This window comes from Palleniella intestinalis (genome assembly GCF_013166595.1).
Classification (GTDB): Bacteria; Bacteroidota; Bacteroidia; order Bacteroidales; family Bacteroidaceae; genus Prevotella; species Prevotella intestinalis.
In genome coordinates, this window is sequence record NZ_JABKKG010000001.1 from 115,344 (window position 1) to 173,014 (window position 57,671).

Genomic DNA, 57,671 nt, shown 5'->3' on the forward strand with positions numbered 1-57,671 from the left:
TTGGAAATAAGCCTCTATGGAAGAAGGGACATCGGCATGGATTACAAGACGGACATCAGGCTTGTCAATTCCCATGCCAAAGGCATTGGTCGCAACAATCACACGAATCGCGCCACAGTGCCAGTCATGCTGACGTTTTGTCTTTACGGCAATGTCAAGCCCTGCATGAAAGAATGTTGCAGAGATTCCGGCTTGATTGAGCACAGAGCTGAATTCCTTAGTAGCCTGCCGGCTATTGACATAAACAATAGCGCTCCCACAGACACTATTAAGGATATGGATTATCTCGGCTCGCCTGTCAACCGTTTCACGTACAATATATGATATGTTGTCACGGCGGAAAGACATTCGGAACACTCTGCCTTCATTGAAAGCAAGCTGCTTTTGTATGTCCTCAATGACAGGTGGGGTGGCGGTGGCGGTAAGTGCGAGCACAGCCTTTCCGGGAAGCAACGCGCGCAGTTGGGAAATACGCAGATATGCCGGACGGAAATCATATCCCCATTGCGAAATGCAGTGTGCTTCATCAATCGTGATAAAACTTACCTTGATGTGACGGAGCTTGGCGAGAAAAATGTAAGACGAAAGACGCTCCGGAGATACATACAAGAATTTAATACTGCCATAGATACAGTTGTCAAGAATCTGCACAACATCATTATGTGACAATCCTGAATGCAGGGCGTATGCCGGAATGCCTCTTTGGCGCAGGTGGTCCACCTGGTCTTTCATCAAGGAGATGAGCGGAGTGATGACAAGACAAACTCCCAGCATACTCAAAGCCGGCACTTGGAACGTAATGGACTTTCCTCCACCTGTCGGCATCAGTCCGAGTGTGTCATGCCCGGACCCGATGCTTTCGATAATCTCCTGCTGTATTCCGCGGAAATTATCGTAACCAAAATATTGCTTGAGTATTTGCCTGTAATCCGGTTTCAATGTGTCAATCATTGACTGTGTGTATATCCTCTATTTGCAGTTGTGGCGCACCGTGGCGATAGACATTGTCCTCTATCGTGTAGGCTATGTCGAAAGAACGGCGTGACTTTATGTATCTTGCTGCTCCTGACTGCCCGAATGCGATGCCGTTCATGACATTATTGGACTTAGAGTCCACAAGTTCCAGTTTTATATGCTCCTGCTGTCGTCCGACAACCTTTGATGTTCCGAAGTCATAGACATCCTTAGTGACAAAAAGCGGTTTTGGATTCTTTGGTCCGAATGGTGCAAACTTCTTCAAATCGGAATGCAGCTTCTTTGTGATGTCCCTGAATTCAAGCGACGCATCTATTTCAAGTATTGGCTCTGTCTGTTCCGGCATAATGTGGGACTCAACATATTTCTGGAACCTGCGCTGGAATTCCTTTACATCATCCCATTTCAATGTAAGTCCACAAGCATAAGTATGTCCTCCGAAATTCAACAGAAGGTCTCGGCATGACTTGATTGCGGCATACACGTCAAACCCTGCCACACTGCGTGCAGAACCCGTTGCAACATCTCCATCGCGAGTGATGACAACCGTAGGGCGGAAATACAGCTCTGTCAGTCGTGAGGCAACAATACCTACAATGCCTTTTTTCCAATTCTCGTCATAAAGGACAATGGAGGTCTGATGACGTTGTGACTCAAGGCGTGCCACAATATTGTTCGCCTCTTCTGTCATCTGCTTGTCAATATCCTTGCGCTGCTCATTGTATTCGTTGATATGCTCGGATATCCGTATTGCAGCGTTATAGTCCCTTTCGACAAGAAGGTCGACACTCTCTTTGCCGTTCTCCATTCGTCCGCTGGCATTAATGCGTGGCCCTATCTTGAAAATAATCTCAGACATTGTTATCTGCCTTTCAGAAAGCCCACAAACCTCTATTATGGCTTTCAGACCGATAGAAGGAGACTGATTCAACTGACGCAGCCCATGATAAGCGAGAATCCTGTTTTCATTCTCAACGGGAACAAGGTCAGCCGCTATGCTGATAGCGCATAAGTCAAGCAATGGCTGCAACTGTGAGAATGGTATTCCATTGTTGCGTGCAAAGCCCTGCATGAACTTGAAGCCTACGCCGCATCCGCAAAGATGCTTGAAAGGATAGCTGTCATCCACTCGTTTTGGGTTGAGGATAGCTACTGCAGGCGGCAGTTTCTCGTCAGGGACATGATGGTCGCAGATGATGAAGTCTATACCTTGCTCTTTGGCATACGCTATTTCATCAACAGCCTTTATGCCACAGTCAAGGATAATAATCAAGGACACACCTGTTTCCTTTGCATAGTTGACACCTTTCCTTGAAACTCCATACCCTTCATCATAACGGTCAGGAATATAGTAATCTATGTTGGAATAGAACTGCTTCAGAAACTTATATACTAAAGCCACAGCCGTGCAGCCATCCACATCATAGTCTCCATAGACAAGGATACGCTCTTTGCGGCCAATCGCATCATTGAGGCGATCTACTGCAAGGTCCATGTCTTTCATGAGGAATGGATTGATAAGATCTGTCAACTGCGGACGGAAGAAGCGTTTTGCTGCCGATTCAGTGGTAATGCCACGCCTCAGTAGGAGTCGAGCAAGCACAGGGGCAATGTTCAGCTTTGCTGCCAGTGTCTGTGCCATGCCTTCCTCAGCCTCTGAGGTCGGAGTATATTTCCATTTGAAATGCATATTTATTGTCCTTTAATTTTAGAGTTATGGGTTCTACAAACCACATTAAATATATACGCAATTTGTAGAACCCATTTGTGTATAAAACCCATCAGCGATATTTAATGACCACTAATAGCTATCACTTTGGTTATCAGCGATTTGCCTATTATTTTGCAAAAGGTAACACTTTGTATCATAAAAGGTATTACTTTATGACACAAAAGGTATCACTTTCTTGTGCCAAAGGTAATGGTTTGTTTTTTGACTGGTAACATCCCATTATCTGATAGGAAACAAGCAGATTGCCAAATTATTCGCCGGGGTTATGTGAAAATAAGCAGACCGCAGAGAATCAGATGCCCATCTTCTTGCGGATGTCCTTTGGTATGGCATTCTTGTTGACCATGTAGTCCATAGTCTTTGCCACGATGAAGTTCTTTGACATGTACCAAGTGCCCTGATAGTCACCGGTCTTGCCCCAAGAGTTCTTCACCATATAGTACTCACGGCCTGTCTGATCCTTTGCAATACCATATATAAGCATGCCGTGGTCGTCTGTCAGTGTCCAATTGTCGTACTCTTTCTGACGCTGTTCCTGCGAAGGAGTCATTTCCTTGACAGTCACACCGGCTTCCTTGATTTTGTCCTTCTTCTGTGCAGGAGTGAGCTTGAGCCAACGAGCCATGTCAGAGCCGTCAAGTGCCTGATTCTTTGTATCGATGAGGAGAGCAAGACCATCGCGTGTGAAACCGTCCTCACTTACGTCACCACCCCAAGCGACTGTATAGCCGTTCATGACAGCATTGTCAATGATACGTGCCATCTCGTCCATAGGAAGGTTCCAAGAGCCCGGCTGACGCCAGTTGTCCTGTACCTCGACGGGGAACTCTGTGTAGAAAGGATGATGAGTGTAAGAAGTCACGGTAACATAGTCGTTCCAGTCAAGACCAAGAGACTGTGCGAATGACTTCGGGGTGTATTCCTTTCCCTCATACTTGAATGTCTCCGGACATTTGCCAAGATATGCATCCAGAATGCCTTGGAAAGCGGTCTTCCATGTTGGGCTGATTGTCTTTGCCTTGCTATGTGCCACAGCGTCAACAAAAGGTTCCATGACAGAGAAGAACTCATTGAAGTTGTTCAGTGTGTCACCATACATTGTTCCAGGGAGTGGCATTGCCTCTTCAGGGCAGATACCGTAGTTCTTAAGAACATAGAGGACATCATAAGCAGAGCCACCCTGTGAGAACTGTGCGTCACCATGCATACGCACAGTCAGGACTGCACGATCCATATAGTTCTTGTTGCACACGAACATCTCACAGAGGTCATAAGTCTTCTTTGACTTCTTGAGAATCTCTGCCTCAAAGTAGGAGAGGGTAGAGTAGTTCCAACAGGTGCCTGACCTTGCCTGGTTCTTTACTGATGTGATAGGATTCTCCTTTATCACAGTAAATACAGGCGCGTTAGGGTTCACAGAGTCTTTCTTCTCTGCTGTCTTGTCTGCAGCCGGCTGTGCCATCATTGATGCTGTTGCTGTAAGCATCATTGCTGCCATAATAAAAGTTTTTTTCATGTACTGTTTGTTATTTGTAATTTAAACCTAAATTATATTTCATTCTGCATGTTCTTCCATATACTTCTCCACATCGGCAGTATGGTAAGGGATGCGCTTTTCACCAAGGAAACGACAACCGTCTTTTGTTATGAGCAAATCGTCTTCTATACGTATGCCGCCGAAATCACGATATTTCTCTATCATGTCAAAATTCAGGAAATCCTTGCAATGGCCTTTCGCTTTCCAATCATCTATAAGCGCAGGAATGAAGTATATTCCCGGCTCATCCGTTATGACAAAGCCTTCTTCCAAACGCCTTCCCATACGGAGACAATTCGTACCGAACTGCTCAAGATTAGGGCGTGTCTCACTGTCAAAGCCCACATGAATTTGTCCGAGACCTTCCATGTCATGGACATCCATGCCCATCATGTGTCCGAGACCGTGAGGGAAGAACATCGCATGTGCACCTTGTGCAACAGCTTCATCAACATCTCCCTTCATCAGTCCCAATTCTTTAAGACGCTCTGTCATCAGGCGGCATACCGCAAGATGTACATCAAAATATTTCACTCCCGGCTTTGCTATACCCAATGCCAAGTCGTGGCATTCGTCCACGATGTCATAAATTTCTTTTTGCTGTGGTGTGTACTTGCCATTGACGGGCATTGTGCGTGTATGGTCAGAACAATAATTGTTGATTGTCTCACCTCCGCAATCGCACAGCACAAGGCGTCCGGCTTCAAGTTTGTTCATGGACGGACCACCGTGCATTATCTCACCATGCTGTGAAAAGATTGTGGCAAAGGATTCATGCGCACCAAGTGAGTGGGCAACACCGTTGATTTTGCCGGCTATGAATCTTTCTGTTCTTCCCGGACGGACAAGACGCATGGCGGTTGTGTGCATCTCGTAGCCAATCAGCGATGCGCGCTCCAGTTCTTCAATTTCCTCTGCAGTCTTTGTGGAACGCATTTTCACGACAGCGTTTATTAGCTCAAGTGATGCCGCTTCCTTCTGCTTGCAAGGGTGAATGCCAAGCAAATCCATTATCTGAATCTGGTTGTCATGACGGTATGGCGGAAGTATATGTATTTTCCGTCCTTTATTCTGCGCTTCTGTTATAATGTCCTTAATCTTTCCGGCCTGTGCACTGTTGGTTACCCCAACGCTCTCTGCGAGGTCGCGGATTGTTGGTACAGTGCCATACCAGACAATGTCTTCAACATCGACATCATTCCCCAAAAGCCATTCTTCACCGCTATCACAGTCAATCACACCGACAAGCCCTATCTCTTGCAAACCAAAATAGTACAGGAAAGAGGAGTCTTGCCTGAAAGGGAAATAGCAATTTGCAGGATAATTGCATGGTGACTCATTATTGCCGAACAGCACTATTATGCCATTTCCGACAAGCTGCTTCAGCGTTTGCCGACGCTCTGTATATGTATCTTTTCCAAACATTTTCTATTTTTCAGAATAAAAAGTTGCTAATCTATGTTGTTTAATAGGTGTTAATAAACTTTGCAAAGTTACAAATTATTTCCGAGAAATTATTAACTTTGCAAAGTAATTGATAGGAATTTACATTATTTAAATTAAATAGAATGGAAAATACCGCACTCGTTCTTGAAGGTGGAGGAATGAGAGGCGTCTTCACAGCTGGTGTTTTGGACGCATTTATGGAGGCAGGACTGCAGTTTCCGTACTCTGTCGGTGTGTCCGCCGGAGCATGTAACGGTTGCAGTTTCTTGACCAAGCAAAAGGGGAGGGCGCATTTCTCAAATGTCACTCTTTTGAAAGATTACGGACACAGGTATCTTGGGCTCCGCCAATTCCTCAAAACGGGCTGTATCTTTAATGTTGATTTGCTATACCGTATTCTTCCTTATGAATTGTGGCCTTATGATTTCCATACTTATTTTTCGACACCGAAAACATTTGAAATGGTTGTCACAAATATGCTGACAGGCAAGGCGGAATACTTATCCAATCATATGCCGGCATACAAAGAAATGAGCAATGCAAACGATGCCAACCAATTATCTCTTGATGTTGTACTTGCGTCCAGCAGCTTGCCTTATGTCGGTAACATTGTCAATGTTTTAGGTGTGCCTATGCTTGACGGAGGAATTGTTGACAGTATACCTGTATTGCATGCTATGGAGTTAGGGTATAAGAAGTGTATTGTAATACTGACTCGGAACAAAGGGTATCGGAAAAAAATCAAGCGAAATTGGTTGGTTTCTGCTTTATCATCAGCCACACGCTGGATTTTCTACTCAAAATATCCACATTTCCGTAAGGCACTACAACATAGGAGTGAGGTGTACAACAACCAGCTGGAATTGGTTGAGAAATTAGAGGAAGAAGGCAAAATCATAGTCATCAGACCTGAGAAACCAATAAAAGTGGATCGCATAGAACGAAATGCAGAGAAGATGCAGGCACTTTATGAGGAAGGGCTAAAGATTGGACGGGAATTTTGTAAGCAACTGAATAATAACTGATACAAAATGTTAGAAGAAAAAAAAAGTATAGGAACGCTTTTTGATGGTATAGCGGGAACTTATGATATGCTGAATCATCTTTTGTCGCTTAACATAGATAAATCATGGCGTCGCAGAACTGTGCAGAAACTTACTCATGCACAAAACCTTTTGGATGTGGCGATTGGCACTGCTGATTTGTCACTGGAAATTATGCGGCAACAAAAAGCAACAAAAATACAGGGCATTGATGTTTCACGTGAGATGATGCGTATTGGCAAAGAGAAAGTAAGCAAGGTCGGATTTGCAGAAAATATTCGTTTTGATTATGGTAGTGCGCTTGAAATGCCTTATGCAGACAACACTTTCGACGCTCTCACTTGTGCTTATGGATTAAGAAATTTCCCGGATGCAGATAAAGGATTGGCAGAGTTTTACCGTGTCATGCAACCAGGAGCACAGCTGGCCATATTGGAATTCTCTTATCCGGAAAATCGTGTCATACGATTCGGATATGACTTGTTCTTTACACATGTATTGCCTTTTGTCGGACGCGTTTTCAGCCACGACAAGTCCGCATACACTTACCTGAACCGTTCTGTAAAAGAATTTATGTGGGGAGAGGAAATGGTAAGCCATATACAAAATGCCGGATTCAAAAATGTTCGTTTTCAACCATTGACATTTGGAATTACAACTGTCTATACAGCAACGAAATAACTGCAAGATATGAGTAAAATATGTGACAACATCATACTTTGGTTTCGTACCATACGCCCACAAACCCTGTTATTGTCCCTCATTCCTGTTTTTGTGGCTATTATAGTAGTGGATAAGAGTGGAATTCCTATAAATATAATGACAGCAGTATTGACGGCGTCATGTGCCGTTTCACTTCAGATACTCTCCAATCTGACAAACGATTATTATGATTTCCTTAAAGGTGCAGATAAAGCAGGAAGAGTAGGGTATAAGCGTGCAATGGCAGAAGGAAGCATTACAGTCTCTGCAATGCGGCGTGCATGCCTTATAGCTGCATTCATAGCATGCCTGCTTGGCCTTCCCCTTGTTCTTCTTGGCGGATGGGTTATACTTGCCATCGGACTTACGGCATTGCTTTTCGCATGGTTGTATACTGCAACAAGTCATTCCCTGGCATATCTGGGAATCGCTGACATCTTTGTCTTCTTGTATTATGGAGTCATTGCGAGTGGTGGAACGACATATCTGCTTTTATCCTCAAATGAATGTAATATGGAAATGGCAGGTATGATTTCAGCCCCCATTAATCCGCTCATAGTTAAATCATGTTATGCAGGCGCGGTATGTGGATTGATTTCCATGTGTGTCTTGATGATAAACAATCTTCGTGATATACAAGACGATATACCTGTAGGAAAACGTACAATTCCGGTTCGCATTGGTTGTCGTGGTGCTGAGTGTATTATGTTTATATACATACTTCTTATGCCATGCTTTTCTGTTTTAGCCTTTGGTTGGGATCTGCCGGCTTTAATATTTTTCCCGGCCTGCGCTTTGTGGCGAGTTACTATCAAAGCAGAAGGAACAAAATACAACCATTGCCTTCTTTATGCTGTGTTGGTAAATATCGCTTATTTCGTTTTATGTACTATGTTGTAAAATAGCAGGGGACTTTCTTTTATGTAACTATACTATGTCCTATTTATCATAATGCGCATTCTTTGATAACGCATGACAGAGTTGTGACCTCAATGAGTTATTTATTTTGTCCAAAATCTTGAAGTTATGTCATGCCAGTCATTTCCTGTTCTTTTATATAATCGTTGGTTGGTTGTTGTTTTATTTAAAGGACCGAGATGTTCGATATAAGGGCCGACTTTAATGTAATCGAAATATTCTTTGTTCAATGTTGGTGCTATCAATGTTTTGCCACTATACCATGCAACTTTCAACGCAGGATGTATATTTTTCATATAAATAGCTAAATCATTCAAATCATTGATTGTGGCATCTCCACCCATAAATGCTACACAAGTGATAGCATTGTCATATTTTGTTATCATTTTCTCTAACAAATCGTGTGTAAGAACATCTCCTATATCTCCCCACAAGTATTTGCTATGACAACCAGGGCAACAACAAGGACAATTACTTATATTTATTGCGAGTGTAACTTCATCAGGAATTTCCTGAAAGACAATACTTTCATTGACAAACTTCATAGATATATAAAAAAGATTGTATGATTCTGTAAAAACCGAGGGACTTTCCAATAAATAATGTCGAGTCCCTCGGTAAATGAAATATTAATGTTGACAATATAAAGGCTACATCTTGTCAGAACCAGCATAATACCGGCGCTGTGCCTCTTCCTGCCTTGCTTGCGAGAAATTACTTACTCGCTTGAGGTATCCAATAATACGTGTCATATAGTCCACATTATGGGATTTGCATTTAGGACATTCGTGCAGATAACGCTTATCTATAGCTCCACAATCATTACAGATTGTATTAGGAATATTGAATGTAAAATAGTTGCATCCTTCAACAGCAGCAACATGTATAAGCTGCTTATATTGTTCTTTTGACAAATGCTCTTCAAGATTCATGTGCAGGGCAGAACCACCAGTAAGATGCTCTATATATGGTGCACCATGCAACTTGAATTTATCAATGATTGTCAAAGATGTATCCTCAACTGCGTAGAAATAGGAATTATAGCAATCACGTGGAACGAAATAACCGTCTTCCCTATCCCATTTTGCATGTTTTACGCCAACATTCTCTGCCGGAATCATCTCACAGTTGAACATCAATTCTTTTGTCCTGTATTGTTTGTTGTATTTTTCAACAAGACCAAGAATCTCTTGTACAAAAGCCTTATATTCTGGATTATCATTTATTTTTAGCCCCATGAACTCTGCAGCTTCAACCAAACCGTTCACACCTATTGTTAGATACTGACGGTTAATATTTATATACCCGGCATCAAACAGTGGGAGCATACCATTTTGTTGCAATTCCTTAAGGTTCTCATTATAAGCCGCTTGGACTTTATGACACAAATCTATGATATGATCAAGAAACTCCTTATAATCTTTGCCGTTATTCACTGCATACTGAATGCAGCGGTTAAGATTTATTGTCAGCACTGATTTTGAACCTGTTGACACTCCACCTGCGCCAAGAGTATAAGAGAATCCATTATCCTGGATTTCATTACGCAAGCGACAGCAAGATGACAGAGAGTCTGCATTATCCGACATATATGTAAAGAAGGAGTGTCCTTCTGAATACATTTCTGCTGTAAAATCGCCCCACTCCTTATCACGAGGTTCTCCATTTTCAGTAAGAAGAGCCATGGTTTCAACAGGGAAAGTAAGTACTGTCTTTGTTCGTTCCTTGTTAAACCATTTCATGAAACGCTTCTGCAGCCAAGAAAGTCCGTCCCAATCCGGCTGGGAACCATCAGGAAAGTAGAAATTCTCAAACAATGAATGGAAATAATACTTATCATAATATGCCACATTCCAGAATACAGCCTGGAAATTGCGGGCTCCTGTCGGCTGGTTTATGGAATAGACAATCTGCTCAAAGCAGTCTGTAATGATTTTATCAATTGAACGTTTTTTCAATGACAGATCACCTTGCTGTTCAGGATGCTTCCAATAGTCAAGACCATATTCCTTGCCTATAAAATAGTTCATATACATCAGGAACTCGGGAGTAGCGCAAGCACCTGACAACATTGAACTGACAATAAATACCATGTTTATAAAGCCTCCGCAGAAAGACTTCAGGTTTGTCGGCGCTGTAGAATTGCCGCCAATGCCGTCTGTTCCGTTTATCAACCATGGATACATTGTTATGGAAGCGCAATAGTTCGCAAGAGAGGTCTCATCATTCTTGTATATAAAATGCGTCTGTAAGAGCTGCATGTACTCGTCTGCAAGTTCCTTTCCGTACATTGTCTTTATACGGTCAGTAAGCATGCGACGGTTCAATTTAATGAATGAGCCCTTCGGCAACTCTCCTATAAGAGTTGCTATGTTTTTATGTTCCACATTGGCATTTGCATCAAATTTGCTTCCTGTTGCAGCATTTGATGCATGGCAATAATCAGCCAAGAACTTCATACGATCCAATTCGTCACGTGTCTCTGTATGGCGCTGACGATAAAGCATGAATGATTTGGCTACCTTATAGTATCCTTCCTTCATTAAAGCAATCTCCGTCTGGTTTTGGATATCTTCCACTGTGACTCCATCATTTATATCAAGATTGCTCAAAATCTTTGAAATACGTCCCAAGTCTATCGGTTCGTTAACAGAATTGAACGCCTTGATTATTGCATTCATGATTTTGTCAAGCGAGAATGCGTCTTTGGTTCCGTCACGCTTTGTAATTGTAAAATTCTTGATTTCCATTTATTGTTCAAATATGAGTATAAGAATGTAAAAATCCTGCAATTTAATTACCTTGGTCTCTAAAAATAATTTTCCATTTCGGGAAACTTTTTCCAAAATTCAAACCTGAAAGTTTTCCGTTTTGGAAATCTTTTGCAAAGGTAATACAAAAAAAACAAAACTCAAAATATTACTATGACTATTTTGGAAATATTTTACAGCGTCACATATAATATGCTGTAAAACAGTGAGATGTGAGTGAAAACCCAAATAAATAGTCTATATATTTACGATAACAGACATAATTACACATAATGACAGAAATGGTAAACTTTTATCTGCTATGACAAATAAAAGTTTACCATTTCTGCACACCGTTCTCCGTCAATACCTGCTGAAACAATGCCACCGGCATATCCAGCGCCTTCGCCGCAAGGGAACAATCCGTTTATTTCCACATGCTGTAAATTGTCACTGTTACGAAGCACACGCACCGGAGCCGATGTTCTTGTCTCAACAGCTATCATGCAAGCCTCATTTGTAAGAAATCCATGGGAGCGTCTGCCAAACATCTTGAATCCCTCCTGCAACCGTTTGCTTATTTGCTGAGGCAGCCAAAAATGAAGTGGAGAACTTATCAGTCCAGGCGTGTAGGATGACTGTGGCAGGTCATAACTTAATTTACCATTGACAAAATCTGCCATTCTTTGGGCAGGCGCCGTTTGTCTCATGTTTCCTTGCTGCCAACAATCCTTTTCCAGTTTCTCTTGAAAACGCATCATGCTCAATGAATCATCCATTCCTCCCTCTATGTCATCAGGACGTACTTCAACAACCATGCCACTATTAGACCATTTGCCTCCACGTGAACTTGGCGACATCCCATTCACTACAATCTGCTCTTTATCAGTTGCAGCGGGAATCACATATCCTCCGGGGCACATACAGAAAGAATATACACCACGTCCGTCGACTTGGTTCACAAAACTGTACTCTGCTGCAGGAAGGTACTTTCCCCTACCCTGCTTTGAGTGATACTGTATTTGGTCTATCAATTCAGACGGATGCTCCAACCGAACTCCGACTGCTATACCTTTTGCCTCCATTTTTATATTTGCAAGTGCAAGATAGCGATAGACATCACGGGCACTATGTCCCGTTGCCAGAATCACAGGACCAAAGAATTCTTTCCCATTGGCAATAACACCGAGCACAGTGTCATTTTGCAGAATCAGTTCTGTCATTTTCGTTTGAAAATGCACTTCCCCTCCACATTTTACAATTGTGTTGCGCATGGACTCAATAACGCTGGGTAACTTATCTGTACCTATATGCGGATGAGCGTCCGACAAAATGGACAAAGGAGCACCATGCTGGCAAAATACACGCAATATCTTGTCAACATTTCCACGCTTCTTGGAACGGGTGTATAGCTTTCCATCCGAATAAGCTCCTGCACCACCTTCACCAAAGCAATAGTTTGATTCAGCATCGACCGCCTGCTCTCTTTTGATTCGGGCAAGGTCTTTTTTGCGTTCGTGCACATCCTTACCACGTTCTATGATAATGGGACGCAACCCCAATTCTATAAGTCTTAGAGCAGCAAACAAACCTCCGGGACCGGCACCAACAACGACAACTTGGCGTGCTCCAGACACATCATTATACACGACCTTTTCATATTCTTCGTCCTGTGGCTCCTCATTTATATACATCCGTAATGTGAGGTTTATATAAATCTGACGCTGTCTGGCATCAATCGAGCGTTTCAACACTCGTATATGGGTTATCGTCCTGGCATCAATTCCATGTTCACGACCAATATAATCACGGATCAGACTTTGCTGTGAAGCTATTTGTGGCGATACACGTATTTGTAATTCCTTTATCATTTCAGAAACATTAATCAGCAAAAAACACATGTTTTGTTTTCGTACAAATCAGTTGTTTGCTGTATATGTACGTAATGCACCAAGTAATTCGTTGTTCTCAGTGCGAGTTCCTATCGTTATTCGGAGACAGTTGTCACACAGCTGCACGTTTGTACGATTCCTAACAATGATACCTTTGTCTACCAAATAATCATAAATACCCTGTGCGTCAGTGACTTTGGCAAGGAAGAAATTTGCCGATGTCGGAAAAGTCTTCACGCATATAGACAATTCTTTGAAAGCAGCAATGACACGATGACGCTCTTCCAACAAAATGTTCACCCAATGGCAAACATCAGCATTGGCTTGCAGAATCTCAAGTGCTTTCTGCTGAGTCATAAGATTGACATTGTAAGGATATTTCACTTTATTGAAAATGCCAATAATCTCTTTTGATGCAAATGCCATGCCAAGACGTATCGCTGCACATCCCCACGCCTTACTCATTGTATTGAGTATTACAATGTTAGGGTAAGCATCCAGTTCTGCTCTGAAAGTCTTTTGTGTAGAGAAATCCGAATAAGCCTCATCAATGACAACAATTCCGGAAAAGCCTTCAATGACTTTTTTTATCTCTTCCCTGTCGATGTCATTGCCACATGGATTGTTGGGACTGCAGATCCACACAACCTTTGTATATTTGTCACAAGCCGAAAGGACAGCACTTGATAACATGCAGTAGTTGGCATCAAGCAAGACCGGTCTGTACTCAACATCATTAATGTCCGCACAAACCTTGTACATTCCATACGTCGGCTCTATCGCAACGACATTATCGATGCCCGGTTCGCAGAAACACCTGAAGACCAAATCAATTGCCTCGTCAGACCCATTCCCAAGAAAGATGCAATCAGAGGGAACACCTTTAATCCTGGATATTGCATCTTTGACTTCATGCTGCAAAGGATCCGGATAACGGTTGTATGGACCATTGTACGGATTCTCATTTGCGTCAAGAAACACATGGGCAACATGCCCGCTATATTCATCACGTGCACTGCTATAAGGCTTCAAAGCCCAAATATTCTTTCTTACAAGTTCCTTTAACTGTCTCATTTATCGGCAATTTCCTTTTGTTCTACACTAAATTCCTTCCACTTTAACCCGACGTACTGTCATTGCATTCTTATGAGCGTCAAGATGCTCATTCTCTGCCATCACCTCTACCGCGCGCCCTATTGAACTCACGCCTTCTTCTGTCAAATGCTGGAAGGTTACTTTTCTGTTATAACTGTCAAGATTCACGCCACTGTATGTAGTCGCATACCCGTGGGTGGGCAATGTGTGGTTCGTGCCTGAAGCATAATCGCCTGCACTCTCACATGCGTATTCCCCAAGGAATACGCTTCCTGCATTGATGACCATGTCTGCCAATTCATTATAATCCTTAGTACATATAATAAGGTGTTCAGGTGCATAGGCATTGGATAAATCCATGGCAGCATGCGTGTCTTCCACAAGCACAAATTGTGAATTTTCAAGTGTCTTTGCTGCAATCTCCTTGCGTGGCAGCAATGCCAGTTGGCGGTCAACCTCAGCTTGCACTTCATTGATTTTGTCCTCTGATGTGCATATAAGGATTACTTGTGAGTCCACGCCATGTTCTGCTTGTGACAGAAGGTCGGCAGCAACGAACTCAGCGTTGCTTGTCTCGTCGGCAACGACACACACCTCACTCGGGCCCGCCGGCATGTCGATTGCGACATCAGAGAGTGAAACCTGCTGCTTGGCTGCCATTACATACTGATTTCCCGGACCAAAAATCTTATAGACCTTCGGCACAGATTCCGTGCCATAAGCCATTGCTCCGATAGCCTGCACACCACCAATCTTGAATATTTTGGATACTCCTGCAACCTTTGCAGCAACGAGGACAGCAGGATTTACCTTACCTTCTCTGTCAGGCGGAGTGCACAGTACAATCTCTTTGCATCCCGCTATCTTTGCCGGAGTGGCAAGCATAAGAACCGTAGAGAACAGAGGGGCTGTGCCACCGGGAATGTATAATCCAACCTTCTCTATGGCAATTGATTTCTGCCAGCAGACAACGCCCGGAGCGGTTTCCACAGGTTTGCTTTCGAACTGTTGCGACTCATGGAACTCTTTGATATTCTTGTGAGCGAGGATGATGGCATCACGAAGTTCCGGGGCTACAGAGTCGTACGCCTCTTCTATTTCCGCATTGGTAACCAAAAGGTTCTCAATGCATGCCTTGTCAAACTTTTCACAATATTCCCTTACGGCAATATCGCCTTGGCAACGCACATCATCAAGAATGCCACAGACAACCTTATTCAACTGTGTAGCGTCGAAATGAGGACGCTCACATATTTTCTTGTATTCAGATACAGTCGGATACTTTATTATATTCATTCCAGAAACAAGTATGAAATACAGCCTGCACCCAAAACGCGCTTGCCATTCATGGTTGCAGGTATATTGGACTAAAGAATCATTTTTTCGATAGGAAGCACAAGGATGCCTTCTGCACCGGCAGTCTTCAACTGGTTTACAATCTCCCAAAAGTGCTTTTGGTCTATCACGGTATGGATTGATGTCCAGCCTTCTGTCGCCAAAGGAAGGATTGTTGGAGACTTTATGCCGGGAAGTATGGCGCAAATATCCTTCACCTTATCCGAGGGAGCGTTCATAAGGACATATTTCTTGTCATCGGCAACAAGGACAGACTGCATCCTGAAAAGCAGTTCGTCCAAAATAGCCTGCTTCTCCTGAGTCATTTCCTTATTACAGATAAGCAAAGCCTCACTTTTCATAACAGTCTCCACTTCGCGCAACTTGTTGCTGACAAGTGTTGAACCGGAGCTGACAATGTCAAAGATTCCATCCGACAACCCAATACCGGGAGCAATCTCCACAGAGCCTTGAATGACGTGGATGTCCATGCTTATGCCTTCCTTCTCGGCAAACTTCCGAAGGATATTCGGATAGGACGTGGCAATCTTCTTTCCATCAAACCATTTCACGCCGGTATATTCCACAGCCTCCGGTATGGCAAGCGAGATTCGACACTTGGAGAAGCCGAGACGTTTCACTATGTTTGCGTCTTCTCCACGCTCGACAAACTCGTTCTCACCCACAATTCCTATGTCCGCAACACCACTTGCAACGCACTCCGGAATGTCATCGTCACGGAGGTAAAGCACTTCCAATGGGAAATTTGCAGATTGTACAAGAAGTGTGCGGCGGGCACTGTTGATTTTGATTCCCGTCTCTTTAAGGAGGTTCATCGTGTCCTCATAAAGGCGGCCTTTTGACTGTACAGCGATTCTTAACATATTTGTTGTTCCTGAAAATGGCACTCCTGAACAGAAGCACCTGTTGTGTAAATAAATCTTATAATTCGTGGCAAAGTTACAATAAAATTTTGACATGCGCAATAAAATGTCTAATTTTGTACTTGATAAATATAAAAATGAAATATATATCTTTATTAATATTGCCATTTGTCATAACTGCGTGCACACAGAAACAGTCACATGAAGAGATAGAGACTCCATGGGGGGATGTTGTTACAGAAGAAGTTGAGGCAGATTCTGCCACAGAATTGTCCCTTGACGACATTGTTTCCCAAGGTGAACTCATCGCTTTCACGACAAACGGTCCTGACACCTACTATGAATACCGTGGTCACGGGATGGGTCTGCATTATCTTCTTGCTGAAAAGTATGCTCAGAGACTTGGAGTCAAGCTGCGTGTTGAAGTGTGTCGTGACAGTGCTGAAATGATTGGCAAACTTGCTGCCAGTGAGGGGGACATTGTAATTGTCCCGGAATCAAAGGTAAAAGCCGGAAAAGGGCTTTACAGTTGTGGACCAAAATGGCTGACAAACAACAGGGATGTGGCTGAAAGTGTCAAGCAATGGTATCATAACAGTATGCTTGCCGAAACAGAAAAAATGCAGAAATCGCTGCTTGCCACCGGTGGTGTGACACGCCATGTCTACCAACCGATGATGGACAGGCAGAAAGGCATCATCTCACGGTGGGACGGCATGTTCAGGAAATACGCCCCGACGGCGCGGCTTGATTGGCGGCTTGCTGCTGCACAATGCTATCAGGAATCATGCTTTGACCCACGTGCCCACTCATGGGCAGGAGCATGCGGACTGATGCAGATAATGCCGTCGACAGCACAGGTGCTTGGGCTGTCAATGCAGGACATCTATTCTCCGGAGCACAACATAGCTGCTGCAATGCGGTATATGAAGATGCTGATGTCTGAATTCCGGGACATCCCACGAAACGGAGACCGCATACGTTTCGCCTTGGCGGCATACAATGGAGGGAAGCATCATATACGCGATGCAATGGCTCTGACACAAAAACACGGCAAGGACCATCGCCAATGGAGTAATGTCCAAGAGTATGTGCTGAAACTGTCCCAAGCACAATATTATAATGACCCTGTTGTGAAATACGGCTATATGCGAGGGACGGAAACAGTTGGTTATGTCAGCAAGATAATGCAAAGATATGCCGGATACAGAGGACAGGCGCATTCCTCGCCTATGGATATCACTCCGCAAAAAGCGGTAAAGCACCATAAATACAAGCCGAAAGAATGAAATGGGGCATATTTCGCATACATTGCAGACTACCGTTTGGCGTGCAAAAATCATATTTAGAGAATGACAGTTGGTAACAGAAAGCCCTTTGAAAAGACTAACGCATTGCCCATTTTGACAATTTGCCGCAAATACAGGGCGTAAACTTGCAATTTGTCTTGCGTATCACCTCTTTCTGCAAACCAAAAACTTAACAGACGTTAATATACCACATGTACAATGAAAGGTAACACTTGACCATGCAAAGCGTTACCTTTCACCAAGTCAAGTGTTACCTTTTACACAATGAAGCGTTACCTTTCATTATGACATTTCACATCGCCCCAAAAAGGAAATCCAACCAATGATTGCACAGAAAGGCAGACTGGTCGTTACGCTTCTCTGCAAACAAATTATAATTTTTCCTTTTTATTTTAATAAACCTTGATTTTATTTAGTAACTTTGCCAAAGGAACGAAAACAAAAAAATACAATGGAAGAACAGAAGCCAATAGAGGTGTTACCTAAGAAAAACAGATTGACTCTCAGAGATACAGACTTCATGTCAATGATGCAAAGGCGAATATTCAATGTGCTCATTGTCGCAAATCCATACGATGCGTTTATGTTGGAGGATGACGGGCGTATCGACGAGAAGCTTTTCAATGAATATGTACGTCTCGGACTACGCTATCCGCCACGTTTCTTCCGTGCTTATTCACGTGAAGATGTTGAGAAATGGACAGATAAGCAGCCAGATTTGATTATCTGCATGCCAAGTACGGAGTCAAACGACGTATTTGACATTGCACGTCAGATAAAAGCCGCCTACCCCAACCTTCCCATCGTAGTGCTCACACCGTTCTCCCATGGTGTGAATGAGCGCATGAAGAACGAGGATTTGTCTGCCTTCGAGTATGTATTCTGCTGGCTTGGCAATGCTGACCTGCTGCTCTCCATTATCAAACTGATGGAGGACAAGATGAATCTGGAGAAAGATCTGTCTGCAGGAGCACAGATGATTCTGCTTGTAGAGGACTCTGTACGCTTCTATTCTTCTTTCCTTCCCATACTTTACAAGTTCATTCTGCAACAGTCATTGAACTTCGCGTCCGAAGCGTTGAACAACACTTTGGAGACACTCCGAATGCGTGGAAGACCAAAAATTGTCCTTGCACGTAATTACCAGGAAGCATGGAAGTTATACCAAAAATACTCTGACAATACTTTAGGAGTTATTTCCGACTGCCGTTTCCCTATGACTGACGGTGGCAAGACTGTGCCCGATGCCGGTGTGCAGCTGCTTCGCGCTGTCCGTGCTGTTGACAGATTCGTACCGTTGATTATGGACTCTTCCGAGGAAAGTAATGTGAAAGCGGCAGTATCATGTGACGCTTCATTCATCAACAAGAACTCAAAATCCCTTGACCACGACCTGAGGAAAATCATCCTGCATAAGTTTGGTTTTGGGGATTTCATTTTCCGAAACTCCGAAACTCTTGAACCGCTTGTCCGCATACATAATCTTAAAGAGTTGCAGGACAACATATTCACCCTTCCGCGTGAGGCTTTGCTGATGCACATCCAACGCAACAATGTCTCCCGATGGCTCTGTTCAAGGGCACTTTTCCCTATTTCGGAATTCCTCAAGAAAATCACATGGCAGTCATTGCAGGATGTTGACAAGCACCGACAGATTATCTACGATGCCATTGTGGCTTACCGCAGAATGAAGAACCAGGGTGTTGTGGCGGTGTTCCACCGTGAACGCTTCGACCATTTCTCCAATTTTGCACGCATCGGTGACGGCTCACTCGGAGGAAAAGGACGTGGCCTCGCTTTCCTTGACCACCTGATAAAGAAACATGCCGACCTTAACTGCTTTGAGCAATTTCCTGTCATGATTCCTAAGACTGTGGTCTTGTGCACGGATGTCTTTGACGAATTCATGGAGAAAAACGACCTTTATCCTGTGGCATTGTCCAATGCTTCTGATGAAGAGATTCTTGACGCGTTCGTCAAAGCGCATCTTCCACAACGGCTGGAGGAGGACTTTAAATGCCTTGTCGAGGTAGTCCAAGGACCGCTTGCCATACGTTCTTCCTCTCTCCTTGAAGACGCACACTATCAGCCGTTTGCCGGAATATATTCAACCTATATGATTCCTCCTACAGAAGATACCGGTGAGCGTCTCGAAATGCTTGCTGATGCGATAAAGGCTGTTTATGCTTCTGTCTTCTACAAGGATTCAAAAGCATACATGACTGCCACGGCAAACATCATCGACCAAGAGAAAATGGCGGTCATCATTCAGGAACTTGTGGGACAGACGCATGAGACACGTTTCTATCCGCACATATCAGGCGTGGCACGTTCCATAAACTATTATCCTGTCGAAGACCAAAAGGCGGAGGACGGAATAGTAAACATGGCTCTCGGTCTCGGCAAATATATCGTGGACGGAGGTGAGAACCTGCGCGTTGACCCTTATCTGCCGAAGAAGATTATGCAGCTGTCGGAAATGGAAATCGCACTGCGTGAGACACAGACGCGTTTCCTTGCGCTTGACCTTGCACAGACAAAGCTCAACTTCAAGACTGACGACGGCTTCAACCTGCTGAACCTTTCCGTGCGCCAGGCGGACAAGGATGGCGTGCTGAAATGGCTGTGCTCTACGTTTGACCCGTATGACCAAGTGATACGTGACGGATATTATGAAGGACGAAACCGTAAAGTAATATCCTTCAGCGGCATACTCCAGTACAATGTGCTGCCATTGCCACAAGTCCTTCAGAAGATTCTTGAATATGGCGCAAAGGAAATGATGCGCCCAGTGGAGATTGAGTTTGCCTGCACAGTCAACGATGACAAGACCGGCGAGTTCTATCTGCTGCAAATCCGACCGATGGTTGATAACAAGATGATGCTTGACGAAGACCTCGACGCTGTAAATGATGCAGACCTTGTACTGCGTTCCGAAAGTGCGATAGGACATGGCATAATGTCTGACCTTTATGATATTGTATATGTAAAGACTGACGGATATAACGCATCCATGAATCCTGAGATTGCCGATGAAATGGAGAAAATCAATGACTGTATGCTTCAGGAGGGTAAAGGCTACATACTTGTCGGTCCGGGAAGATGGGGGTCAAGCGACTCGTGGCTCGGCATACCGGTGAAATGGCCTGCTATCTCCGGTGCGCAAGTTATTGTAGAATGTGGTCTGACCGACTACCGTATAGACCCGTCACAAGGCACGCATTTCTTCCAGAACCTCACTTCGCTGGGTGTGGCTTACTTCACAATAAATCCGTACAAGGATGATGGGCTTTTCGACAAGGAATGGCTTGACCGACAGCCGGCACACAACGAGACAAAGCATCTCCGCCACATAAGGCTTGAGAAACCTCTGGTGGCGAAGGTTGATGGCATGAAGAAGAAAGGCATCGTAATGAAAACTGTTGAGGCTGAATAGAAATCTATGAAACAGACTCTGCGCTTCTCAAATCCATGAAAATTTCCCAATTTTTCCGAGATTTTTATAAAGACATATGTGAGACTAATAATAACGAATCATACTGCGAATGGTAATGGTTTGCAATGCGGTTCCATGATTATGTTATATAACAAAAGATAGCACTTGACTATGTAAAGCATTACCTTTCACTAAGTCAAGTGCTACCTTTTGGAATGTTATTAAAATTTTGTGTTTCAGCTGTTTATTGTTTCTATAAACTTTGTTTGCCCATCAGAATGTTGTCTGCTACTCCTTGTTGATATAGTCCAGAACTTGTTCCGCATGGATTTTGGTCTTTATCTCTTTCGGGGAGAATATTTTCTCAATGACGCCCTCTTCATTGACGAGATAAGTTGTGCGCAAAGTTCCTATGGTGCGTCTGCCGCATGCCACCTTTTCGCCCCAGCAGCCGAGAGCCTGCAGAAGTGTTGTCTCTGTGTCCGCAATCAGTGGGAATTCAAGACCTTGTGTCTCTGCAAACTTCTTCTGCAGTGACTCTTTGTCTTTGCTTACGCCAATGATAGCGTAGCCGGCAGCTTCAAGTTCGGCCTTGTGAGCCTGCAAAGAGCAAGCCTCAGCAGTGCATCCGCTCGTGTTTGCCTTTGGATAACTATAGAGCACAATCTTACGTCCGCGGTAGTCGCTGCTCTTGATTTCATTGCCATTCTGGTCTTTTCCGAGTATCTCCGGGATTCTGTCACCTACATTCATAATATTGTTGTTTAAGTTGTTTGTATAAATACCTGTTTGTTGGTTATGCTTCTTTATTTCATGAAAGAAGAATGCGCTATTTATAGAATGATACATATTCATTGAACTCCGGTTCGTCATATTTCGTGCTTACTCCGACTCCTATGGCAACAAGTCGCTCTGCCGGAATGTTGTGCTGCTCCTCAAGATATTTCTTGACATTGGCAGCCCTCTCTTCGCATATAGAGTTGACATTGGCTACCGCAGTTGTGGCACTTGTATATCCACCGATAATGATTTTCTTGTCAGGATTCCTGGTCATATATTCTGCAATATTGGCTATTATCAGTTTCTGGGACTCACTTATGTTCACTGAATCCTTCTGGAAACGCACGGTTTTGTTCAGAGGTGTCTGTGCACCTGCGGCAAATATCATCATGGCAGCCGCAAAAGTCATTATTGTCCTTTTCATATGGTTTAATATTATTGGTTTTACGGCTGCAAAGATAGTTATTTTTTGCGGCACAGAAAATTTTTCTTTCTGAAAATAGGCTATATTACTGAACATTAAAGAAATTTGGCATACAAAAATAAAAGATGAAAATTGTTAATGAAAAACAATCTCCATCTTCTGTTTCTTGTTGTCCTGCTTCATCTTACCGTGACATGGAAGCATCCCTGCTTCACTTCGTATTTTATATAGCACCGTCCTGCCTCACGGAAATCCCTCAGCACTTCGGAAAGAATCCATTTGAGAGTGTCGTTCTGCACTTCACGGCGAGTGCCTTGGCGAGGGTCGTATACGGTCTTGTAGCGGTTTTGCGCAATGTCGAATGTCGTACCGTAAAGGTGGCAGGAGTTGTCCGTTGCATTGATGTTCCGCTTTTGCAGTTTGCCAATATCCTCACGGGTGCGCAGCACACTGGTGACAAGGATTTTGTGAAACGGTATGCCTTTTACATACAATGAATCAAAATAAGCTCTGCCTATGTCGTTCAGCAGTGTTGATGCCCGTGGCACAAGATACGGTATGCTGCTCTTCAGATTGTCAACATAGAAATATGGATTCGCCCCGATATATACCAGTTCCGACATCCTTTTCTCTGCATCAAGGCGGTTGGCGACAGGCTTTACTCCCCATTTCTCTGCTCCGGAGAGGTGGACGGCCTGGCTGTCAGGGAAACAGTCCTTGAATCTTGGCACAGAATAGATCGGGTGAGGGACAAATGCTTTGTCGTATGTTACGGCATGTTTGGAGTTATGGGCGTTTGATGTTGCAGTCGGAATATTGCCTACGATGTCACGGGTCGTTATCGTATCTGTCGTGGATGCTCCGCCGTAGCTTCCTGCCATTGCCAGGGAGTCCTTCCGCATGCGTTCTGTTTTGGTCATAGCCACTTCCGGATAGGCACACCTGAACAATGCAAGCACAACAACCACAATACCAAAGACCTGCAAATATAAGGATTTTGATACTTTCATTCTTAAAGTTTATTTAATTCGGAGCACAAAGTTAAGGAAAAAGATTGAAATCTGTAAACTTTTTTGTAACTTTGCAGGAAAATTTTAAGATTTAATAAAGGTTGATAGAGAAACATATCATAATAGAAGATGTTGATCCTGTAATGTTCTATGGGGTTGGCAATGTTCATTTGCAGATGTTGAAATCCCTGTTCCCCAAGCTGCGCATAAATGCTCGCGGCAATGTCATCCGTGTGCTTGGTGACGAGGAGGAGACAAGTCTGTTTGAGAAGAACATTGAGACGATGCGCAAGCATTTGATAAAATTCAACTCTATCAACGATGAAGACATAATCGACATAGTAAAAGGCAAGCAGACGAAAGCGGACGCCATAAAAGGCGTTGTATGCTACAGTATCTCCGGCCGGCCGATAAAGAGCCGTTCTGCCAACCAGCAGAAACTGATAGAAGCGTTTGAAAGGGATGACATGACATTTGCTGTCGGACCGGCAGGAACGGGCAAAACTTACTTGTCGATAGCTTTGGCGGTGAAGGCTTTGAAGGAAAAGCAAGTCAAGCGGCTTATTCTCTCCCGCCCTGCTGTTGAGGCCGGTGAGAAACTCGGATTCTTGCCCGGAGACATGAAGGATAAGATTGACCCTTACCTGCAGCCGTTGTATGACGCGCTTGAGGATATGATTCCTGCGGTGAAGCTTCAGGACATGATGGAGAAGCACATCATACAGATAGCACCGCTCGCCTTTATGAGAGGCAGGACGCTGAACGATGCCGTGGTGATACTCGATGAGGCTCAGAACACGACAACGGCACAGATAAAGATGTTCCTCACACGAATGGGCTGGAACACAAAGATGATTATCACGGGCGACCTGACCCAGATAGACTTGCCAAGGAACACCCGCTCGGGACTTGGGGAAGCATTGAAGATACTTGAAGGGGTTGAGGGAATTTCAACAATCAATCTTGACCAGAGCGACATTGTGCGCCACAGACTCGTTACAAGGATAGTAAACGCATTTAATAAATACGACAATGAAAGCATTGACTAAGACAGATTTCCGGTTTGCCGGACAGAAAAGTGTGTATCACGGAAAAGTGCGCGATGTGTACAACATCGACGATGATTTGATGGTAATGGTGGCTACCGACCGTATCTCAGCATTCGATGTCATCCTGCCAAAAGGAATTCCTTTCAAGGGACAGGTGCTGAACCAGATTGCAGCGAAATTCCTTGATGCGACAAGCGATATTTGCCCAAACTGGAAACTGGCTACTCCTGACCCTCAGGTTACAGTGGGACTTAAATGTGAGGGCTTCCGTGTAGAGATGATTATCCGTGGCATACTTACAGGTTCTGCATGGCGCGACTACCAGAAAGGCTGCCGTGAGATCTGTGGAGTGCAATTGCCGGAAGGAATGCGTGAGAATGAGCGTTTCCCAGAACCTATCATCACTCCAACCACAAAGGCGGACGAGGGGCATGACCTCAACATTTCCAAGGAAGAGATTATCGCACAAGGAATCGTGTCTGCTGAGGACTACGCTGTGATGGAAGACTACACACGCAAGCTCTTTGCACGTGGTCAGGAGATTGCTGCAAAGCAGGGACTCATACTTGTGGACACAAAATATGAGTTCGGAAAGCGTGACGGCAAGGTTTACCTTATCGATGAAATCCACACACCGGACTCTTCACGTTATTTCTATGCAGAAGGTTATGAGGAGAAGTTCGAGAAGGGCGAGCCGCAGAAGCAGCTTTCAAAGGAGTTTGTGCGCCAGTGGCTCATAGAGCATGACTTCATGAACGAGCCTGGACAGACAATGCCTGAAATCACAGATGAGTATGCGGAAAGCGTGTCTGAACGTTATATCGAGCTCTACGAAGGCATTACAGGTGAGGAATTCGACAAGGCGCAGGATGTCAGCGACATCAATGCCCGCATAGAGAAGAATGTCTCTGAATATCTTGCGGCACGCAAAGCGTAAGCAGCATTCTTGATTGAAAACTGTTTCAGAAGCTACGAGGACTCCAATAATTTATAACAACAACCTTAATCAATAAAGACGATGGACAAATATGGAATCATAGGCCACCCACTCGGCCACTCTTTTTCTCCCGGATTTTTCAATGAGAAATTCCGCAACGAGAGCATCGATGCGGTCTATGAGATGTTTGACCTTCCGCAAATTGAGGCTGTCATTGAAGTCCTTACGTCAAATCCGGAACTTCGCGGGTTGAATGTCACCATACCGTACAAGCAGCAGATAATGCAGTATCTTGACGAATTGAGTGATGAAGCTCGTGAGATTGGAGCGGTGAATGTCGTGCGCATCTCCCATGAGAATGGTGAAATGCGCATGAAAGGGTACAATAGTGATGTGATTGGATTCACACGCTCTATAGAACCTCTTTTGGAGAAATACCACAAGAAAGCTCTCATTCTTGGTACCGGCGGCGCGTCAAAGGCTGTGGAATATGGGTTGAGGAAACTCGGACTTGAGACTGTGAAGGTGAGCCGCTATGAGCGTACTGACACTATCCAATATGAGAAAGTCACAGCAGATGTTGTATGGGAATATAATGTAATAGTGAACTGCACTCCTGTCGGTATGTACCCAAACACAGAGGAGTGCCCATTGCTGCCGTATGAAGCCATGGACAGTCATACTCTACTCTATGACCTTATATACAACCCTGACGAAACTCTTTTCATGAAAAAAGGACGCGAACATGGTGCCGTAACCAAGAACGGATTGGAGATGCTCCTGCTTCAAGCTTATGCTTCGTGGGAGTTTTGGAATGAATAGGCAAGAACGGAAGGAAGTGGCAATTACAGTGTTATGCCACATCCTTCCATTTTGCGTATTTCGGACAAACAGGATTAGGACAACAAATAATAAGAAAAGCATTTTGTAAAATACACTATTTTTCTATAGACAAATGAGCAACAATCGTTATATGATGCGCGGTGTGAGTGCCGCAAAGGAAGATGTGCATAACGCTATCAAGAACATTGACAAAGGAATCTTCCCACAGGCTTTCTGTAAGATAATCCCGGATATTCTTGGAGGAGATCCGGAATATTGCAACATAATGCACGCAGACGGTGCAGGTACGAAGTCATCATTGGCGTACATGTACTGGAAAGAGACAGGCGACATCAATGTTTGGAAAGGTATTGCGCAGGATGCTATCGTAATGAACACCGATGACCTTCTATGTGTCGGAGCAGTGGATAATATTCTTGTCTCATCAACTATCGGACGTAACAAGATGCTAATCCCTGGCGAGGTTATCTCTGCAGTCATCAATGGTACAGATGAGCTTCTTTCCGAGATGCGTGAAATGGGAGTGGGCATCTACCCTACCGGTGGCGAGACTGCGGATGTCGGCGACCTTGTACGCACAATCATCGTTGACTCTACCGTGATTTGCCGCATGAAACGCAGCGATGTCATTGACAACAAGAACATACAGCCAGGCGATGTCATTGTCGGCATGTCATCATGCGGTCAGGCTACATACGAGAAGCAGTACAACGGCGGAATGGGGTCAAATGGTCTCACTTCAGCCCGTCATGATGTGTTCTCAAAATATCTTGCGGAGAAATATCCGGAGTCCTATGACCAGAAAGTTCCTGACGAACTTGTTTATTCCGGTACAAAGAAACTCACTGATGCAATAGAAGGACTTGGAGTTGATGCCGGACAGCTCGTGCTTTCTCCGACACGCACTTATGCACCTGTGATAAAGAAGATGCTTGACGAGCTCCGTCCGGAGATTCATGGTATGGTACACTGTACAGGTGGAGCGCAGACAAAGGTGCTTCATTTCGTGAATGACAACTGTCGCGTCATAAAGGACAACATGTTCCCTGTGCCTCCTCTCTTCAAGATGATTCATGATGAAAGCGGAACTGATTGGAAGGAAATGTACCAGGTCTTCAACATGGGACACCGTATGGAAGTTTATGTTCGTCCTGAGATTGCGGAACAAGTAATAGCAATCAGCAAGTCGTTCAACATTGATGCACAGATTATCGGTCATATTGAGGAAGGAAAGAAGTCGCTGACAATCAAATCGGAATTCGGAACGTTTGATTACTAATCCTTTCATGAGGAAGACTGAGACAGCAAGGATGGTTGTGACAGGTTTTGCAATATTTAGTTGGCTGTCCATCACATATAATGTTGTCACACTGAAATATAAATGGATAAAACGAATAGCAGGAGAATAAATGACAGAAAACAACATACTACAAAAACTTGATGGTCTTGAAGCGCGCTATGAAGAGGTTTCAACTCTCATAGCCGACCCGAATGTCATCGCTGACCAGCAGCGTTATGTTAAGCTGACACGAGAATACAAAGACCTTGAGGACATTATGAAGCTCCGCAAGCAGTATGTAGACTGCTTGGAAGGCATTGCAGAAGCCAAAGACATTATAATGAATGAGTCGGATGCTGACATGAAGGAGATGGCTCGCGAGCAACTCGCAGAGAATGAGGCTTTGATGCCGAAATTAGAGGAAGAAATCAAGTTCGCCCTTGTGCCGAAAGATCCGGAAGATGCGAAGAACGTGGAAATGGAAATCCGTGCAGGCACAGGTGGTGATGAAGCGTGCCTGTTTGCCGGCGATTTGTTCAAAATGTATAAGGCTTATTGTGAATCCAAAGGGTGGAGTCTTTCGGTTACGGATGTGTCCGAGGGCGCTGTCGGCGGATTCAAGGAAATAGACTTTGCTGTTTCCGGAGAAAATGTCTATGGCATTCTGAAATATGAATCCGGCGTTCACCGTGTACAGCGCGTGCCTGTGACAGAGTCAAACGGCCGTATGCAGACAAGTGCTGCCACTGTTGCCGTACTCCCTGAAGCAGAAGCGTTTGATGTGCAAATCAACGAAGGCGAGATTAAGTGGGACACTTTCCGATCATCAGGTGCCGGTGGCCAGAATGTCAACAAGGTCGAGTCTGGTGTGCGTGCACGATATATGTGGAAGAACCCGAACACAGGTGAGACTGAAGAAATCCTTATAGAGTGTACAGAGACACGTGACCAGCCAAAGAACAAGGAAAGAGCACTTGCCCGCCTGCGTACTTACATATACGACAAGGAACACCAAAAATACCTTGACGATATAGCAAGTCGCCGAAAAAGCCTTGTGTCCACAGGTGACCGCTCTGCGAAGATACGCACATACAATTTCCCGCAAGGCCGTGTCACGGATCATCGCATAGGATTCACCACCCATGACCTTTCCGGATTCCTTGGCGGCAACATACAGGAGATGATTGACGCTCTTACAGTCGCAGAAAATGCAGAACGCATGAAGGAAGCGGAACTGTAATCCTGTGAAGCAATTGGCATAGAATACTATTCCACAAACATTATAAAAACACAGATTGGTATGACAAGAGAAGAGTTAGTATCCCAAATATCAAAGAAGAAAAGTTTCCTTTGTGTGGGACTTGATGTTGACTTGAACAAGATTCCGGAACATCTTCTGAATGAGGAAGATCCGATATTCACATTCAACAAAGCCATAATCGATGCAACAGCACCCTACTGCGTTGCCTACAAGCCAAACCTTGCGTTTTACGAGGCATTTGGCGTAAAGGGAATTATGGCATTTGAGAAAACTGTGAAATACTTGAAAGAGAACTATCCTGAGCAGTTCATCATTGCGGATGCCAAACGTGGCGACATTGGCAACACATCCAAGATGTACGCTCGGACATTCTTCGGAGAATATGATGTCGATGCACTTACAGTCGCTCCGTATATGGGCGAAGACTCTGTAACACCGTTTCTTGAAGGTTACGACGGCAAATGGGTGATTCTGCTTGCCTTGACTTCCAACAAAGGCTCTTTTGACTTCCAGCTGACAGAAGATGTAGACGGAGAGAGACTGTTTGAGAAAGTCATCAAGAAGTCTCAGCAATGGGGAAATGACGAGAACATGATGTACGTTGTTGGTGCGACACGTGGTGAGATGTTCAAGGACATCCGTAAGGTCGCTCCTAACTCATTCCTCCTTGTTCCCGGTGTCGGAGCGCAAGGCGGCTCGCTTGAGGAGGTTTGCAAATATGGCATGACAAAGGACTGCGGACTTCTTGTCAACTCTTCACGCGGAATCATCTATGCTTCCAATGGCACAGACTTTGCCGAGGTCGCAGGACAGAAGGCAAAGGAACTGCAGGCTGAAATGGCGGCGTTGCTGTAAGCATAACGGTTGACAGACAACAGATGAAAATAATCAACGACCCTGTCCATGGATTCATAAAGATACCAAAAGGACTGCTACTGCAAATAGTCCAACATCCGTTGATGCAACGACTTACGCGCATCAGGCAGTTAGGGATGTCGAACTTTGTGTACCCCGGGGCACAACATACAAGATTCCAGCACTCGATAGGTGCATACCACCTGACGAGTGAGGCTGTCCATGCTCTTACACAAAAAGGGATATTTATCTTTGATTCAGAAGCAGAGGCCGTTGAAGCAGCAATCCTGATGCACGACATCGGGCATGGTCCGTTCTCCCATGTGTTGGAAAATACGTTGATTTCAGGAATATGCCATGAAGATATTTCTTTGAAGATGATGGAGCAAATCAATCATGACCTTGGCGGTCAGCTGAACCTTGCTCTGTCAATCTTCAAGAACGAGTACCATAAGCATTTCCTGCACCAGCTTATATCATCGCAGTTGGACATGGATCGCCTTGACTATCTTAGCCGTGACTCTTTTTTCACCGGTGTGCAGGAAGGAGTTGTCGGTGGCGCAAGAATCCTGAATATGCTTAATGTCGTTGACGACGAGCTTGTCATAGATGAAAAAGGAGTCTACTCCATTGAGAACTACCTGACATCACGCCGTTCCATGTATTGGCAGGTTTATCTGCACAAAACCGTTGTGGCATGCGAGAAAATGCTTGTTAATCTGTTACTGCGTGCAAAACATTTGGCAAATTCCGGAGTAAAGCTGTTCTGTTCGCCATATCTTGAATATTTCATATACAATGATTTGGACAGGGCGGTCTTTGACCATGACCCGCAAGCATTGGACAATTATGCAATGCTTGATGACAATGATATATGGTCTGCGATAAAAGTGTGGGCAAAACATGACGACAAGATACTCAGCATGCTGGCGAACGCTCTTGTCAACCGCAAGCAATTCAAGGTGGAGATTCATGACGCGCCTGTGGAAGATGAATGCATCGAGGAACTTCGGAACATGCTCGCGGAGTGTTGTGGCATCACATTCGATGACACAAAATATCTGTACAGCGTCGATACAATCAAGAAGGACATGTATGACATCCACGGAGAAAGCATCAGAGTGCTCATGAAGAACGGTTTCACACAGGACATTTGCAACACTTCCGACCTTCTGAATGCTGCATTGCTATGCCACAAGAAACCGAAATACTATCTGTCCTACCACCGGCTATAGTCCGGGGAGTTCGGGGCAAGAGGTCTTCCAAGCGATGGCTGCGCAGGTATAGTAATAATAGGAAGAGGGTGAAATCTGAGTGGATATATTTTTCCCTTGGCAGATTTTGACAGTGGGTTGTGACGAATTTCGAGTTGACTGCACGGCTCTGTCCAACACTCCCCTGATTCAGAAACAGTGATTCTTGTTGCGGTAAGAAACAAGATAAATGTAAAAACTTATTCCCAACTTGCGCAATTAGCATAGTAAAAACACGGAAAAAACTGTTATTTCTTTGTAGATACAAAAACTTTTTGTATTTTTGCAAAAAATATAAATGTAATTATGGAATTCACCGCAAAACAAATAGCAGAGTTTGTTCAGGGACATGTAGAAGGTGACGAAAACACCGCTGTACATACATTTGCCAAAATCGAAGAGGGCAAACAAGGAGCTATTTCATTTCTGTCAAATTCAAAATATGTACACTATATATATGAGACCGAAGCGTCAATAGTACTTGTTGACGAAAGTCTGAAGCTTGATAAGGAAGTAAAAGGCACACTGATTCGTGTCAAGAGCGCTTATGAGGCTGTCGCCAAGCTGCTTCAGCTTTATGAGTCCATGAAGCCTAAAAAGAAAGGCATCAGCTCACTTGCTTTCATTGCCCCCACAGCCAAGGTTGGAGAAGACTGCTATATCGGGCCTTTCGTGGCTATCGGGCCAAACGCAACAGTAGGCGACGGTTGCGTCTTGCATCCACATGTGACAATTGGTGAAGGCGCTGTTATTGGCGAGGATACAGAAATCTACAGCAATGCCGTGGTTTATCACGGATGCAAGGTAGGCAAACGTTGCATCCTCCATGCCGGTTGCGTCATTGGTGCTGACGGATTTGGCTTTGCTCCGTCAGAGAATGGGTACGACAAGATTCCGCAAATCGGCATAGTGACCATTGAAGATGATGTTGAGATTGGCGCAAACACTTGCATCGACCGTTCGACCATGGGTTCGACATTCGTGCGTAAAGGCGTGAAACTTGACAACCTAGTGCAGATTGCCCACAACACGGACATCGGTGCAAACACCGTAATGTCAAGCCAAGTCGGTGTTGCCGGTTCAACAAAAGTCGGTGAATGGTGCATGTTCGGCGGACAGGTCGGTGTTTCAGGTCATATCTCCATTGGCAACAAAGTCATGCTTGGAGCACAATCTGGCGTTCCCGGCTCCATTAAGGACAACCAGCAGCTTATCGGCACGCCTCCTATGGAAATGAAGCCTTATTTCCGTTCTCAGGCAATCTTCAGAAGACTTCCTGACATGTACAAAGAATTGAACGAGTTAAGAAAAGAAGTTGAGGCACTCAAATCTAAATAAGCAATGTCTAAACAGAAAACACTAAAAGGAAGTTTCTCCCTTTGTGGAAAAGGACTTCATACAGGATTACACCTTACAGTAACCTTTAATCCTGCCGCAGAAAATACCGGCTATAAAATCCAACGCATTGATATAGAAGGCGAACCTATCATAGAGGCTGTCGCTGAGCGTGTCGTTGACACCCAGCGTGGCACTGTGGTTGGAAAGGGCGATATTTGCGTTTCTACAATAGAACATGGTCTTTCTGCACTCTATGCACTCGGCATAGACAACTGCCTGATTCAAGTCAACGGACCGGAATTCCCTATTTTGGATGGTTCTGCAGCTCCTTATGTCGAAAAAATAAACGCAGTAGGCATAGAAGAGCAGAATGCGCCGAAGGATTACTATATCATACGCAAGAAAATAGAAGTAAAGGATGAAGAGACAGGCTCGTGCATAACTATCTTCCCTGACGAGGAGTTCTCCATCACTGCCATGTGTTCTTTTGACTCAAAGTTCATAAGCAGTCAATTCGCGACTCTTGACCACATGGACAATTATGTAGAGGAAATATCAAAAGCACGCACATTCGTTTTTGTGCGTGACATATTCCCGCTGCTGCAAGCTGGTCTCATCAAAGGTGGCGACATGGACAATGCCATCATAATCTATGAGCGTGAACAGTCACAAGAGCAGGTCGACACGCTTTGCAACACATTGGGAGTGCCACGCATTGACGCAACAAAGCTTGGCTACATCCAGCACCGCCCTCTTGTATGGGACAACGAATGCACTCGTCACAAGCTTCTTGATATCATAGGTGACATGGCACTCATCGGCAAGCATATCAAGGGAAGAATTGTGGCGACACGCCCGGGACATACAATCAACAACAAGTTTGCGCGCTTGATTCGCAAGGAAATAAAGAAACATGAGATTCAGGCACCAATATATGACCCGACGGCAGAGCCGGTGATGGATGTCAACCGCATCCGTGAACTCCTGCCACACCGTTATCCGATGCAGTTGGTCGACAAAGTTATTGAGCTTGGCCCTAATTCTATTGTTGGTCTGAAGAACATAACCACTGACGAGCCATTCTTCACAGGGCATTTCCCTAACGAGCCTGTAATGCCGGGAGTGCTGCAGATAGAGGCGATGGCACAGTGCGGAGGACTGCTTATTCTCAACACACTTGAGAATCCGGAAAGCTGGTCAACATATTTCTTGGCTATAACGGATGTGAAATTCAAGAAAAAAGTTGTTCCCGGGGACACTTTGCTGTTCAGAGTGGAGCTCTTAGGGCCGGTGCGTCATGGAATAGCGACAATGAAAGGCTACATGTTCGTTGGCGACAAGGTGGTCAGTGAGGCAACATTCACTGCGCAAATAATAAAAAACAAATAGTATATGGCAAACCAAATCAGTCCCATGGCTTATGTTCATCCGGATGCAAAGCTGGGTGATAACAATATTATCGGTCCTTTCTGCTACATTGACGCTGATGTTGTCATTGGTGACAATAATAAAATGCAGAATTCCGTAACCTTGAACCAAGGTACAAGAATGGGGTCAAACAATGAGATATTCCCTGGTGCGAGCATCTCTACAAAACCTCAGGATCTCAAATATAGAGGCGAGGCTACAATCTGTGAGATTGGTGACAACAATTCCATTCGTGAGTGTGTGACCATATCACGTGGTACGGCAAGCAAGGGAACGACAAAAGTCGGTTCCAACAACTTGCTTATGGAAAACATGCACATTGCGCATGATTGTTTCATAGGAAATTATTGTATTATCGGCAATTCAACAAAATTTGCCGGTGAGGTTGTTGTTGATGACTTTGCGATAATCTCTGCAGAATGCTTGTTCCACCAATTCACGCATATTGGAGGTTATGTCATGATTCAAGGCGGCAGCCGCACCAGTCAGGACATTCCACCTTATGTTGTTGCGGGCAAAGAGCCAATCCGTTTTGCAGGACTCAATCTTGTAGGTCTGCGTCGTCGTGGTTTCTCCGCCGAGACAATAACCGCTATACGTGAAGCGTACAATAAGATTTATGCGAAAGGCATTCTGAAAGAAGGAATCCAGGAAGTCAAGGACACAATGGAAGTTACCAAGGAAATACAATATATCATTGATTTCATTGAGACTGCCCAGCGTGGCATACTAAGATAATGCAAACACTTGTTGTCATACTCGGACCAACAGGTGTAGGCAAGACAGATTTGTGTATAAATATTGCAAAGCACCTTGGCTGTGAGATAATAAACTGTGATTCACGGCAGTTCTTCCGTGAAATACCAATAGGCACTGCCGCACCTACTGCTGAACAGCAGCAGCAGGTGCGGCATTATTTTGTTGGCAATCTGTCTGTCGATGACTACTATTCCGCTTCGGAATACGAACAGGATGTGCTGCATTTCCTTGAAAAGCAAGATAAGGATGCGACTTTCCTGCTTACAGGCGGTTCCATGATGTACCTTGATGCAGTATGCAACGGCATAGACGAAATGCCGACCATTGACGAGTCAATTCGCACCAAACTGAAGAACCGATTAGAGAAAGAAGGCCTTGAACCTCTTGTAGCAGAACTTAAAGCACTGGACCCAACGCACTGGAACATAGTGGATAAAAAGAATCCGCGGCGCATACTCCATGCACTTGAGGTTTGTCTTCAGACAGGTCAGCCCTACTCTTCTTTCATGGCAAAAGAGAGACCAAAGCGACCGTTCAAAGTCATCAAAATCGGTCTCACACGACCACGTGAGGAACTCTTTGCCCGTATCAATGAGCGAGTGGTTCAAATGATTCAAATGGGTTTGGAAGAAGAGGCACGCAGCGTTTACCACAAGCGTGGGCTCAATTCATTGAACACTGTTGGATATAAGGAGATGTTCTCCTATTTTGATGGGGAAATAACAAAAGAAGAAGCTATACGCAAGATACAGTCAAATTCCCGTCATTACATGAAGAAACAGGAAACATGGTTCAAGAGGGACAAGGATATAAAATGGTTTAACCCAAAGGAATATAAAGAAATCATAAATTATATAGACATCTCTCTTAAGTAAAGATAAAAATGCGTAACTTTGCATTCTAACGTGAAACGTACAAATATCATGAAGAAAACAAAGCGTTATATCGGGAAAGTCAAAAAATGGTCTAAGCAGTTCTGGGCTTGGTATAAAAATCTTTACAAAGGCAAACCATGGTACAAAAAGACTGCTGCAGGCATAGTCTCCATGTTCGTGCTCTTATTTGTCTATCTTGGAGCCGTGGACTTGAACTTTTTATGGCTGTTTGGAAAGTCCCCTGGCTTTTTTGACATCATGCACCCAAAAACAAACGAGGCTTCGGTAATCTACTCTGCCGATGGTGTGCAGATTGGCAAATATTTCAATGAAAACAGAACACCGGTTGAATACAAAGACGTCAACCCGCAGTTTTGGCGCGCTCTCATAGATACAGAAGATGAGCGTTTCTATAAGCATGCCGGTATTGACCCTATCGGTCTCTTTGGCGCAGCGAAGGACGCTGTGACAGGACGTGGAGGAAGAGGAGCGTCAACAATAACGCAGCAGCTCGCGAAAAACCTTTTCCGCGTGCGCACAAACTATTCGACAGGACTTTTCGGTCGCATTCCCGGCATTAAGATACTCATAATGAAGTCTAAAGAGTGGATTCTTGCCATAAAACTTGAAATGTGCTACTCAAAAGAGGAAATCATCACCATGTATGCCAATACAGTGGATTTTGGCAGCAACGCTTTTGGCATAAAGACTGCTTCAAAAACATACTTCAATACGACTCCGGACAAACTTAAGACCGAAGAGGCAGCCGTGCTCGTGGGAATGCTGAAAGCAACCACATTCTACAACCCGCTTGTAAACCCTGAAAACTCAAAAAACAGGCGCAACCAAGTGCTGGAGAACATGGTTGCTCATAACGATTTGTCACGTACAGCGTGTGATACTCTGAAAGCTAAGGACATTACGCTTAATTACAGTGTTGAGAAGAATTATGACGGCAAGGCACAATATTTCCGTAATGCTGTTGCTGACTATCTGAAGGACTGGTGCAAGGACGAAGGTTATGACCTTTACAGTGATGGCCTGAAAATCTATACTACCATAGACACCCGCATGCAGAAATATGCCGAACAGGCCGCCATAAAGCAGATGAAGCAAGTTCAGCAAAACTTCAACAACCATTGGGGGCTGCGCCGCACGCAAGACAATTTCATGCCGGGACAGAAGCCGTGGCAGGATGAGAAGCATCAGGAAATAGAGGGATTCATTGAAGGAATCGCACAAAAACAGCCTTGCTACAAGGCGTTGGTTGCCAAATATGGTGAGAACTCCGATTCTGTAAACTATTATCTTAACAAGCCACACACTGTAAAGCTCTTCGATTATGAGAAAGGTGAGATAGAGAGAACTATGTCGACTATGGACTCTATCCGCTATATGGTAAGCTACATGCACTGCGCATTCATCGCCATGGAGCCAAACACAGGACATGTGAAGGCTTGGGTTGGCGATATCGATTTTGACCATTGGAAATACGATAAGGTAACAGCCATGCGTCAGCCGGGTTCCACATTCAAGCTGTTTGTATATACAGAAGCCATGAATCAGGGACTAACGCCGTGCGACAAGCGCCGTGATGAATATTTCTCAATGCAAGTATATGACGAGCGTCAGAAGAAGGAGGTGACATGGGCGCCGACAAATGCCAACGGATATTTCACCAACGACTCCATGGCGCTGAAATCAGCATTTGCAAGGAGTATCAACTCTGTAGCTGTCCGTCTCGGTCAGGAGATGGGAATAAAGAATATCGCACGCACGGCACATGACATGGGCATCAAGTCCCCACTTGACGAAACCCCTTCTCTCCCACTCGGCTCCAGTGACGTGAATCTGCTTGAACTTGCGGACGCATACTGCACTGTGGCTAACAATGGCATGCAGCATGAGCCTGTCCTTGTGACACGTATACTTGACCATGACGGCAAGGAAATTTATGTTGGACCGACAGAGGAGACTCAGGTAATACCATACAAGTCTGCATTCCTCATGCAGCAGCTCCTGCAGGGAGGCATGCGCGAACCGGGAGGAACAAGTCAGGCACTTTGGGGATATGTCGGAGAATTCCGTGATACAGAGTTTGGAGGAAAGACAGGAACATCAAACAATCATTCCGATGCATGGTTCGTTGGAATCTCCCCTAAACTTGTTGTCGGAGCATGGGTTGGCGGTGAGTATCGGTGCATCCATTTCCGCACGGGCGCTCTTGGCCAAGGTTCTCGCACAGCTTTGCCTATCTGCGGATATTTCCTGCAATCAGTACTTAACGATCCGAACTTCAAGCACTATCGTGCAAAGTTTGATATACCGAAAGATCCGGACATAGAGCGTGGTATGTATATCTGTGACAGCTATTATGAGCACAAAAAAGACACATTCGATGTTGACAGCCTTGATTTCGAGGATTACATGGTTGAAATAGATGACAACGGAAATCCGATAGCTCCAACGGCACAACCTGCTCCAGAGCCTGCTCAGACCAATGAGCAGCAGATTATGCTTGAAGACCTTTGATGTTCTATGCACGATGCCCCCTGATTAACGCATAGAATATCATGGAATAACATCGCACATATCAAAAGGTGGCTTTTTATATGGTGAAAGGTCACCTTTTGCAACCCCAAGTGTTACCTTTAACCCTGTAAAGTGTTACTTTTTTATGTTGCGATGTTATATAGCTGATTTTAAGTAAATTACCTGTTGGAATCTATAGACTGAAAGTGCAAAGATATGTCAGAAGAATTGGATTTTTCAAACAAGCAATTCAAGGATGCGCTTAACATAATTGAGCGCACCCGGAACTCCCTTTTCTTCACAGGAAAGGCAGGAACCGGCAAATCCACATTCCTCCGACATATAGACGCGACAACAAAGAAGAAGCATATAATCCTTGCGCCGACAGGCATTGCTGCTATAAATGTTGGCGGGCAGACACTGCATTCGTTTTTCAAGATACCGTTTCATCCTTTGCTGCCAACCGATGTTCAGTATAATGCCAGGAACATTCGTGGCACATTGAAGTATAGCGCGGAAAAGATAAAGCTTATACGCGAACTTGAACTAATCATTATCGATGAGATTTCCATGGTGCGCGCAGACATCATCGATTTCATCGACAAGGTGCTCAGGGTGTACTCGCAGAACATGAGACAGCCTTTCGGAGGAAAGCAACTGCTGCTTGTTGGTGACATTTACCAGCTTGAACCGGTCCTGAAGGATGACGACAGAAAACTCCTTCAGCCATTCTACACTTCAGGATATTTTTTTGCTGCACACGTGTGGCGGCAAATGCAGCTTGTAAGCATAGAACTGAAAAAGGTGTACAGACAGTCTGACAGGGAATTCATTAATATCCTTGACCGCATACGCGAATCTGCTGTTTTGGAAGCGGACATAAAGGCCATAAACAGCAGAGTCGCCCCTGTGCCTGCGAAACAACAAAACGCAGACGACTCAATAGCCATAACGCTCTCTACACGGCGTGATACGGTGGACTATATAAACCATAAGGAGCTGAATGAACTTGAAGGTGAAGTCTCTGTCTACAAGGGACATATCACTGGCGATTTCCCGGAATCCATGCTCCCTACCCTTATGGAGCTGGAGCTGAAGCCGGGTGCGCAAATCATCTTCATTAAGAATGACCAGAACAAACGGTGGGTGAATGGCACGTTAGGAATTATCACAGGAATGGATGAAGGCGAAGGAAAACTATATGTACATACGGAAGCCGGTGAGGATTTCGATGTGGAGCAAGCCCAGTGGTCCAATGTCCGTTACACTTTCAATGAGAAAGAAAAGAAAGTCGAAGAGGAGGAACTTGGCACCTTCACCCAATATCCACTCCGCCTTGCCTGGGCTATTACAGTCCATAAGTCACAAGGTCTGACATTCAATAATGTCAATATCGACCTGACAGGAGGCGCTTTCGCAGGCGGACAGACTTATGTTGCCTTGTCACGTTGCCGCTCGCTGGAAGGCATTACGCTGAAAGAGCCTCTCCGCAAGAAAGACATTTTTGTGCGTGAGGAAGTAAAGCTTTTCGCCAGACAATACAATGACCAAAGGGCGATAGACAGTGCATTGCGACAGTCCCAAGCTGACATTGAGTATGCAGAAGCCATCGACTGTTTTGACAAAGGCGACTTTCAAAGTACTCTTGACCATTTCTTCGTTGCCATACACCAACGTTATGACATTGAAAAGCCGGCGGCACGCCGCCTGATAAGGAAGAAACTGTCGAAGATTACTTTGCTTGAGCAGGAAATAAGCCGCCTCAATGAAGAAATCAGCAGGCTAAAGGAGGAACGGGAAAAGCATGACGAATTTCTCAAGGAACTTGCCGTTGAATATGTCATTATGGGCAAGGAATGTGAAAAAGAGCATCTTCCCACTGCCGCAATCTCCAATTATGAGAAGGCACTACGGCTTTGCCCAACATATAATGACGCGAACAAACGGCTGAAGAAACTGAAATCACAACAAAAGAACCAATAGATTCACACTTTATGAAAACAATTTTTATATCACTTTTGGCAGATGAGTCAATGCACCAAGTATTGAAAGCGAAATTCATAGAGGGCAACCCTCTGTTCATGTCTTTTGTGGCTATCGCCCTCATCATAGGATTGACATTCTGTATAGAACGTATTGTGTACCTTGCTCTTGCGGACATAAATACAAAGAAGTTCCTTTCAAAACTCGAAGAACTGTACAAAGGAGATAGTAAAGAGGCAGCATTGGATTTCTGTCGTAATACTCGCGGACCTGTGGCAAGCATTTGCTTTCAGGGCTTGTTGCATTCTGAGGACACAGCAGATGACATAGAGCGCACTGTCGCATCTTATGCAGATTTGGAAGTGGCAAAGCTCGAAAAAGGATGCTCATGGATTACATTGTTCATTGCTATTGCGCCATCTCTCGGATTTCTTGGCACTGTAATCGGTATGGTTATGTCATTCGATGACATCGAAGTGGCAGGTGACATTTCTCCTACAATTGTTGCAGGAGGTATGAAGGTGGCATTGATAACAACTATCTTCGGTATTATCTCCGCCGTGGTGCTGCAGATATTCTATAACTATATACTCTCACGTATAGAACATCTGACATCGCAAATGGAGATGGCCGCCATTGAGCTGATAGAGATTCTCAGAAAACAGTAGCCCACAAAAATAAGAAATACCTTATTAAATATGATAGAACTAATCATAATCTTGATGTATCTTGCCATAGCCACGATACTATGCGTGACAATATGGTCTGTATGCCGGGAACTCAGAATTGCAGGAAAGACATCCGGAGTATCCAATGGTATAAAGAAACGCAAGATACGCATTACAGTAAGAGTTGGCATGTTGCTGATACTCATTCTGTCATTTGTATTTGCAGACACTACTCCTGTAAAAACAAATTTCGTTTTATATAATGACATATTTTGGCTGAGAGCATCCAATATGCTTGTGTTTACAGGATGTATGGCAGTATTGTTCGCTACATGCGCTACCATTTATTGCTTTCTCTTAAACATTAAGGCGAATGATAAGATTATCAAATAGGATACGCAAGCACCAAAAGCGCCGTGTACCGCAACTGAACACGACATCGACAGCGGACATTTCTTTCATGCTGCTCATATTCTTTCTCGTAACCACCTCAATGGATTCGGACAAAGGATTGCGCCAGCAGCTGCCTCCAAAGAATGAGGACAAAGAAGTTATAGCAACTGATGTTGATGTCAATACCGTAATGGCTGTTGGCATAACAGCGGAAAACAGGTACACATACAGCCTGCCAGGACAAGCCGAGCCAACACCATGCACTGATGCGGAACTGCGTAAACAGTTGGCAATCTTTATCCCGCAACTTGGAGACAAACATATCATAGAGATACAGGCAAGTCGCACTGCATCGTATGACAGATATTTCCATTTGCAGAATATCTTGACACGCGTCTACCGTGATGACCTGAAACTAAAGTACAAACAACGAATAAGTGAAACCTATGTTCCGTAAAAGAGTCAGAAAGACACCGACACTGAACACATCCGCTTTGCCAGACCTTATATTTACAATCCTCTTCTTTTTCATGATAGTCACTCACATGAGGCAGACTGACGTAAAGGTTAGACTTGATTCACCGGAAGGCACTCAGTTGCAAAAACTTCAGAAGAAGTATGCCACGGCATACATTTATATAGGTAAGGACAAGAATGATGATGTAAAAGTGCAGTTCAATAATGAAATCGTTGACTTCAACCAACTTACAGAATACGCCAGAAGGCAACGCGAAGCTTTGCCTATAGAAGAACAGCAGTATTTCACTGTTTCCATAAAAGCTGACAGAGACACTCCACTTGGTGTCCTTGCACAAGTGAAAAAGGCTTTGCGAGAAGCCCATGCGTTGAAAATCAACTATTCAGCCACAGAAATAACAGAACATCAACAAAAGAAAGAAAACAAGTAAACATAGACAATTATGCCAAAATACACTCTTGATGCCCTTGATAAGAAAATCATCCGAATGATTAGCAATGACGCACGTGTGCCATTTCTTGAAGTGGCACGTGCATGCAATGTCAGTGGTGCAGCAATACATCAACGCATCCAAAAGCTGCAGAGTCTTGGAATTGTAAAAGGCTCACAATTCATCATTGACCCAGAGAAGATAGGCTATGAGACTTGTGCCTATGTTGGATTGTATTTGAAGTACCCTGAGCGTTTTGATAATGTTGTGGAAGAGCTGAGGAAAATGCCGGAAGTTGTAGAATGCCATTATACAACCGGTGGTATGGATATGTTCATAAAACTATATGCGAAGAATAATCATCATTTGTTAAGTATCATACACGACAAGCTGCAACCACTCGGACTTTCACGTTCAGAGACAATAATATCGTTTAATGCTGCCATATCACGCCCACTGAATGTTGCTGATATCAATGATGAAGATTGAAACGCTATGTTCTTAAACACTGCAATTTTAGGAGCCAAATCCTGATATTGCATATAAAAAAAGTGTGAAACGGGGCATATTGTACGGAATTATTGTTAATATAAGCATGGCAAATATGCGTTTGTTGGGAAAATATCAGTAATTTTGCGCCCACAGAGTAATAGTAGAAAATAGTATTTCTGCTCAATAATGGCTCTGTTAAATAATTATTAGTATTAACCACACAAAAACAAAATGCGTATGAAAAAGTTAGCACTTCTCCTCATTTGTCTACTCTCTGTATGCACAATCTTTGCTTTTGCAGGCAATGACAAAGTCATAACCGTAAAACAGTTGCCTCATACCGCACAGGTCTTCCTGAAATCACATTTTAACACCAATAAAGTGGCAATTGTGAAAATGGAAAACAAAATCATTGCAAAGGATTATGAAGTGACATTTGTCAATGGCAATAAAATAGATTTTGACAGCAAGGGAAATTGGGAGGAGATAGACTGTAAGGCTACAGTTGTTCCAAATAAGGTTGTCCCTGCTAAAATATTGGGTTATGTAAAAGCCAACTATCCGCATGAGAAAATCGTGAAGATAGAACGAGACCGCAGAGGATATGAGGTAAAACTCTCCAACCGTATGGAACTTTCATTTAACACAAACTTTCAACTGACAGAAATTGACTGATAGGCAGAAAAGCCCACTATATAATAAAAAAGGCTATATGGAATGAAAGCAAACCATATAGTCTTTTTTGTTTTTGCCTTTGGTATACAAAGTGTGTGTTGTTTGCTTATTCTGATTTTGGCATTATTCCTGACAATATCTTCAATGCATCTCCAACAGTAGGAACATTGGAGATGACAATGCGTGGCGAACCGCTGACAGACTTAAATTGGCAACGGCGCGGGTTGGATGTGGCATATCCAATGATACTTCCAAATGCCTTGGTCTTATAATAAGGACTGCTTTGGTCACGAAGGAGATGCAACTGCATCAGTCCTTGCTTAAGCACAATCTTTTCACAACCAAGACGTTTGCCAAGCCTGCGCAGCATAACCACCGACATCAGCTCCTCACCTTCATGGGGAACAGGCCCAAATCTGTCTTCCAATCTTTTGCGATAGTCCTCCAAATCCTTGTCTGTCTCTATCTTGTCAAGTTCACGGTAAAGCAGCATGCGTTCGGCACTTCCCGGAACGTACATGTCCGGAAAATACATTTCCAAATCACTCTCCACACCGCAGTCATCGACAAAGTCCAAGTTTTCAATGCTACGCCCTTCGCTTTGAGCTTCAAGCAGTTGCTCTTCCTGAAGGTCTTGGAACTCTTCGTTCTTAAGTTCTTGCACAGCTTGTTTCAGTATTTTCTGGTAAGTCTCGTATCCAAGATCCTCCATGAATCCGCTTTGCTCCGCTCCAAGCAGATTTCCGGCTCCTCTCAAGTCGAGGTCTTGCATGGCAAGCGAGAAGCCGCTTCCCAAATCAGAGAAAGTCTCCAAAGCTTCCAAACGAGTCTTTGCGTCATGAGACAAATAAGACAGAGGTGGAGACAACAAGTAGCAGAATGCCTTTTTGTTGCCTCTGCCGACACGCCCACGCATCTGATGCAAGTCGCTAAGCCCGAACTTGTGCGCATCGTTTATTATTATCGTGTTAGCGTTCGGGACATCAATGCCATTCTCCACGATTGTTGTCGACAGCAGGACATCATAATCATAGTTCATGAATCCTATGATAATCTTTTCCAGTTCATCAGGATTCATTTGTCCATGACCTATGGCAACCCTGCAATCAGGAACATGTTTTTCTATAAGTCGCGCTATTTCAGCAAGGTTTGAAATGCGAGGGTTTACAAAAAACACTTGCCCGTTGCGTGACATCTCAAACTCAATTGCATCGGTTATGATTTCGTGCCCATAAGACCCCAGCTCCGTATGTATAGGATGACGGTTTGGCGGAGGCGTGCGCATGATGCTCATGTCTCTCGCTCCCATCAGCGAGAACTGAAGAGTACGTGGGATAGGCGTGGCAGACATCGTCAGCGTATCAATGTTTGTCTTCGCCTGACGAAGCTTTTCCTTTGTCGAAACACCGAATTTCTGCTCCTCGTCTATTATCAACAGTCCAAGGTCTTTCCATTTCACCGACTTTCCTATGAGTTTGTGAGTGCCGACAAGTATGTCGATTTTACCTTCTGCAAGGTCTTTCAGCACCTTCGTGGTTTGTTTGGCAGTTCGTGCACGTGACAGGTAATCCACTCTTACAGGCAGTCCGTCAAGGCGTTTTGCAAATGTCTTATAATGCTGGAACGCAAGCACAGTAGTTGGCACTAACACAGCAACTTGCTTGCTGTCGCACGCTGCCTTGAATGCAGCGCGTATTGCCACCTCTGTTTTCCCAAAGCCTACATCTCCGCAGACAAGCCTGTCCATAGGACGCGATGACTCCATGTCGTGCTTCACTTCTTGTGTCGCTTTCAGCTGGTCCGGTGTATCTTCGTACAAGAATGAGGCCTCAAGCTCGTTTTGCAAGTAGCAATCAGGAGAAAAAGCGAAGCCCTTTTCATGACGGCGCTTTGCGTACAGTTTTATAAGGTCGCGCGCAATGTCCTTGATTTTCTTTTTCGCACGCTCTTTCAGGCGTTCCCATGCTCCGGTGCCAAGATGTGACAAACGTGGCGGCTCGCCGGTTGTGCTGCTGCGGTATTTGCTTATTTTGTAAAGAGAATGTATCGACACATCCACTTTGTCATTATTCTGATAGACAATACGGATGACCTCCTGATATGAATTCCCTACAGGCACACGTACCAAACCTGCAAATTTTCCTATACCGAAATCAACATGAACGATGAAATCTCCGGGCTCCAACTCTTGCAACTCCTTCATCGTAAGAGCCATTTTGCCATGCCGCGCATTGTCGGACTTCAGGTTGTATTTATGGAATCTGTCGAAAATCTGATGGTCGGTGAAAAGACATAGCTTCAAGTCGTTATCGACAAATCCTTCATGTAAAGTAAAGCCTATGCTTTGGAATTCTATCTTACAAGTATTCACACTGTTATCGTCTGTAGCAGAAAGTATCTCATTAAGCCTCTCTACCTGCTTTTCGCTGTCAGCGAGCACACCAATCCTGTATCCGGCATTGACATGTTGACGAAGTGTCTCACGCAACAAATCAAAATTCTTGTGAAAAAGAGGCTGTGGTACGATGTGAAAACGCATCCTCGCATCATATTTCCTGCAACCCTGCATCTGAGAGCCATACTCCACAATCTTCATTCTCGCAAACTCTTCCTGCATGACTTTTTGGGTGCATAGCTGAGAGTCACGGCGCATCTCCTTTATTATCTGCGCCTGTTCCATCTCAGTAGCATTGGCAAGACGCTCCTCAAGTGCTTGTTTCGAGAAACCTTCTTCATAAATCTGCCCCACCCTTTCGAGGACAAAAGCAGCATCCCTTGTTATCAGCGGAACACTGTCCGGGAAAAAAGATGTCAATGGGCGTTTCTCTGTTTCCACCACCGACAGTTGTGGCACGATGACAACTTGCTCCATTCTGTCCTTTGACAACTGAGTTTCAACCTCAAAAGTTCGTATTGTATCAATCTCATCGTCAAAGAAATCTATCCTTATGGGAAATTCGGAAGAGAATGAATAAACATCAAGGATAGAGCCTCTGACAGCAAATTGTCCGGGCTCATACACATAGTCCACCTGCATAAAACCAAGTTCGCGAAGCTGATGCTCGACATCAATGATGTCAATCCGTTGCTCACGTGCCAATGGCAGTTTGCGCGTATCGACATCATGCTTGGAGACAACAAGCTCCGCCAATGCCTCCGGATGTGTCACAACCAGCAGGCGTCCGCCGCCAATGCGTCTCCCCAAATTCTGACTCTCTGACAGCTTTGCCAACACTTCCGTACGCAAAATCTCATTTGCAGGGTCATGCTGACCATATTTTACGGCACGCTTGTAGGATGAAGGGAAAAAGAACACCTCACTATCACCAACCAATCGGCACAAATCTGCATACAAATATCCTGCTTCGTCAGCATCATTAAGTACAAAAAGCATTGCACCGCCAAATGCAGCGTCTTTCCCTGACACATTCGCTGCATCGGCAAGCCTGCTGCTGACGGCTGACAGCAATAAGGGGACGGCTGAGCAGGACAGCCCTTCCAAAAAGACTGTATGTACAGACTTGTCTGCCAGTTCCTTGGCAAGAGCTCCGGCCTGTGCAGACTCCGCATAATGCGAAAGGATATTGTTTTCTTTCATCTCTTTTAATGATTCTTTTTACAACAGCAACCACAAGACACCGGATTGCCGGCGCCTTGTGTCAAAAATGATAGCCTGAAATGTTTCGTCTGCAAAATTACAACAATATTTTCTAATATGCAACATTTTTACACCGGAACTTGATAGCAATGCCGCCGAAGAAGGATTGACCAGCAAATGCCGCAGCTGCAAACCTATCAGCGACCCGCCGGCAAATCTGCCGGGGCTGCCAAGGAATACATATGGCCACATACTTGTTTCTCGTTGAATATCAATGAATTCCAAAAAGATATAAAACCTCTTTGCAAAGTGTTACCTTTCATGTGGTAAAGTGTTACCTTTCACCACCCTAAAGGTTACCTTTCACAATGCGAAACGTAACCTTTAGCATTTCTGTCCATAACCGCAATGGGTAGGAACGATGAAAGCTGCTTTGTAGCAACGTATTTTCTTGTGATTTTGAACGTAAGAAATGACATAATGCGCATTGATTCGTGAATAATTGTAACACACACGTGAATTTGTTTGATATATTTTGTCAATATCGTTTTTTTTCAGTACCTTTGCAGCCAAAAATATAAAGATTTCATGAAAAAGTCATGCCTCCTCATACTGTCCTTGCTTATGTGCTGCCATATCAGCACTTTCGCACAATCTGTGGAAGTTCCGAGGGATACATCATACACGATAGTTTCAACGTTTCTCCATAACAAGAAATATCATCCCAACATAGAGCTTGCGAAACAGGAGCTGCCTGAGAATGTTGTTGCTTACGAGAATGTTGTATATACAACACTGCATAACACGCCTTATGGTGAGCGGGAACTTCGCCTGAACATCTATCGTCCTAAGGACAAAAAGGTCTGCCCTGCCCTTATCATGGTGCATGGTGGAGGCTGGAACTCCGGTGACGAATCGTTGCAAGTCCCTATGGCAATGGCTATCGCTGCGCAAGGTTATGTCACGATTACTGTCGAATACCGCCTTCGTCCGGAAGCCACCTACCCTGCCGCCTTGCACGATTTGAAGACGGCTGTGCGTTGGGCTCGTGCCAATGCGGCACAGTATGGCATAGACAAAAAGCGGATTGCAATGTCCGGTTGCTCTGCCGGAGGACAGCTTGCCACACTTGTAGGCATGACCAACGGCTCGAAACGTCACGAAGGTAATGGAGAATGGGCGAAGCAGAGCAGCAAAATACAAGCTGTTGTCAGTATGGATGGCTGTTCAACATTCATATCGCAGAATAACATAGATGATACGAATGAGAAGGCGCGCAAATATAACAAAATGCCAATGACGGCTCAATGGCTTGGCGGATTGTATGAAGATGCCAAAGAAAACTGGACAGAGGCTTCGCCTGTGGCGTGGGTTTCAAGGCATTCTGCACCAGTCTGTTTCATAAACAGTCAGCTGCCACGTTATTCTGACGGCAAAGAGGAACTCATCAAAAAGCTGGATGCTTATGGCATTTACCATGAAAGTTACATGCATGATGCGCCACTGCACACATTTTGGTTCTTTCATCCTTGGTTTCAACCGACAGTCAATCACACTGTGAAATTCCTTGATAAAGTATTCAAAAGCACAGGAAAAAGGAAGCAAACTTGAGTTTGCAACTTAGGAAACAAAGCTCCACAACTCAATAATCTTGGGAACGCATAGCAATGAACAAATATATTGAAATAGCAAAAAAATCCGTTACAGGACTCAATAAATTTGAAGTTACACTCTTAATCACGATTCTTGCTCTCACGGCAATAGGCTTTTTGATTAAAGGGGAAGTGACAATCAACACCACTATTGCAGCCATTGCAGCCATATTGGGTGTGTTCTGTGTCGTACTTGGTGCAAAAGGCTCTATCGCAAATTGGATATTTGGCACGGTGGAAGCCTTCCTGCATATCTATATATGCTTCTTCACACATATATATGGTGATATGCTCCAGAGATTGGTGTACAACCTGCCAATGCAGTTTGTTGGCTGGAAGAAGTGGAAAAAACGCATGCGTGATGATGATTCGCAGACTATCCATACACGATACATGACATGGCAGCAGCGGTTTCTGACAGCCGTGGCAGTAGCAGCAGGCACTCTTGCCCTTGGAGTGTTCCTTATATATTTTGGTCCATGGATGATAGATACAATGCAAGCTATTTGGCCTGATATGCAGTTCAAGACCCTGAAGCTGGACTATGACCACCCAATGCAGCTGTGGCTTGACTCTTTCACAACGGTGATGTCAGTAATCACGATGTATGTCTCTGTCAAAGCGTTTGTGGAACAGTGGTATATGTGGCTTGCAATCAATGTCGCCTATATAGCAATGTGGCTGATGTCCGCTTCGGAATTTTCCTTTATGACTGTGGCGAAGTACAGTGTCTACCTTATCAACTCTTTCTACGGAATCTATATGTGGAATAAGTTGAGCAAAGACTGAACAACTAAATACATGCCTGACAAGGCAGCAAAAAAGACTTAAATACACTTTGAATCATGAAAAGTGACAGCATAATAATCATACCGACTTACAACGAGAAGGAGAACATCGAAAAGATAGTGCGTGCCGTGTTCGGGCTTGAGAAGGCTTTCAACATCCTCGTAATCGATGACGGCTCTCCTGACGGTACAGCGGATATAGTGAAACGACTAATGGAAAAGGAGTTTAAAGAACGCCTGTTCCTTATCGAACGTTCAGGCAAACTTGGGCTTGGAACAGCGTATATCACGGGATTCAAGTGGGCTCTCAAGGAAGGTTATGACTACATTTTTGAAATGGATGCAGACTTTTCACATGACCCCAACGACCTTCCACGCCTGTATTCCGCATGCGCTGACGAGGGAAACGATGTCGCTATCGGTTCGCGGTATGTCAGTGGTGTGAATGTTGTCAACTGGCCTATGGGGCGAGTGCTCATGTCATATTTCGCTTCAAAGTACGTAAAGGCTGTAACTGGTTTCAAGATTCACGACACTACTGCCGGATTCAAGTGCTACAAGCGCCGGGTCCTTGAGACCATAGAACTTGACAAGATAAAGTTCAAGGGATATGCTTTCCAAATTGAAATGAAATTTACCGCCTACAAGATTGGGTTTAAGATCAAGGAGGTTCCGGTCATTTTTGTCAACAGGCGCGAGGGCACCAGCAAAATGTCCGGCGGCATTTTTGGGGAAGCATTCTTCGGAGTGATGAGGCTAAGGCTTGACGGTTGGTTCAGAAAATATCCGAAAATCAAAGCTTAGATCTTCAATATCCGGAATAACACCTATGATGTTTCTTTCCGGTGTCTTCACAATAAGAACAGCAATACTTATATATTTGCATGAAAGTAGCTATAATAAAATATAATGCAGGAAACATTTATTCCGTTGTCAACGCTTTGCGCCGTATAGGCATAGAGCCGATACTCACTGACAATGCCGAGCAGATTCGTAATGCTGACAAGGTGATATTTCCGGGACAAGGTGAGGCAAAGTCTGCTATGGAATATCTGCGCGAGCGTGGCCTTGACAGCGTTATACGCTCATTGAAGCAACCGGTTCTCGGTATATGTGTGGGACAACAGCTTCTTTGCCGTCATTCGGAAGAAGGCGACACAGACTGCATCGGCATATTTCCAATGGAAGTGAAACGCTTCTGCCCTACTTGTCATGAGGAAAAAATTCCACAAATGGGTTGGAACAGCATTACGGACTTGAAGTCTCCGCTGTTTGACAATGTCATGGAAAACGATTATGTCTATTTTGTGCATAGCTATTATGTCCCTCTCCATAAGGACTATACTATCGCGACAGCTGACTTCACTCTGTCATATTCGGCTGCCATCCATACGGGAAATTTCTACGCTACTCAGTTTCATCCGGAAAAAAGCGGTGATGTCGGTTCCCGTATCTTAGAAAATTTCATAAAACTTTAACAGCGGAATGTCCGCAGACTGCATAATAATAATGATAGAACTCATACCGGCTATAGATATTATTGACGGCAAATGCGTCCGACTTACCAAAGGGGACTATGACCGCAAGAAGGTGTACAACGAAGACCCTGTTGCCGTTGCCGTTGAATTTGAGCGCCTTGGTTTCAAGCGTTTGCACGTTGTTGACCTTGACGGTGCAAAGTCACGTCACATTGTAAATGACGCAACACTTCGTGCAATAACTTCTGCTACAAGTCTGACCGTTGATTTCGGTGGAGGAATAAAGACGGATTCTGATATAGAAAAGGCATTTGAGGCAGGGGCAGCAATGGTTACACTCGGCAGTATTGCTGTGACTTCTCCTGAACTGTGCGTTCAATGGCTACAACAATATGGGGCGGAAAGAATCATACTTGGTGCTGATGTACGCAACGGAAAAATCAGTATCAATGGCTGGAAGGAAGATTCACAAGAAGACCTTCTCCCTTTTCTGCAGAAATATGTAGGTATGGGGGTGAAGAATGTGCTATGTACAGAAATAAGCAAAGATGGGACTTTGCAAGGTCCGGCGGTAGCATTGTACAAGCAAGTCATGCAAGAATTTCCGGACTTGCACTTGATAGCTTCTGGTGGAGTCTCTTCCAATGAAGACATTGAGGAACTTAACAACAGTGGTATCCCAGCTGTTGTTTTTGGCAAAGCGTTTTATGAGGGGCGCATAGATGTCACAAAGCTGATAATAAAATAACAAAACACCTTACCAAATGAGTCTGGCAAAAAGAATAATTCCCTGTCTCGATGTCAAGAATGGCGAGACTGTCAAAGGAACAAACTTCGTTAATCTGCGTTCTGCAGGAGACCCTGTGGAATTAGGCAAAATATATTCGGAGAATGGTGCTGATGAGCTTGTGTTTCTTGATATAACAGCATCCTTTGAGGAGAGAAAGACCTTTGTTGAAATGGTGAGCCGTGTTGCGCAGGAGGTGAATATACCGTTCACCGTAGGAGGTGGCATTAATCAATTAGAGGATGTCACCAATCTGCTGAATGCCGGTGCTGACAAAGTGAGCGTAAATAGTGCCGCCCTAAGACGCCCTGAGCTGATTTCGGAAATAACGTCATTGTATGGTTCCCAGGTCTGTGTATGCGCTATAGATGCGCGTATGGATGAAGATGGCTGGCATTGCTATTTGAATGGCGGGCGCATACGTACAGAACGAGGGCTTTTTGGATGGGCAAAAGAGGCGCAGGAGCGTGGTGCCGGTGAGATTCTGTTCACATCAATGAACCATGATGGAGTGAAAACTGGATATGCTAATGAAGCCTTGGCGCGTTTAGCTGACGAGTTATCCATCCCCGTAATAGCTTCAGGAGGTGCAGGAAAGATGGAACATTTCAAAGAGGCCTTTACCATTGGTAAGGCTGATGCTGCACTCGCAGCTTCTGTTTTCCATTTCGGGGAGATTTCCATTCCTGCATTGAAAAAATATTTGAATAATGAAGGCATAAATATGAGATTATGAATATAGATTTTGAAAAAGGCGGCGGACTTGTACCAGCTATCATCCAAGATGCAGAAACGAAAAATGTCCTGATGCTTGGATATATGAATGAGGAAGCTCTCAGGAAAACACTTGATACAAAGAAAGTGACATTCTGGAGTCGTGGCAGAAACTGCCTGTGGACGAAGGGCGAGACAAGCGGCAATTTCCTTGACCTCGTTGATATAAAGGTAGATTGCGACAATGACACTCTTCTTTTGAAGGTTCATCCGCATGGTCCGACTTGCCATACAGGCACTGATACATGTTGGGGCGAAGAAAACAAATAAAAGTCATTTACAAAGAAATATAGTCATGATAAACAACGATAAAAATCCACTCCTGTTTCTTTCTGAATTACAGGATTTCATAGAAAAGCGTCATCAGGAAATGCCTGAAGGTTCATATACGACATCCCTGTTCAAAGATGGTTTGAACCGTATGGCCCAGAAAGTAGGTGAAGAAGCTCTTGAACTTGTCATAGAGGCTACAAATGGCACAAATGACCGTCTGGTTTATGAAGGTTCAGACATGCTTTACCACCTTATTGTGCTTCTCACATCAAAAGGGTTGCGTATCGAAGACCTTGCAAAGGAGTTACAGGTGCGCCATGACCCTAACTGGCGGAAACATTAACAAAGGACAAAATGCTTATAGACTATAAAAACGCTACAATATATCAGGACGAACAGTGCATCCTGAAAGACATTAATTTCCGAGCCGATGAGGGAGAGTTCATCTATCTTATTGGCAAAGTTGGTTCAGGTAAGAGTTCCCTACTGAAGACATTCTATTGCGAACTCGACATTGACGAGGCAGAGAACGCTATGGTTCTTGACCGTGAAATCATGAAGATAAAGCGCAAGCATATTCCTGAGCTACGGCGTGAGATGGGCATCATATTCCAAGATTTCAAGCTACTTCATGATCGCACAGTGTACAACAACTTGCATTTCGTGCTAAAAGCTACAGGATGGCAGAAAAAAGATGAAATCGATACACGAATAGATGAGGTGCTGGAGGCTGTCGGTATGACAGAAGCCAAGGAAAGCCTGCCACATGAACTGTCGGGTGGCGAACAGCAACGTATAGCTATTGCACGTGCTTTGCTCAATAAGCCGAAGGTTATAATTGCCGACGAGCCGACTGGAAACCTTGACCCAGAAACTGCCGAGAATATAGTTGCACTGCTGAAAGGCATCACACGCACAGGGACAACAGTTATTATGTCCACACACAACATACCTATGCTTGACAAATTCCCAGGAATTGTCTATCGCTGTGAAAATAGCACACTAACAGAAATAAACAATAAAAACATATAGAATTATGAAAGTAATGAAATTTGGTGGCACATCTGTCGGCTCACCAGAAAGAATGAAAGATGTATGCAAACTCATCACCAAAAGTGGTGAATCAACATTCATTGTTCTGTCAGCCATGTCTGGTACTACCAACTCTCTTCTTGAGATCTCCAACTATTTCTACAAGAAGAACATTGATGGAGCGCACGACATCATCAACCAACTGAAAAAGAAGTACATGAAGCACGTTGATGAGTTGTACACAGATAAAGGCATCAAGGCTGAAATCACCGAATTTCTGAATGACCGTTTCCAGTATCTGCATTCTTTCTCAAAAGACACTTTCACAAGTTTCGAAGAGCGTGCCGTTGTGGCACAGGGAGAGATAATGTCTACAAATATGGTGGTTGCTTATCTCAGGCAGATTGGAATAAAAGCTATTCTGCTCCCTGCTCTTGATTTCATGAAAACCGACAAGAACCAAGAACCGGACATGGCTTTCATAAGGGAGAATCTCAGCAAGATTCTTGATGAGAACCCAGGTTACCAGATTTATATTACCCAAGGATTCATCTGCCGTAATGCTTATGGCGAGATTGACAACTTGCAGCGTGGTGGCTCAGACTATACAGCGTCCATCATTGGTGCTGCAATAAAGGCAGAGGAAATTCAGATTTGGACAGACATTGATGGTATGCACAATAATGACCCGCGTATTGTGGAACATACAGAACCTGTACATCAGTTGAACTTTGAGGAAGCTGCAGAACTGGCATATTTTGGTGCGAAGATACTCCACCCTACTTGTGTTCAGCCGGCAAAGAATGCAGGAATTCCTGTTGCGTTGAAGAACACAATGGCTCCGGAAGCTCCAGGAACTATCATCAATAATGAACTTCAGCGTGGTACGATAAAGGCTGTTGCTGCGAAAGACAATATTACAGCCATCAAAATAAAATCATCGCGTATGCTTCTTGCATCAGGGTTTCTGAGCAAAGTGTTCAATACTTTTGAGAAATTCAAGACTTCCATTGACATGGTCTGCACGTCGGAAGTTGGTGTTTCAATGTCGATAGACAACACTACTCATCTTGATGCCATTGTGGATAAACTGAAGCACTATGGCACAGTGACTGTTGATACGGACATGTGCATCATCTGTGTTGCTGGCGACCTTGATTGGGAGAATGTCGGATTCGAGGCAAGGGCAACGGCTGCAATGAAAGACATTCCTGTACGCATGATATCTTATGGTGGTTCAAACTATAATATATCATTCCTCATACGTGAATGTGACAAGCAAAGAGCGTTGCAGAATCTTTCTGATGCATTGTTCAAATAACCAATGATACATGCCGCATATAATGATGATATGCGGCATGTACTCAGGACTGATATACAATTACAATATTTCCAAAATCAAGGTACATATATTTCACAACGATGTTTCCGATAGACAAATTTCAAAATATAGAAACCCCATTCTATTATTACGACACGGAGCTGCTCCGCACAACACTAAACACAATAAATAACGAAATCGGCAAGTATGAGAACTATTGTGTACATTATGCTATAAAAGCAAACGCAAACCAGAAGGTACTTAGGATAATCGCTGAGGCTGGATTGGGTGCAGATTGTGTCAGTGGCAATGAAATAAAGGCTGCTCTTGAAGCCGGCTTTCCTGCAAGCAAAATAGTGTACGCAGGAGTAGCCAAGACTGATAAGGAGATTCTTTTGGGCATAGACAATGACATCTTCTGTTTTAACTGCGAAAGCATTGAAGAACTGGAAGTTATACAGCAGCTTGCTGCATCACGACACAAAAAGGCACAAATAGCATTCCGCATTAACCCTGATGTTGGTGCACACACTCACTCCAATATAACCACGGGACTTGCTGAAAACAAATTCGGCATTCCCATGGCAGACATGGAAAAGGTCATTATGCTGGCTAAGAACATGCCAAACATTGAGTTCATAGGACTTCATTTCCATATTGGAAGCCAGATACTTGAGATGGAGGACTTCGAGGCATTGTGCAACCGTATTAATGAATTGCAAGAACGTCTTGAGGAACAAGGTATAGTGGTACAGAACATTAATGTTGGTGGCGGTTTGGGTATAGACTATGAGAATCCAAAACAAAATCCTGTTCCTGATTTCAAATCCTTTTTCGAAGTGTATGCAAAAAACATGAAAGTGCGTCATGGGCAAAAAATTCATTTTGAACCCGGACGTTCCGTTGTTGGGCAAATGGGAACTCTCATAACACGTACTATCTATGTAAAGAAAGGGACAAAGAAGGAGTTCTGCATACTTGATGCCGGAATGACAGACCTTATCCGCCCTGCTCTATATGATGCCTATCATTATATTGAGAATATTTCCAATCCAAATGGGACAATAAAGGAATACGATGTTGTAGGTCCAATCTGTGAATCTTCCGATGTGTTTGCCAAAAACTATAATATGGCAGAAACGAAACGTGGAGACTTTATAGCAATATGCTCTGCAGGAGCTTATGGTGAGATTATGGCATCACAATATAACTGCCGCCCATTGCCAATTGGGTATCTTTCTGAAGAGTTCAAATAACAAACAACAGTAAGGCTGTAATCATGCCTGAAGCGATATGAGCAAGAACATTTCAATAATAATAATAACCAATGACAATGACATTGTATTGCGTGACACATTACCAACAGTATTGTGTCAGCAATATGATGCCAGGTTTGAGGTGATTGTCGTCCGTGAGACAAAGAAGGGTGACATAAAAGATATTCTTGAGCCGTTCTATCAGCAATATGAAAATCTTCACTCAACATATCTTCCTGACCAGCCGCAATATGTCACTAATGAGGAAATAGAAATCTTACTTGGAGTAAAAGCGGCAAAGTATGACAATGTGGTAATGATTTCTCCTGCATTCTCTCCTGAGTCGGACGAATGGCTTCAACAAGTCGGCAATGTTCTTGAGGAATATCCATTGTCAGACGACAATCGACCGATTATGCTTGGAGATGCACACATTAAGAAGATAGGATTTTTCAAACGCTATAAACATAAGCGTGAAGTGAGGAAAATTATCAAGAAATGGTGTAAGCCACATGGAGTGAACAGAAAAAGCCTGTATCTCAGCAAGGAAAATGCGGGGCTGTTTTCCATAGCATTTCTGCATGATAGTTATATCCGTGATATGTCGCTCCGCAATATAATATACAAGCAGATTTATATATAAGTAAATTAGACTCCACGGCATGAAAGTTCTACACTACATACCAAACTTCAAAAAGAGTATGGGGCAGGCTGCAAAGTTTGTCCAAATGCTTCAAGTCATTATGGGAACAACCGTGGAAACAAACATTATCTCCGGCAACATCTCACGAACAGAGTTTAACAAAAGGACAAATGAACTGCAACCGGACATAATCCATATACATGGCTGCTGGAGTGCTAAAGCTGCCATTGTGGAACTATGGGCATTGCACAGCAATATCCCTGTCGTTCTTTCTCCACATAACGGACTGTCGCAAAGAGAAATACAGATTGATTTCTGGAAGAAGAAACTGCCATGCATCATCACTTATCAATTCCTTGCCATAAGAAAGGCTATGGTTCTGCATGTGACATCGTCGCAAGAGCTTGAGGACATTAAGCAACTTGGTTGGAAAAAACGCATTGCCCTTATCCCAAAACCGAATGGGAGCGAAAATGAAGAGCAATTTGTTGAGACATTCCGTGCTTTGTACCAGAAAGTCATCGATACAGCTCAACGCAACAAGCTTTCAGAGAAGGAAGAAGCATGTGTATGGGCTTTGTTGCATGCTTCTGTCATCGCACGCCATTCTCAACATATAAAGTCTGAAGACAGCGATTCATTCTTGACGCATATAGAATACATTCCGGCTGTGGACTCGAAAGCATTGGAAATGCTGCACAAGCTATCCACACATAATTGGAAAAACATGCAAATCTATGCAATCGACCATGGTATAAAAGAATTACTGATTTCTGGGGCGAACTCACTGGCGCTGCAGTTGCCGATTGCTATAGACGCTTTGCCTGCACGCTTCAAAACAAAATCAACAATCATTCCATGCACAGTCTCCAGCAAAGAACTTAAAATACTGCGGAATCACGATTGGGAGCCGAATGCACTTACTTTGGCGACTGATATATTGAATTTGAATAAAATGCTTGGCAAGAATCAATATGACAGTGCTTGGCAACCACCGGGTGTAATGCTTCTATCAATTTATGAAAATCTGTTGTACACTCCATATGATGAAGCAGCATTCCGTGACATAATCAAGCGCCTTGGAATTACGGATTTCTGCTCCTGCATAATGCAGATACTCGCAGAAAAACTACAACTTCCAATTGGCTTTATGCCACTTGACCCTGCATCTGCCAAAGCCGCAAAATCACTATACAAGAAAATTAACGATTTCAATATTCCGATAAAAACAACATAATCCATATATATATATATACCTTAGCATCTTATGAC

General features: G+C 44.0%; 49 protein-coding genes and 1 pseudogene (2 of these 50 cut by a window edge). 36 read left to right on the forward strand and 14 right to left on the reverse strand.

The annotated features are described in order from the left end of the window. From HPS57_RS00560 to HPS57_RS00575, 4 genes are all read right to left on the reverse strand, one after another. Positions 1 to 951: the beginning of a RecQ family ATP-dependent DNA helicase gene (locus HPS57_RS00560; RefSeq protein WP_172179200.1), read on the reverse strand. Its footprint begins 957 nt before the window's first position; 951 of the gene's 1,908 nt are visible here — the first part of the coding sequence; it begins with the start codon at positions 949 to 951; its stop codon lies beyond the left edge, outside the window. Further along, on the reverse strand, positions 944 to 2,665 hold the full coding sequence (gene recJ / locus HPS57_RS00565) for a single-stranded-DNA-specific exonuclease RecJ (RefSeq protein WP_172179201.1): 1,722 nt from the start codon (positions 2,663 to 2,665) through the stop codon (positions 944 to 946). Before recJ ends, HPS57_RS00560 begins: the two co-directional genes overlap by 8 nt. 334 nt (positions 2,666 to 2,999) lie before the next feature. After that, positions 3,000 to 4,223 (reverse strand): C1 family peptidase, encoded by a 1,224-nt coding sequence (locus tag HPS57_RS00570; RefSeq protein WP_172179202.1) that lies wholly within the window; start codon positions 4,221 to 4,223, stop codon positions 3,000 to 3,002. Between the two features lie 39 nt (positions 4,224 to 4,262). Then, entirely contained in the window at positions 4,263 to 5,669 is a 1,407-nt protein-coding gene (locus tag HPS57_RS00575; RefSeq protein ID WP_172179203.1) for an aminopeptidase P family protein, read from the reverse strand. 143 nt (positions 5,670 to 5,812) lie between these two features. Between HPS57_RS00575 and HPS57_RS00580 the strand changes: the two genes are divergently transcribed. Genes HPS57_RS00580 through menA form a run of 3 tightly spaced genes read left to right on the forward strand, consistent with a single transcriptional unit; the run spans position 5,813 to position 8,335 of the window. Further along, positions 5,813 to 6,715, forward strand: coding sequence for a patatin-like phospholipase family protein (locus HPS57_RS00580; protein ID WP_172179204.1), 903 nt, complete (start codon positions 5,813 to 5,815; stop codon positions 6,713 to 6,715). Between the two features lie 6 nt (positions 6,716 to 6,721). Continuing rightward, the gene (gene ubiE / locus HPS57_RS00585; RefSeq protein ID WP_172179205.1) at positions 6,722 to 7,414 is read left to right on the forward strand and encodes a bifunctional demethylmenaquinone methyltransferase/2-methoxy-6-polyprenyl-1,4-benzoquinol methylase UbiE; all 693 of its coding nucleotides are present in this window, start codon (positions 6,722 to 6,724) and stop codon (positions 7,412 to 7,414) included. Between the two features lie 9 nt (positions 7,415 to 7,423). Then, on the forward strand, positions 7,424 to 8,335 hold the full coding sequence (menA, locus tag HPS57_RS00590) for a 1,4-dihydroxy-2-naphthoate octaprenyltransferase (protein ID WP_172179206.1): 912 nt from the start codon (positions 7,424 to 7,426) through the stop codon (positions 8,333 to 8,335). Between the two features lie 101 nt (positions 8,336 to 8,436). On the opposite strand, the gene nrdG is transcribed toward menA, so the two are convergent. From nrdG to hisG, 6 genes are all read right to left on the reverse strand, one after another. Then, positions 8,437 to 8,898: an anaerobic ribonucleoside-triphosphate reductase activating protein gene (gene nrdG / locus HPS57_RS00595; protein WP_172179207.1), complete on the reverse strand. Its 462-nt coding sequence runs from the start codon at positions 8,896 to 8,898 to the stop codon at positions 8,437 to 8,439. A gap of 105 nt (positions 8,899 to 9,003) precedes the next feature. Then, the gene (nrdD, locus tag HPS57_RS00600) at positions 9,004 to 11,103 is read right to left on the reverse strand and encodes an anaerobic ribonucleoside-triphosphate reductase (RefSeq protein WP_172179208.1); all 2,100 of its coding nucleotides are present in this window, start codon (positions 11,101 to 11,103) and stop codon (positions 9,004 to 9,006) included. A 320-nt stretch (positions 11,104 to 11,423) separates the two neighbouring features. Beyond that, entirely contained in the window at positions 11,424 to 12,974 is a 1,551-nt protein-coding gene (locus tag HPS57_RS00605) for an NAD(P)/FAD-dependent oxidoreductase (protein ID WP_172179209.1), read from the reverse strand. 48 nt (positions 12,975 to 13,022) lie between these two features. Further along, on the reverse strand, positions 13,023 to 14,069 hold the full coding sequence (gene hisC, locus HPS57_RS00610) for a histidinol-phosphate transaminase (protein ID WP_172179210.1): 1,047 nt from the start codon (positions 14,067 to 14,069) through the stop codon (positions 13,023 to 13,025). Positions 14,070 to 14,096: 27 nt separating this feature from the next. Further along, the gene (hisD, locus tag HPS57_RS00615) at positions 14,097 to 15,386 is read right to left on the reverse strand and encodes a histidinol dehydrogenase (RefSeq protein ID WP_172179211.1); all 1,290 of its coding nucleotides are present in this window, start codon (positions 15,384 to 15,386) and stop codon (positions 14,097 to 14,099) included. A gap of 71 nt (positions 15,387 to 15,457) precedes the next feature. After that, positions 15,458 to 16,309, reverse strand: coding sequence for an ATP phosphoribosyltransferase (hisG, locus tag HPS57_RS00620; RefSeq protein WP_172179212.1), 852 nt, complete (start codon positions 16,307 to 16,309; stop codon positions 15,458 to 15,460). Between the two features lie 137 nt (positions 16,310 to 16,446). Between hisG and HPS57_RS00625 the strand changes: the two genes are divergently transcribed. Both HPS57_RS00625 and HPS57_RS00630 read left to right on the forward strand, forming a co-directional pair. Further along, entirely contained in the window at positions 16,447 to 17,598 is a 1,152-nt protein-coding gene (locus tag HPS57_RS00625) for a transglycosylase SLT domain-containing protein (protein WP_172179213.1), read from the forward strand. A 472-nt stretch (positions 17,599 to 18,070) separates the two neighbouring features. Further along, positions 18,071 to 21,055: a PEP/pyruvate-binding domain-containing protein gene (locus tag HPS57_RS00630; RefSeq protein WP_172179214.1), complete on the forward strand. Its 2,985-nt coding sequence runs from the start codon at positions 18,071 to 18,073 to the stop codon at positions 21,053 to 21,055. Between the two features lie 288 nt (positions 21,056 to 21,343). Here the strand turns inward: HPS57_RS00630 and HPS57_RS00635 are convergent, their stop codons facing one another. The 3 genes from HPS57_RS00635 to HPS57_RS00645 form a co-directional block, all read right to left on the reverse strand. Further along, positions 21,344 to 21,808, reverse strand: coding sequence for a peroxiredoxin (locus HPS57_RS00635; protein WP_172179215.1), 465 nt, complete (start codon positions 21,806 to 21,808; stop codon positions 21,344 to 21,346). 76 nt (positions 21,809 to 21,884) lie between these two features. After that, positions 21,885 to 22,259: an OmpA family protein gene (locus HPS57_RS00640; protein WP_172179216.1), complete on the reverse strand. Its 375-nt coding sequence runs from the start codon at positions 22,257 to 22,259 to the stop codon at positions 21,885 to 21,887. A gap of 179 nt (positions 22,260 to 22,438) precedes the next feature. Then, on the reverse strand, positions 22,439 to 23,269 hold the full coding sequence (locus tag HPS57_RS00645; RefSeq protein ID WP_172179217.1) for a DUF5715 family protein: 831 nt from the start codon (positions 23,267 to 23,269) through the stop codon (positions 22,439 to 22,441). Between the two features lie 101 nt (positions 23,270 to 23,370). On the opposite strand from HPS57_RS00645, the gene HPS57_RS00650 reads away from it, so the two are divergent. From HPS57_RS00650 to HPS57_RS00735, 18 genes are all read left to right on the forward strand, one after another. After that, entirely contained in the window at positions 23,371 to 24,318 is a 948-nt protein-coding gene (locus tag HPS57_RS00650; protein WP_172179218.1) for a PhoH family protein, read from the forward strand. Next, positions 24,302 to 25,255, forward strand: a complete 954-nt coding sequence (locus HPS57_RS00655; RefSeq protein ID WP_172179219.1) for a phosphoribosylaminoimidazolesuccinocarboxamide synthase — start codon at positions 24,302 to 24,304, stop codon at positions 25,253 to 25,255. The genes HPS57_RS00650 and HPS57_RS00655 overlap by 17 nt, the downstream gene beginning before the upstream one ends. A gap of 81 nt (positions 25,256 to 25,336) precedes the next feature. Continuing rightward, the gene (locus HPS57_RS00660) at positions 25,337 to 26,077 is read left to right on the forward strand and encodes a shikimate dehydrogenase family protein (protein WP_172179220.1); all 741 of its coding nucleotides are present in this window, start codon (positions 25,337 to 25,339) and stop codon (positions 26,075 to 26,077) included. 133 nt (positions 26,078 to 26,210) lie between these two features. Further along, a complete protein-coding gene (locus HPS57_RS00665) occupies positions 26,211 to 27,377 on the forward strand; it encodes an AIR synthase-related protein (RefSeq protein WP_172179221.1) in 1,167 nt (388 codons plus the stop codon). A gap of 130 nt (positions 27,378 to 27,507) precedes the next feature. Next, positions 27,508 to 28,617, forward strand: coding sequence for a peptide chain release factor 1 (gene prfA, locus HPS57_RS00670; protein WP_172179222.1), 1,110 nt, complete (start codon positions 27,508 to 27,510; stop codon positions 28,615 to 28,617). A gap of 60 nt (positions 28,618 to 28,677) precedes the next feature. Next, positions 28,678 to 29,493, forward strand: a complete 816-nt coding sequence (pyrF, locus tag HPS57_RS00675; RefSeq protein ID WP_172179223.1) for an orotidine-5'-phosphate decarboxylase — start codon at positions 28,678 to 28,680, stop codon at positions 29,491 to 29,493. 23 nt (positions 29,494 to 29,516) lie between these two features. Beyond that, complete coding sequence (locus HPS57_RS00680; protein ID WP_172179224.1) at positions 29,517 to 30,728, forward strand: HD domain-containing protein; 1,212 nt, start codon at positions 29,517 to 29,519, stop codon at positions 30,726 to 30,728. Positions 30,729 to 31,052: 324 nt separating this feature from the next. After that, positions 31,053 to 32,084 carry a UDP-3-O-(3-hydroxymyristoyl)glucosamine N-acyltransferase gene (gene lpxD / locus HPS57_RS00685; RefSeq protein ID WP_172179225.1) on the forward strand — a complete coding sequence of 344 codons (1,032 nt, stop codon included), beginning with the start codon at positions 31,053 to 31,055 and terminating at the stop codon, positions 32,082 to 32,084. Between the two features lie 3 nt (positions 32,085 to 32,087). Beyond that, positions 32,088 to 33,473: a bifunctional UDP-3-O-[3-hydroxymyristoyl] N-acetylglucosamine deacetylase/3-hydroxyacyl-ACP dehydratase gene (locus HPS57_RS00690; RefSeq protein ID WP_172179226.1), complete on the forward strand. Its 1,386-nt coding sequence runs from the start codon at positions 32,088 to 32,090 to the stop codon at positions 33,471 to 33,473. Between the two features lie 3 nt (positions 33,474 to 33,476). After that, entirely contained in the window at positions 33,477 to 34,250 is a 774-nt protein-coding gene (gene lpxA / locus HPS57_RS00695; protein WP_172179227.1) for an acyl-ACP--UDP-N-acetylglucosamine O-acyltransferase, read from the forward strand. Continuing rightward, positions 34,250 to 35,146: a tRNA (adenosine(37)-N6)-dimethylallyltransferase MiaA gene (gene miaA / locus HPS57_RS00700; RefSeq protein ID WP_172179228.1), complete on the forward strand. Its 897-nt coding sequence runs from the start codon at positions 34,250 to 34,252 to the stop codon at positions 35,144 to 35,146. Before lpxA ends, miaA begins: the two co-directional genes overlap by 1 nt. A 48-nt stretch (positions 35,147 to 35,194) precedes the next feature. Next, positions 35,195 to 37,678 (forward strand): transglycosylase domain-containing protein, encoded by a 2,484-nt coding sequence (locus tag HPS57_RS00705; RefSeq protein WP_172179229.1) that lies wholly within the window; start codon positions 35,195 to 35,197, stop codon positions 37,676 to 37,678. A gap of 216 nt (positions 37,679 to 37,894) precedes the next feature. Then, complete coding sequence (locus HPS57_RS00710; protein ID WP_172179230.1) at positions 37,895 to 39,661, forward strand: ATP-dependent DNA helicase; 1,767 nt, start codon at positions 37,895 to 37,897, stop codon at positions 39,659 to 39,661. Positions 39,662 to 39,672: 11 nt separating this feature from the next. Continuing rightward, entirely contained in the window at positions 39,673 to 40,329 is a 657-nt protein-coding gene (locus tag HPS57_RS00715; RefSeq protein ID WP_172179231.1) for a MotA/TolQ/ExbB proton channel family protein, read from the forward strand. Between the two features lie 373 nt (positions 40,330 to 40,702). Beyond that, a complete protein-coding gene (locus HPS57_RS00720; RefSeq protein ID WP_172179232.1) occupies positions 40,703 to 41,179 on the forward strand; it encodes an ExbD/TolR family protein in 477 nt (158 codons plus the stop codon). Beyond that, positions 41,169 to 41,630 carry an ExbD/TolR family protein gene (locus HPS57_RS00725; RefSeq protein ID WP_172179233.1) on the forward strand — a complete coding sequence of 154 codons (462 nt, stop codon included), beginning with the start codon at positions 41,169 to 41,171 and terminating at the stop codon, positions 41,628 to 41,630. The genes HPS57_RS00720 and HPS57_RS00725 overlap by 11 nt, the downstream gene beginning before the upstream one ends. Positions 41,631 to 41,642: 12 nt before the next feature. Continuing rightward, positions 41,643 to 42,119: an Lrp/AsnC family transcriptional regulator gene (locus HPS57_RS00730; protein ID WP_135938751.1), complete on the forward strand. Its 477-nt coding sequence runs from the start codon at positions 41,643 to 41,645 to the stop codon at positions 42,117 to 42,119. A 240-nt stretch (positions 42,120 to 42,359) separates the two neighbouring features. Then, positions 42,360 to 42,797 (forward strand): PepSY-like domain-containing protein, encoded by a 438-nt coding sequence (locus HPS57_RS00735; RefSeq protein WP_172179234.1) that lies wholly within the window; start codon positions 42,360 to 42,362, stop codon positions 42,795 to 42,797. 106 nt (positions 42,798 to 42,903) lie between these two features. Here the strand turns inward: HPS57_RS00735 and mfd are convergent, their stop codons facing one another. Further along, positions 42,904 to 46,395, reverse strand: coding sequence for a transcription-repair coupling factor (mfd, locus tag HPS57_RS00740; RefSeq protein WP_172179235.1), 3,492 nt, complete (start codon positions 46,393 to 46,395; stop codon positions 42,904 to 42,906). Positions 46,396 to 46,983: 588 nt separating this feature from the next. On the opposite strand from mfd, the gene HPS57_RS00745 reads away from it, so the two are divergent. The 13 genes and pseudogenes from HPS57_RS00745 to HPS57_RS00805 all read left to right on the forward strand — a co-directional run. Then, positions 46,984 to 48,006, forward strand: a complete 1,023-nt coding sequence (locus tag HPS57_RS00745; RefSeq protein ID WP_172179236.1) for an alpha/beta hydrolase — start codon at positions 46,984 to 46,986, stop codon at positions 48,004 to 48,006. Between the two features lie 56 nt (positions 48,007 to 48,062). Next, the gene (gene pnuC, locus HPS57_RS00750) at positions 48,063 to 48,836 is read left to right on the forward strand and encodes a nicotinamide riboside transporter PnuC (protein WP_172179237.1); all 774 of its coding nucleotides are present in this window, start codon (positions 48,063 to 48,065) and stop codon (positions 48,834 to 48,836) included. A gap of 53 nt (positions 48,837 to 48,889) precedes the next feature. Continuing rightward, entirely contained in the window at positions 48,890 to 49,639 is a 750-nt protein-coding gene (locus HPS57_RS00755; RefSeq protein ID WP_172179829.1) for a polyprenol monophosphomannose synthase, read from the forward strand. A gap of 80 nt (positions 49,640 to 49,719) precedes the next feature. Continuing rightward, positions 49,720 to 50,313 (forward strand): imidazole glycerol phosphate synthase subunit HisH, encoded by a 594-nt coding sequence (gene hisH / locus HPS57_RS00760; protein WP_172179238.1) that lies wholly within the window; start codon positions 49,720 to 49,722, stop codon positions 50,311 to 50,313. A 31-nt stretch (positions 50,314 to 50,344) separates the two neighbouring features. Continuing rightward, positions 50,345 to 51,061 (forward strand): 1-(5-phosphoribosyl)-5-[(5-phosphoribosylamino)methylideneamino]imidazole-4-carboxamide isomerase, encoded by a 717-nt coding sequence (gene hisA / locus HPS57_RS00765; protein ID WP_172179239.1) that lies wholly within the window; start codon positions 50,345 to 50,347, stop codon positions 51,059 to 51,061. Between the two features lie 16 nt (positions 51,062 to 51,077). Next, positions 51,078 to 51,836, forward strand: coding sequence for an imidazole glycerol phosphate synthase subunit HisF (gene hisF, locus HPS57_RS00770; protein WP_172179240.1), 759 nt, complete (start codon positions 51,078 to 51,080; stop codon positions 51,834 to 51,836). Beyond that, positions 51,833 to 52,490 (forward strand): annotated as a pseudogene (gene hisIE / locus HPS57_RS00775) (bifunctional phosphoribosyl-AMP cyclohydrolase/phosphoribosyl-ATP diphosphatase HisIE). Before hisF ends, hisIE begins: the two are co-directional and overlap by 4 nt. Positions 52,491 to 52,501: 11 nt before the next feature. Continuing rightward, the gene (locus HPS57_RS00780) at positions 52,502 to 53,179 is read left to right on the forward strand and encodes a cell division ATP-binding protein FtsE (RefSeq protein ID WP_172179241.1); all 678 of its coding nucleotides are present in this window, start codon (positions 52,502 to 52,504) and stop codon (positions 53,177 to 53,179) included. 4 nt (positions 53,180 to 53,183) lie between these two features. Further along, a complete protein-coding gene (locus tag HPS57_RS00785) occupies positions 53,184 to 54,500 on the forward strand; it encodes an aspartate kinase (protein ID WP_172179242.1) in 1,317 nt (438 codons plus the stop codon). 101 nt (positions 54,501 to 54,601) lie between these two features. Beyond that, positions 54,602 to 55,756: a diaminopimelate decarboxylase gene (gene lysA, locus HPS57_RS00790; RefSeq protein ID WP_172179243.1), complete on the forward strand. Its 1,155-nt coding sequence runs from the start codon at positions 54,602 to 54,604 to the stop codon at positions 55,754 to 55,756. Between the two features lie 37 nt (positions 55,757 to 55,793). Next, positions 55,794 to 56,399 carry a hypothetical protein gene (locus tag HPS57_RS00795; RefSeq protein ID WP_172179244.1) on the forward strand — a complete coding sequence of 202 codons (606 nt, stop codon included), beginning with the start codon at positions 55,794 to 55,796 and terminating at the stop codon, positions 56,397 to 56,399. Between the two features lie 100 nt (positions 56,400 to 56,499). Next, positions 56,500 to 57,636: a glycosyltransferase gene (locus HPS57_RS00800; RefSeq protein ID WP_253946435.1), complete on the forward strand. Its 1,137-nt coding sequence runs from the start codon at positions 56,500 to 56,502 to the stop codon at positions 57,634 to 57,636. Positions 57,637 to 57,666: 30 nt separating this feature from the next. After that, positions 57,667 to 57,671: the beginning of a fructose-1,6-bisphosphatase gene (locus HPS57_RS00805; protein ID WP_172179247.1), read on the forward strand. The gene runs 1,969 nt beyond the window's last position; 5 of the gene's 1,974 nt are visible here — the first part of the coding sequence; it begins with the start codon at positions 57,667 to 57,669; the stop codon falls past the right edge of the window.

Bases quoted from the DNA above. Each gene is read 5' to 3' on its own strand.
- miaA (WP_172179228.1), top strand. From the start codon at position 34,250: ATGCAAACACTTGTTGTCATACTCGGACCAACAGGTGTAGGCAAGACA.
- hisA (WP_172179239.1), top strand. From the start codon at position 50,345: ATGATAGAACTCATACCGGCTATAGATATTATTGACGGCAAATGCGTC.
- ubiE (WP_172179205.1), top strand. From the start codon at position 6,722: ATGTTAGAAGAAAAAAAAAGTATAGGAACGCTTTTTGATGGTATAGCG.
- HPS57_RS00730 (WP_135938751.1), top strand. From the start codon at position 41,643: ATGCCAAAATACACTCTTGATGCCCTTGATAAGAAAATCATCCGAATG.
- mfd (WP_172179235.1), bottom strand. From the start codon at position 46,395: ATGAAAGAAAACAATATCCTTTCGCATTATGCGGAGTCTGCACAGGCC.
- HPS57_RS00800 (WP_253946435.1), top strand. From the start codon at position 56,500: ATGGGAACAACCGTGGAAACAAACATTATCTCCGGCAACATCTCACGA.
- nrdD (WP_172179208.1), bottom strand. From the start codon at position 11,103: ATGGAAATCAAGAATTTTACAATTACAAAGCGTGACGGAACCAAAGAC.
- HPS57_RS00580 (WP_172179204.1), top strand. From the start codon at position 5,813: ATGGAAAATACCGCACTCGTTCTTGAAGGTGGAGGAATGAGAGGCGTC.
- hisF (WP_172179240.1), top strand. From the start codon at position 51,078: ATGAGTCTGGCAAAAAGAATAATTCCCTGTCTCGATGTCAAGAATGGC.
- HPS57_RS00640 (WP_172179216.1), bottom strand. From the start codon at position 22,259: ATGAAAAGGACAATAATGACTTTTGCGGCTGCCATGATGATATTTGCC.
- lpxA (WP_172179227.1), top strand. From the start codon at position 33,477: ATGGCAAACCAAATCAGTCCCATGGCTTATGTTCATCCGGATGCAAAG.
- pyrF (WP_172179223.1), top strand. From the start codon at position 28,678: ATGACAAGAGAAGAGTTAGTATCCCAAATATCAAAGAAGAAAAGTTTC.
- hisD (WP_172179211.1), bottom strand. From the start codon at position 15,386: ATGAATATAATAAAGTATCCGACTGTATCTGAATACAAGAAAATATGT.
- HPS57_RS00575 (WP_172179203.1), bottom strand. From the start codon at position 5,669: ATGTTTGGAAAAGATACATATACAGAGCGTCGGCAAACGCTGAAGCAG.
- lysA (WP_172179243.1), top strand. From the start codon at position 54,602: ATGTTTCCGATAGACAAATTTCAAAATATAGAAACCCCATTCTATTAT.
- HPS57_RS00780 (WP_172179241.1), top strand. From the start codon at position 52,502: ATGCTTATAGACTATAAAAACGCTACAATATATCAGGACGAACAGTGC.
- HPS57_RS00715 (WP_172179231.1), top strand. From the start codon at position 39,673: ATGAAAACAATTTTTATATCACTTTTGGCAGATGAGTCAATGCACCAA.
- HPS57_RS00720 (WP_172179232.1), top strand. From the start codon at position 40,703: ATGATAAGATTATCAAATAGGATACGCAAGCACCAAAAGCGCCGTGTA.
- lpxD (WP_172179225.1), top strand. From the start codon at position 31,053: ATGGAATTCACCGCAAAACAAATAGCAGAGTTTGTTCAGGGACATGTA.
- hisH (WP_172179238.1), top strand. From the start codon at position 49,720: ATGAAAGTAGCTATAATAAAATATAATGCAGGAAACATTTATTCCGTT.
- HPS57_RS00785 (WP_172179242.1), top strand. From the start codon at position 53,184: ATGAAAGTAATGAAATTTGGTGGCACATCTGTCGGCTCACCAGAAAGA.
- recJ (WP_172179201.1), bottom strand. From the start codon at position 2,665: ATGCATTTCAAATGGAAATATACTCCGACCTCAGAGGCTGAGGAAGGC.
- HPS57_RS00655 (WP_172179219.1), top strand. From the start codon at position 24,302: ATGAAAGCATTGACTAAGACAGATTTCCGGTTTGCCGGACAGAAAAGT.
- nrdG (WP_172179207.1), bottom strand. From the start codon at position 8,898: ATGAAGTTTGTCAATGAAAGTATTGTCTTTCAGGAAATTCCTGATGAA.
- HPS57_RS00570 (WP_172179202.1), bottom strand. From the start codon at position 4,223: ATGAAAAAAACTTTTATTATGGCAGCAATGATGCTTACAGCAACAGCA.
- HPS57_RS00660 (WP_172179220.1), top strand. From the start codon at position 25,337: ATGGACAAATATGGAATCATAGGCCACCCACTCGGCCACTCTTTTTCT.
- hisC (WP_172179210.1), bottom strand. From the start codon at position 14,069: ATGAGACAGTTAAAGGAACTTGTAAGAAAGAATATTTGGGCTTTGAAG.
- hisG (WP_172179212.1), bottom strand. From the start codon at position 16,309: ATGTTAAGAATCGCTGTACAGTCAAAAGGCCGCCTTTATGAGGACACG.
- HPS57_RS00725 (WP_172179233.1), top strand. From the start codon at position 41,169: ATGTTCCGTAAAAGAGTCAGAAAGACACCGACACTGAACACATCCGCT.
- HPS57_RS00690 (WP_172179226.1), top strand. From the start codon at position 32,088: ATGTCTAAACAGAAAACACTAAAAGGAAGTTTCTCCCTTTGTGGAAAA.
- HPS57_RS00710 (WP_172179230.1), top strand. From the start codon at position 37,895: ATGTCAGAAGAATTGGATTTTTCAAACAAGCAATTCAAGGATGCGCTT.
- HPS57_RS00735 (WP_172179234.1), top strand. From the start codon at position 42,360: ATGAAAAAGTTAGCACTTCTCCTCATTTGTCTACTCTCTGTATGCACA.
- HPS57_RS00625 (WP_172179213.1), top strand. From the start codon at position 16,447: ATGAAATATATATCTTTATTAATATTGCCATTTGTCATAACTGCGTGC.
- HPS57_RS00665 (WP_172179221.1), top strand. From the start codon at position 26,211: ATGAGCAACAATCGTTATATGATGCGCGGTGTGAGTGCCGCAAAGGAA.
- HPS57_RS00635 (WP_172179215.1), bottom strand. From the start codon at position 21,808: ATGAATGTAGGTGACAGAATCCCGGAGATACTCGGAAAAGACCAGAAT.
- HPS57_RS00680 (WP_172179224.1), top strand. From the start codon at position 29,517: ATGAAAATAATCAACGACCCTGTCCATGGATTCATAAAGATACCAAAA.
- HPS57_RS00645 (WP_172179217.1), bottom strand. From the start codon at position 23,269: ATGAAAGTATCAAAATCCTTATATTTGCAGGTCTTTGGTATTGTGGTT.
- prfA (WP_172179222.1), top strand. From the start codon at position 27,508: ATGACAGAAAACAACATACTACAAAAACTTGATGGTCTTGAAGCGCGC.
- pnuC (WP_172179237.1), top strand. From the start codon at position 48,063: ATGAACAAATATATTGAAATAGCAAAAAAATCCGTTACAGGACTCAAT.
- HPS57_RS00605 (WP_172179209.1), bottom strand. From the start codon at position 12,974: ATGATAAAGGAATTACAAATACGTGTATCGCCACAAATAGCTTCACAG.
- menA (WP_172179206.1), top strand. From the start codon at position 7,424: ATGAGTAAAATATGTGACAACATCATACTTTGGTTTCGTACCATACGC.
- HPS57_RS00745 (WP_172179236.1), top strand. From the start codon at position 46,984: ATGAAAAAGTCATGCCTCCTCATACTGTCCTTGCTTATGTGCTGCCAT.
- HPS57_RS00630 (WP_172179214.1), top strand. From the start codon at position 18,071: ATGGAAGAACAGAAGCCAATAGAGGTGTTACCTAAGAAAAACAGATTG.
- HPS57_RS00705 (WP_172179229.1), top strand. From the start codon at position 35,195: ATGAAGAAAACAAAGCGTTATATCGGGAAAGTCAAAAAATGGTCTAAG.
- HPS57_RS00795 (WP_172179244.1), top strand. From the start codon at position 55,794: ATGAGCAAGAACATTTCAATAATAATAATAACCAATGACAATGACATT.